General features: G+C 47.5%; 49 protein-coding genes (2 of these 49 cut by a window edge). 23 read left to right on the top strand and 26 right to left on the bottom strand.

Annotated features, from left to right (window positions below; genetic code table 11):
* The 5 genes from dauA to AR383_RS10575 form a co-directional block, all read left to right on the top strand.
* Positions 1–1,024, top strand: partial view of a C4-dicarboxylic acid transporter DauA gene (dauA, locus tag AR383_RS10555; protein ID WP_229711263.1) — the 3' portion only. 704 nt of this gene lie to the left of the window's left edge; the window shows 1,024 of its 1,728 coding nt (coding positions 705–1,728); the start codon falls outside the window, past its left edge; its stop codon occupies positions 1,022–1,024.
* Between the two features lie 245 nt (positions 1,025–1,269).
* Positions 1,270–2,370, top strand: a complete 1,101-nt coding sequence (locus AR383_RS10560; RefSeq protein WP_055733098.1) for a protein kinase family protein — start codon at positions 1,270–1,272, stop codon at positions 2,368–2,370.
* A 272-nt stretch (positions 2,371–2,642) separates the two neighbouring features.
* Positions 2,643–5,186 (top strand): alpha-amylase family glycosyl hydrolase, encoded by a 2,544-nt coding sequence (locus AR383_RS10565; protein WP_055733099.1) that lies wholly within the window; start codon positions 2,643–2,645, stop codon positions 5,184–5,186.
* A 312-nt stretch (positions 5,187–5,498) separates the two neighbouring features.
* Complete coding sequence (locus AR383_RS10570; RefSeq protein ID WP_055733100.1) at positions 5,499–6,689, top strand: ROK family protein; 1,191 nt, start codon at positions 5,499–5,501, stop codon at positions 6,687–6,689.
* Between the two features lie 360 nt (positions 6,690–7,049).
* On the top strand, positions 7,050–7,568 hold the full coding sequence (locus tag AR383_RS10575) for a DUF6795 domain-containing protein (protein WP_198150139.1): 519 nt from the start codon (positions 7,050–7,052) through the stop codon (positions 7,566–7,568).
* A 177-nt stretch (positions 7,569–7,745) separates the two neighbouring features.
* Here the strand turns inward: AR383_RS10575 and AR383_RS10580 are convergent, their stop codons facing one another.
* Positions 7,746–8,663 (bottom strand): IS5 family transposase, encoded by a 918-nt coding sequence (locus AR383_RS10580; protein ID WP_055731577.1) that lies wholly within the window; start codon positions 8,661–8,663, stop codon positions 7,746–7,748.
* A 29-nt stretch (positions 8,664–8,692) separates the two neighbouring features.
* Between AR383_RS10580 and AR383_RS10585 the strand changes: the two genes are divergently transcribed.
* Positions 8,693–9,421 (top strand): lipase family protein, encoded by a 729-nt coding sequence (locus AR383_RS10585; protein WP_257720942.1) that lies wholly within the window; start codon positions 8,693–8,695, stop codon positions 9,419–9,421.
* 158 nt (positions 9,422–9,579) lie between these two features.
* On the opposite strand, the gene AR383_RS10590 is transcribed toward AR383_RS10585, so the two are convergent.
* From AR383_RS10590 to AR383_RS10600, 3 genes are read right to left on the bottom strand one after another with little or no spacing between them, the layout of a single operon-like run.
* Positions 9,580–10,035, bottom strand: coding sequence for a DUF6691 family protein (locus AR383_RS10590; RefSeq protein WP_229711214.1), 456 nt, complete (start codon positions 10,033–10,035; stop codon positions 9,580–9,582).
* A complete protein-coding gene (locus tag AR383_RS10595; protein WP_055733103.1) occupies positions 10,001–10,429 on the bottom strand; it encodes a YeeE/YedE family protein in 429 nt (142 codons plus the stop codon). Before AR383_RS10595 ends, AR383_RS10590 begins: the two co-directional genes overlap by 35 nt.
* Before the next feature lie 54 nt (positions 10,430–10,483).
* Entirely contained in the window at positions 10,484–10,780 is a 297-nt protein-coding gene (locus AR383_RS10600) for an ArsR/SmtB family transcription factor (protein WP_055733104.1), read from the bottom strand.
* Between the two features lie 141 nt (positions 10,781–10,921).
* Here AR383_RS10600 and AR383_RS10605 point away from each other — a divergent pair, with 141 nt between their 5' ends.
* From AR383_RS10605 to AR383_RS10620, 4 genes are all read left to right on the top strand, one after another.
* Positions 10,922–11,107, top strand: a complete 186-nt coding sequence (locus AR383_RS10605; protein ID WP_055733105.1) for a YgaP family membrane protein — start codon at positions 10,922–10,924, stop codon at positions 11,105–11,107.
* A gap of 89 nt (positions 11,108–11,196) precedes the next feature.
* Positions 11,197–12,888 carry an FAD-dependent oxidoreductase gene (locus AR383_RS10610; RefSeq protein WP_055733106.1) on the top strand — a complete coding sequence of 564 codons (1,692 nt, stop codon included), beginning with the start codon at positions 11,197–11,199 and terminating at the stop codon, positions 12,886–12,888.
* A 52-nt stretch (positions 12,889–12,940) separates the two neighbouring features.
* Positions 12,941–13,954, top strand: a complete 1,014-nt coding sequence (locus tag AR383_RS10615; protein WP_055733107.1) for an efflux RND transporter periplasmic adaptor subunit — start codon at positions 12,941–12,943, stop codon at positions 13,952–13,954.
* A 3-nt stretch (positions 13,955–13,957) separates the two neighbouring features.
* Entirely contained in the window at positions 13,958–17,128 is a 3,171-nt protein-coding gene (locus AR383_RS10620; RefSeq protein ID WP_055733108.1) for an efflux RND transporter permease subunit, read from the top strand.
* A gap of 60 nt (positions 17,129–17,188) precedes the next feature.
* Here the strand turns inward: AR383_RS10620 and AR383_RS10625 are convergent, their stop codons facing one another.
* Positions 17,189–19,528 (bottom strand): starch-binding protein, encoded by a 2,340-nt coding sequence (locus tag AR383_RS10625; protein ID WP_055733109.1) that lies wholly within the window; start codon positions 19,526–19,528, stop codon positions 17,189–17,191.
* 420 nt (positions 19,529–19,948) lie between these two features.
* Here AR383_RS10625 and AR383_RS10630 point away from each other — a divergent pair, with 420 nt between their 5' ends.
* The gene (locus AR383_RS10630; RefSeq protein WP_055733110.1) at positions 19,949–21,580 is read left to right on the top strand and encodes a glycoside hydrolase family 13 protein; all 1,632 of its coding nucleotides are present in this window, start codon (positions 19,949–19,951) and stop codon (positions 21,578–21,580) included.
* Between the two features lie 8 nt (positions 21,581–21,588).
* On the opposite strand, the gene AR383_RS10635 is transcribed toward AR383_RS10630, so the two are convergent.
* Together AR383_RS10635 and AR383_RS10640 are read right to left on the bottom strand one after the other, a co-directional pair.
* Positions 21,589–21,834 (bottom strand): DUF2498 family protein, encoded by a 246-nt coding sequence (locus AR383_RS10635; protein ID WP_055733111.1) that lies wholly within the window; start codon positions 21,832–21,834, stop codon positions 21,589–21,591.
* Between the two features lie 83 nt (positions 21,835–21,917).
* A complete protein-coding gene (locus AR383_RS10640; RefSeq protein WP_055733112.1) occupies positions 21,918–22,817 on the bottom strand; it encodes a DMT family transporter in 900 nt (299 codons plus the stop codon).
* A 257-nt stretch (positions 22,818–23,074) separates the two neighbouring features.
* On the opposite strand from AR383_RS10640, the gene AR383_RS10645 reads away from it, so the two are divergent.
* The gene (locus AR383_RS10645) at positions 23,075–23,911 is read left to right on the top strand and encodes a mechanosensitive ion channel family protein (protein WP_055733113.1); all 837 of its coding nucleotides are present in this window, start codon (positions 23,075–23,077) and stop codon (positions 23,909–23,911) included.
* 619 nt (positions 23,912–24,530) lie between these two features.
* Here the strand turns inward: AR383_RS10645 and AR383_RS10650 are convergent.
* Positions 24,531–27,617 carry an efflux RND transporter permease subunit gene (locus AR383_RS10650; RefSeq protein WP_055733114.1) on the bottom strand — a complete coding sequence of 1,029 codons (3,087 nt, stop codon included), beginning with the start codon at positions 27,615–27,617 and terminating at the stop codon, positions 24,531–24,533.
* Entirely contained in the window at positions 27,618–28,751 is a 1,134-nt protein-coding gene (locus AR383_RS10655; RefSeq protein WP_229711213.1) for an efflux RND transporter periplasmic adaptor subunit, read from the bottom strand. It abuts the gene before it with no gap.
* Between the two features lie 197 nt (positions 28,752–28,948).
* Here AR383_RS10655 and speB point away from each other — a divergent pair, with 197 nt between their 5' ends.
* A complete protein-coding gene (speB, locus tag AR383_RS10660; protein WP_055733115.1) occupies positions 28,949–29,869 on the top strand; it encodes an agmatinase in 921 nt (306 codons plus the stop codon).
* A 110-nt stretch (positions 29,870–29,979) separates the two neighbouring features.
* On the top strand, positions 29,980–30,171 hold the full coding sequence (locus AR383_RS10665; RefSeq protein WP_055733116.1) for a hypothetical protein: 192 nt from the start codon (positions 29,980–29,982) through the stop codon (positions 30,169–30,171).
* A 4-nt stretch (positions 30,172–30,175) separates the two neighbouring features.
* Here the strand turns inward: AR383_RS10665 and AR383_RS10670 are convergent, their stop codons facing one another.
* On the bottom strand, positions 30,176–31,672 hold the full coding sequence (locus AR383_RS10670; RefSeq protein ID WP_055733117.1) for an aldehyde dehydrogenase: 1,497 nt from the start codon (positions 31,670–31,672) through the stop codon (positions 30,176–30,178).
* Between the two features lie 134 nt (positions 31,673–31,806).
* On the opposite strand from AR383_RS10670, the gene AR383_RS10675 reads away from it, so the two are divergent.
* From AR383_RS10675 to AR383_RS10690, 5 genes are all read left to right on the top strand, one after another.
* Positions 31,807–32,523, top strand: coding sequence for a glutamine amidotransferase-related protein (locus AR383_RS10675; protein ID WP_055733118.1), 717 nt, complete (start codon positions 31,807–31,809; stop codon positions 32,521–32,523).
* A 102-nt stretch (positions 32,524–32,625) separates the two neighbouring features.
* Positions 32,626–34,032 (top strand): efflux transporter outer membrane subunit, encoded by a 1,407-nt coding sequence (locus AR383_RS10680; protein WP_055733119.1) that lies wholly within the window; start codon positions 32,626–32,628, stop codon positions 34,030–34,032.
* A gap of 14 nt (positions 34,033–34,046) precedes the next feature.
* A complete protein-coding gene (locus AR383_RS22445) occupies positions 34,047–34,178 on the top strand; it encodes a hypothetical protein (RefSeq protein ID WP_257720917.1) in 132 nt (43 codons plus the stop codon).
* Between the two features lie 5 nt (positions 34,179–34,183).
* Positions 34,184–35,224, top strand: coding sequence for an efflux RND transporter periplasmic adaptor subunit (locus tag AR383_RS10685; RefSeq protein WP_055733120.1), 1,041 nt, complete (start codon positions 34,184–34,186; stop codon positions 35,222–35,224).
* A 45-nt stretch (positions 35,225–35,269) separates the two neighbouring features.
* Positions 35,270–38,416 carry an efflux RND transporter permease subunit gene (locus tag AR383_RS10690; RefSeq protein WP_055733121.1) on the top strand — a complete coding sequence of 1,049 codons (3,147 nt, stop codon included), beginning with the start codon at positions 35,270–35,272 and terminating at the stop codon, positions 38,414–38,416.
* A gap of 42 nt (positions 38,417–38,458) precedes the next feature.
* Here AR383_RS10690 and AR383_RS10695 read toward each other — a convergent pair whose 3' ends face one another.
* Positions 38,459–39,283, bottom strand: a complete 825-nt coding sequence (locus tag AR383_RS10695; RefSeq protein ID WP_055733122.1) for an HDOD domain-containing protein — start codon at positions 39,281–39,283, stop codon at positions 38,459–38,461.
* A 321-nt stretch (positions 39,284–39,604) separates the two neighbouring features.
* The gene (locus AR383_RS10700; protein ID WP_157051701.1) at positions 39,605–40,261 is read right to left on the bottom strand and encodes a helix-turn-helix domain-containing protein; all 657 of its coding nucleotides are present in this window, start codon (positions 40,259–40,261) and stop codon (positions 39,605–39,607) included.
* A gap of 241 nt (positions 40,262–40,502) precedes the next feature.
* Here AR383_RS10700 and argA point away from each other — a divergent pair, with 241 nt between their 5' ends.
* Positions 40,503–41,843, top strand: a complete 1,341-nt coding sequence (gene argA, locus AR383_RS10705; protein WP_055733124.1) for an amino-acid N-acetyltransferase — start codon at positions 40,503–40,505, stop codon at positions 41,841–41,843.
* 92 nt (positions 41,844–41,935) lie between these two features.
* On the opposite strand, the gene AR383_RS10710 is transcribed toward argA, so the two are convergent.
* The 5 genes from AR383_RS10710 to AR383_RS10730 all read right to left on the bottom strand — a co-directional run bounded on the left by AR383_RS10710 (position 41,936) and on the right by AR383_RS10730 (position 46,581).
* Positions 41,936–42,952, bottom strand: coding sequence for a porin (locus AR383_RS10710; RefSeq protein WP_055733125.1), 1,017 nt, complete (start codon positions 42,950–42,952; stop codon positions 41,936–41,938).
* Positions 42,953–43,326: 374 nt separating this feature from the next.
* Complete coding sequence (locus AR383_RS10715; protein WP_055733126.1) at positions 43,327–43,521, bottom strand: DUF4250 domain-containing protein; 195 nt, start codon at positions 43,519–43,521, stop codon at positions 43,327–43,329.
* A 165-nt stretch (positions 43,522–43,686) separates the two neighbouring features.
* Positions 43,687–43,944, bottom strand: a complete 258-nt coding sequence (locus tag AR383_RS10720; RefSeq protein ID WP_055733127.1) for a GrxA family glutaredoxin — start codon at positions 43,942–43,944, stop codon at positions 43,687–43,689.
* A gap of 120 nt (positions 43,945–44,064) precedes the next feature.
* Complete coding sequence (locus AR383_RS10725; RefSeq protein ID WP_055733128.1) at positions 44,065–45,354, bottom strand: phthiocerol/phthiodiolone dimycocerosyl transferase family protein; 1,290 nt, start codon at positions 45,352–45,354, stop codon at positions 44,065–44,067.
* Between the two features lie 48 nt (positions 45,355–45,402).
* Entirely contained in the window at positions 45,403–46,581 is a 1,179-nt protein-coding gene (locus tag AR383_RS10730; protein ID WP_055733129.1) for an MFS transporter, read from the bottom strand.
* 169 nt (positions 46,582–46,750) lie between these two features.
* On the opposite strand from AR383_RS10730, the gene AR383_RS10735 reads away from it, so the two are divergent.
* Complete coding sequence (locus tag AR383_RS10735) at positions 46,751–47,632, top strand: LysR family transcriptional regulator (protein WP_055733130.1); 882 nt, start codon at positions 46,751–46,753, stop codon at positions 47,630–47,632.
* Between the two features lie 21 nt (positions 47,633–47,653).
* Here AR383_RS10735 and AR383_RS10740 read toward each other — a convergent pair whose 3' ends face one another.
* The 3 genes from AR383_RS10740 to AR383_RS10745 all read right to left on the bottom strand — a co-directional run bounded on the left by AR383_RS10740 (position 47,654) and on the right by AR383_RS10745 (position 49,647).
* Positions 47,654–48,076 carry an Hsp20/alpha crystallin family protein gene (locus tag AR383_RS10740; protein WP_229711212.1) on the bottom strand — a complete coding sequence of 141 codons (423 nt, stop codon included), beginning with the start codon at positions 48,074–48,076 and terminating at the stop codon, positions 47,654–47,656.
* A 280-nt stretch (positions 48,077–48,356) separates the two neighbouring features.
* Complete coding sequence (locus AR383_RS22450; RefSeq protein ID WP_257720918.1) at positions 48,357–48,482, bottom strand: hypothetical protein; 126 nt, start codon at positions 48,480–48,482, stop codon at positions 48,357–48,359.
* A gap of 721 nt (positions 48,483–49,203) precedes the next feature.
* The gene (locus AR383_RS10745) at positions 49,204–49,647 is read right to left on the bottom strand and encodes a hypothetical protein (protein ID WP_055733132.1); all 444 of its coding nucleotides are present in this window, start codon (positions 49,645–49,647) and stop codon (positions 49,204–49,206) included.
* Positions 49,648–50,043: 396 nt separating this feature from the next.
* Between AR383_RS10745 and AR383_RS10750 the strand changes: the two genes are divergently transcribed.
* Both AR383_RS10750 and pntB read left to right on the top strand, forming a co-directional pair.
* On the top strand, positions 50,044–51,606 hold the full coding sequence (locus AR383_RS10750) for a Re/Si-specific NAD(P)(+) transhydrogenase subunit alpha (protein WP_055733133.1): 1,563 nt from the start codon (positions 50,044–50,046) through the stop codon (positions 51,604–51,606).
* 14 nt (positions 51,607–51,620) lie between these two features.
* Entirely contained in the window at positions 51,621–52,997 is a 1,377-nt protein-coding gene (pntB, locus tag AR383_RS10755; protein WP_055733134.1) for a Re/Si-specific NAD(P)(+) transhydrogenase subunit beta, read from the top strand.
* Positions 52,998–53,094: 97 nt separating this feature from the next.
* Here pntB and AR383_RS10760 read toward each other — a convergent pair whose 3' ends face one another.
* The 6 genes in view from AR383_RS10760 to darH are tightly spaced (at most 5 nt apart) and all read right to left on the bottom strand, a layout consistent with a single transcriptional unit that may run on beyond the window.
* Positions 53,095–53,952, bottom strand: coding sequence for a hypothetical protein (locus tag AR383_RS10760; RefSeq protein ID WP_055733135.1), 858 nt, complete (start codon positions 53,950–53,952; stop codon positions 53,095–53,097).
* Positions 53,949–55,091 carry a beta-ketoacyl synthase N-terminal-like domain-containing protein gene (locus tag AR383_RS10765; protein WP_055733136.1) on the bottom strand — a complete coding sequence of 381 codons (1,143 nt, stop codon included), beginning with the start codon at positions 55,089–55,091 and terminating at the stop codon, positions 53,949–53,951. The genes AR383_RS10760 and AR383_RS10765 overlap by 4 nt, the downstream gene beginning before the upstream one ends.
* A 5-nt stretch (positions 55,092–55,096) precedes the next feature.
* On the bottom strand, positions 55,097–55,366 hold the full coding sequence (locus AR383_RS10770) for an acyl carrier protein (RefSeq protein WP_055733137.1): 270 nt from the start codon (positions 55,364–55,366) through the stop codon (positions 55,097–55,099).
* Positions 55,366–56,520, bottom strand: coding sequence for an ABC transporter permease (locus AR383_RS10775; RefSeq protein WP_055733138.1), 1,155 nt, complete (start codon positions 56,518–56,520; stop codon positions 55,366–55,368). Before AR383_RS10775 ends, AR383_RS10770 begins: the two co-directional genes overlap by 1 nt.
* Entirely contained in the window at positions 56,513–57,436 is a 924-nt protein-coding gene (locus AR383_RS10780; protein ID WP_055733139.1) for an ABC transporter ATP-binding protein, read from the bottom strand. Before AR383_RS10780 ends, AR383_RS10775 begins: the two co-directional genes overlap by 8 nt.
* Positions 57,436–57,671, bottom strand: partial view of a BtrH-related acyltransferase DarH gene (gene darH, locus AR383_RS10785; protein WP_055733140.1) — the end only. The gene runs 766 nt beyond the window's last position; only the last 236 of its 1,002 coding nucleotides appear in the window; the start codon falls outside the window, past its right edge; the stop codon is at positions 57,436–57,438. Before darH ends, AR383_RS10780 begins: the two co-directional genes overlap by 1 nt.

Raw genomic sequence — 57,671 nt, forward strand, 5'->3', positions numbered from 1 at the left:
CACCATTGGCAGTCGCTTTTCTTACAGCCTAGACGGCCTCAGTGGCAGTGGCATTCCACCTCTGTTACCCCAATTTGAGTGGCCTTGGAACCTCCCCGGCGCTGATGGTACACCGCTAGGTTTAAGCTTTGAGTTAATTCGTCAGTTGCTGCCTGCGGCGCTCACCATTGCCATTTTGGGTTCCTTAGAATCACTGCTTTGCGCGGTGGTCGCCGATGGCATGTCCGGTAAAAAACACAATCCCAACGACGAGCTAATTGGTCAAGGCATTGGCAACATTGTGGCGCCCTTATTAGGTGGCATTCCCGCTACTGCGGCCATCGCTCGTACCGCCGCCAATGTAAAATCTGGTGGCAGCATGCCGCTCGCTTCGGTGGTACACGGTCTATTTATTCTGCTGAGTATTCTGCTTCTGGCACCAATCCTGTCTTATATTCCGATGGCCTCTATGGCTGCCTTGTTATTAATGGTGGCGTGGAATATGAGTGAAGCCAAACACTTTGTCCGCACCCTTAAAGTAGCCCCTAAAGATGACATAATTGTGCTGCTGCTATGCTTCTCGCTCACGGTGCTGTTCGATATGACCATTGCGGTTGCGGTGGGTATGGGCATGGCCGCCATGTTATTTATTAAACGCAGTGTTAGTCTCACTCAGGCCGCCGCCATTGAAGATAGCCACGAAGGCTATCAACTGCCCGATAAAGTGATGTTATATGACATCAATGGCCCACTGTTTTTTGGTTCTGCACAAAAGGCCTTAAAAACCATTACCTCGGTTCGCCCCGAGGTGAGGGTGATAATCCTCGACATGACTGAGGTCACCCTCATCGACATGAGTGCCATCGTGGCCATGGAATCAATTGCTAAAGACTTAGAACAACGCAAAATTGGGCTAGTGATTAACGGTCTATTGCCGCGAATGATCTTAAAACTGCGCCGCGCGGGGATCCGCAAACATAGTGGTAGTGTGGCATTTTCAAGAAATTTAGAAGATAGCTTTGCCATCGCCAATAAAATGCTTTAAGTCGCCAATAAAATTTTTTATCTGACGCCAGCTACGCTAAATAGTCTGGCGTCAAGGGCTTTACCAAGCATGAAACCAGCAATAAACCTAAGCAAAGTTAAGCTGATAAGTGTGATCTCAAACGAATAAGGCGTTTCAAGCCAACAATATTTGTGACCGAAACGCTTTTCATTCTGATAAATTCCCTTACTCCATAGACTTATGATCATAAACTCATCGAATAATAAACTGTCTGGAGAGTGGTAATGAATGCAATAGTTGAGCAACGCCAACAAGCTCAATTACGTTTTCAACAAGGCGAGCAAAATATTGTAGTGGGTAAAATTGAAAACTGCCCCTTACCCCCGGAAGAATTAGCTTCTTTAAATCTTAACTCTCCCTACGTAGTTGAAGTGTTTGACGATGGGCTCACCGCCACTGTCATTCATCTATGCATTAATGGCCGTCACTACAACCTTAAGCGCCGCCGCGCCGAAGCACGAGTACAGAACATTGATGGCGAAACATCCTTCCTTAACGAAGTGCAACGCCGTCAAGACTTACAAGCGCTGAAAGATAAGGCCAGCACCGCTGCCGCCTTTAAACACATTGTAACCACCCTGTACGCCGATTACCGGCTGGGTTTTATTCTTTCCCCATGGATCGATGGCAAGCCCTTGTGCAGTTTTAGTCGAGAAATTTTCCGCCAAATTTTCGATACCATGTTTGCCCTAGAACAAGTAGGCCTAATGGAATGGGATCTCTGTCCCGGCAACATTCTGTACGACGGTCGACAAATCTATTTATTCGATTTTGGTTACATGTACCGCTTCGATCCACTGGAGCATTACAACAGTGACGGTTTGGCCTCACCGGCTTTTCACGCGGTAGAACGCTTAGAAACACGCAATGTATTTGGTTACTTATTGCGTTACCAAGACGTGATGACCGCCAACGACCAACTCGCCCTGTACCGCGAGCTCAAAGAAGTGGGCTTAGACATCTATACCCAGAAGCTAATTTGGTTAAAACAAAACTTTGCTCATCCCAGTGTCATTCATTGGCAAACCGAGATTATTGAACGCTGGGAATATGCGTTAGACAACGACCGTTCCTTAAAAAATCTGTTTATTGCCGAAAGCTTCCGCTCTCACTGCTTAGATATTCAAGACGATATAAGTGGTAAAAGCTGCACCCCAATGACCTTAAAACGTATCGACAAAGTCATTACCATGGCGGCCACCGTTTACCTGCAATTGCAAAACAACGGCGCACTGTTGTTTGATAACGCTACTTTAGACCAACTGGCGCTGATCAAGAAGTACCAAGATTACCGCCACTTAGCCCAGCAGTACCAATTGAAATAACCCCCTACTATTCAAAACGTTAAGATCTGTTTACAAGGCCATCGATTCAACTCGATGGCCTTAAGACATTCACTTCACAGTTCTGGCTATTTTTTGCCCTTTTTTAGTATTTATTCTCTACCATTCTCAATTGCCATGGAGTAGCAGATTGAACTGCACATTGGCCTTAAAAAATAAGAACAAAGCAAAATCATCAGACTTGAAGCGCACTCGCAGTATTTTCGCCAAGCGCTGATGCTTAAATAAACAGCAAAACAGTACAAGGAAAGACCATGAAAAAGTTATCTATCGTTCTGTTAGGAGCGAGCTTACTGTCTGCGCACGCCAGCGCGGAGTGGAACTTTAGGGGCACGCCAAACCAATGGCTTAGCACCCCGCTAGAATTAGTTTCTGGAAACCAATATCAAACCTGCCAAAGCTTTGGCGACAACAACCCCCGCTTTAAGATTGACCGCTACGGCGACTGGAACGAAGCCTACCCCAATGCCGACTACACCGTTGCGGCTAACAAGAGTTACGACATTCGCTTCTTTAGCGACAGCAAAACCATTACTGCCACCGAAGTCGCCAACTGTGGCGATATAGAAATTGAGCCACCTGAAGACAGCTGGTACTTCCGTGGCACTGCCAATGGCTGGCAAGCCACACCTATGGACAGCAGTGACAACATCACTTTCTGTACCACTCAAACTTTCGCTAACGACGAGCCACGTTTCAAAATCGACCACTATGGCGATTGGACCGAAAACTACCCTCAGGCCGACGTATTGGTAGACGCCAATAGCAGCTACGACATCTGTTTTAATGCCGACACCAAGGTAGTGACCACCGAGAAACAACAGTGCGTGGATGATTGCCCAATCACCCCAGAAACCCTTGGTGCAGTTTACTCACCGTCTGCTACGACTTTCTCCCTATGGTCTCCTGAGAACAGCAACGTTAGCGTAGAAGTGGATGGCGTAAGCTACGCCATGCAAGCGGTGCCTGACTTTGCCGGATACACTCAGGTTTACCAAGCCACCGTGCCAGGCGATCTTCACCTCAAGCCTTATACCTTCTACGTTAATGGCGTACAGGTGCGCGACCCTTACGGGAAAATGGCGCAGGCCGGTACTGGCGATTACGAAGCGGTTAACATTGTGATGGATATGTCCCGCACTGAACCGCTAGACGGTTGGGCAGCACGCCCCAGCTTAATCGAGCGCGAAGATGCGATTATCTACGAGCTGCACGTGCGCGACTTCACCATTGATGCCAGCTCTGGGGTGAGCGCCGACAAGCGCGGTAAGTTCCTAGGTCTAGTTGAACCCGGCACCACTTATCAAGGGATTACAACCGGCATAGACCACCTTAAAGAACTGGGTGTGACTCACGTGCAACTGCTACCAGTTTACGACTTTGCTACCTGTGACGGCTTGCCCGACAGCGACCCTTGTTACAACTGGGGTTACGATCCACGCAACTACAACATTCCAGAAGATCGTTACTCCAACGTGCCTAACGATTATGAGCAGCGAGTGCGAGAATTCAAAACCATGATCAACGAATTCCACAAAGCTGGTATCCGGGTGATTATGGACGTGGTGTATAACCATACTTACAACAACGAAATGTTCGAAAATATTTCCATGCAGTACTACACCGCCAGCGATCTTTCAGGCACCGGCAACTCGATTAACGCCGATGTACCCATGGTCAGCCGGATGATTCAAGACTCGCTTGAATACTGGGTGGATGAATACAGCATCGACGGTTTCCGCTTCGATTTGATTGGTATTTTCTCCTATCAAGAAGTGCAAAAATGGGCCAGCCACTTAAACAGCAAATTTGCTGATCGCAACTTGCTGATTTACGGAGAACCTTGGAATGGTTACGCCAGCGACCCTCTCGAAGGTCAGCGGGTACGCTACGGCACTACTCACAACATGGTTGATCAGCACGTTGGGGTATTTAACGGCGCCTACCGTGAAGCGTTAAAAGGCTCTAACGACGATACGCGCAGCGCCTATATGTTCAACAATGTAGCTGCAGCCGATAGCGGTTGGGCGATTTACGATGGCTTCCGAGGTTCACCCTATGATGCCAACGATGGACGCAACAGTACTTGGTTCCGCAACTATGCCGCCGACCCAGAGCAAAGCATCAATTACATCTCGGCCCACGATAACTTTGCACTATGGGATAAGGTCTACCTCAGCGCGTCTAGCAACGTGGTACAAAATAGCTCTCATCAGGTAATGAGTTTTACTCCACCCAGCGATTTGAGTTACGCCAAACGCGTGGTGAACTTTGGTATGGGGCTAGTGCTTACCAGCCAAGGTATTCCTTTCATCCATGCCGGTGATGAATTCCTGCGCACCAAAACCAATCACCAGCAAATTAGCAGCCCTAACGCATGGAACTACGGCGATCATGGTGGCGCACACAATAGCTACAACGCCCCCGATAGCTTCAATGCCATTCGTTGGTCAAATAAAATTGCCAACGTCGCGACTTTTGATTACTTCAAGCAGCTTATTGCGCTGCGTCGTCAACATGCTGGCCTGCGCATGAACAGCAACCAAGAGATAGCTCAATACCTTAGTGTTAGCCGTCCTGAGCAATATGCTGGACAAGTGATCACCGGCCACATCACCGACCCTAGTGATAGCCATAATTTGTTCATTGTTTATAACAGTGGCAATAACCAAAGCATCACCTTACCTGCAGGGTCTTGGACTAAAGTGGCCGATGCCAACGGCGCGGCGAATGCCAGCGTAACTGGTAGCACAGTGGTTGAAGGCACCGCCGTGACCATGTTTACTCAGCAAAAATAAACACTAAAGCAATAATACCTGCCCAAGCTTGTAACTTGGGCAGGTATAGTTTCGCAGCTCAGTAAAAAGCGCCAGTCAGAGCGAAAACAAAACAAGCCGAAGCAAACCTAAGCCGCGCTTTAGCAAGCCGTAAGCAAGCAGCCAACAGCAACAAATGACAACTATCTCAATTAAATAATGAGACCCCTACAACAGCATTCACAACGCAACTTAGATAAGCGTGATAAAAATAACACTTCACTAAGATTGTTATTTTTATTCCAACTAGAATGAGTATGTTGGTGCAACTAAACCAGCTAAGCATAGTGGCTAATGAAAAGAATTACAGATACCGAGTTAATCAGATCCAGTAACCGTCGCGACATCATTCAAACCCTACGCCGCCACGGCGAACTGGCGCGAGTCGAAATTGGTCAATATACCCAATTAAGCCCTGCCACCATTACCTCCATTACCTCAGAACTCATTCAGCAAGATCTGATTATTGAGCAACAGGGCGAACTCAACGCTGAAACTGGTCGGGGGCGCCCAAAAGTAAAACTGAAGCTGAACCAGCAAGCGGTATATTACTTGGCGATTAAATTGTCGATTAATGAAGTCAGCCTGATTTTGGCCGATCTCAGTGGCAAGATTATTCATAAACATACTAAATCGGTGCTTACCGTTAGCCTCAGCCAACAACAACTGATAGACGTACTGTGCCAAAGCTTTAGTGGCTTTCTCGACAAATACGCCATCGAGCGCAACAAACTACGTGGCCTAGGCCTAGCGGTGCAAGGGGTGACGGAGCAACAAGGCAAAGGCATATTATGGAGCCCGGCCGTTAAAGGGCAGCAATTAGAGTTAGTTGAGCAGCTACAGCAACAACTGCAACTACCGGTATTTATTAGCAACGACGCCAACTGCATTGCCGTGGCGCTAAAAAACCTTCCACAATACCAAGAGGTTAACAGCTTAGTCGCCATTCAATTAGGCTACGGCGTGGGTATGGGCTTATGGCTAGACGACAAGCTTTACCAAGGTGAAGCAGCCTCCAACACCGAATTTGGTCACACTAAATTCAGCTTAAATGGCCCGCAATGTCGCTGTGGTGGCCGCGGCTGTATAGAAGCCTACGTAGGTGACTACGCCATCTACCGCGATGCCAGTGCCATCTATAACCTGCCACAAGCCGACATGCTGCATCCTTCAGAAAAGCAAATGCTCGACCTCAACCACTTAGCCGAGCAGCCGCATTCACCAATGCAGCAAATTTTCACTCAAGCTGGCACCGTTCTAGGCCTAGGTTTAGCCAATGTAATGGCGCTGTTTAACCCACAAAAAATAGTGATTTCAGGACCCGGTGTGCGCGCCTATCCATACATGGAAGCGGCCATGCGTAGTACTCTGGCAGAAAACCTTCTGCCCTATCACCAACAGCAAGACGTGGTAGAAGTATATAACTGGGATGAAGACCTCACCGGCCTTGGCATCATCGCCATTGTGCAGCAGCATACCGATTAGTTGAGCTTAATAGCAGAATTAAAACAGCAAAAAGGGAGCCAAGGCTCCCTTCATCATTTCAGCAAACAGCCTTTATAACTCAGCGTTGCTGACAGGAACAGATATAGCCATATAGGTATAACAAATTCACATTAAATGACTACTCCTTTCTTCATAGAAACTTTACACTAACCTGATATTGATAAATTTATTTATAAAATATAGGATTATGTTATTGAATTTTTATTTTCATACACCAATGCCTTATTTTAATAAAATAATACTATTTCCATTAATCAGTTTTTTGTTATCTATTGCGCTGGTGGCCTGCGGCTCGGAGAAAGAAGTGTTTAAGAAGCAAACCGTTGAGCTATTCCCCCCGTGAGCGGACAACTCACTGAGAATGGTAAACCCTTAGTAGGCGTGAGACTAAAACGAAGCTATGAGTTTATCGACATCACTGATGGTGAAATACACGACTACACCACAACAGATAACGAAGGGCGCTTTAGCTTTCCTGAGTTAACCATGCAATCTCGTCATGCCGATAACCCCTCTAGAACTAATGTTATCTGGCAAGGTATTCGTATCGATAGCAAAGACCCTAACCAAACTGAAGAAGATGAAGTTTACCTTTGGGATGCTAACTCTCGTGGAGTAAAGCATGTTTCTTATTTTACCGAAATGCTCTCTGATTTGAATTGTGACTTATCTGCTGAAGAGGAGACTATTTATATCATTCATTCTGACTATCCAACTGGAGTTGTAACACTACCAGTTACGAGTGTTTGTCGCTGGCCTATACGGGCAGAAATAGAAAAGAAAAAAGCCGCCGATATTGAAGAGCTTGGCGAACTTCAGAATCTGGATAAATATGGTGATATAAACGGATTGATTTAAAGGACTAAAATGACAATTCTTTCTCCAAAACTCGCATCAGAACTTGCTTCATTTGCGTATTCAATACGCGATAATAATCGTAGAGTTAAGCCTACTCCATATACACAGAAGTATTTTAAACGGCCTTGTTGATCAATTCAGTGCAACGAACGCAGTAACCTCAAGGCGTTTTCCTCTTTATTCAGCTAGCTGACGAGCAGGCATACCTAGCCTGCTCATTTTGTTCAACGCGCACACTCCGGCCATGATTTCGCCGACTTGGGCGTTGTAACAACGTAGACTCAACTTGTCGCTAAGCAGTTGTTTGAAACGATACATCGCCGTCTCCGATAGTGAACGAAGATGGTAAGCATTGTCCCGTTTCCAGTTTTCCAACTCACCTTGCTTCAAGGCTTTTACTGCAACGTTCCGTGGGTGACCCGCTTCCCACATACCTGCATTCTTGCGTGGAGGGATTAGTGCAACAGCCTTCTTACGTTGTACTTCTTGATAGCTCTGCCGTGTGTCATAGGCACCATCAGCGCTTACTGCTTTCACTTTGCGCCGCAGCGGTCTCAACAAGGTGGGTAACACTTCACTATCGTGAACCCAGTCCATCGAGACCTCAGCACTCACTATCTGATGGCTCTGGGCATCTACTGCCATATGCAGTTTTCGCCAGACTCGACGCTTTTCAGCGCCGTGTTTACGCACCTTCCACTCTCCTTCGCCAAACACCTTAAGACCTGTAGCATCGATAACGAGGTGAGCCGCTTGACCTTGGCTAGGTAGGCGATAGTTGACTTCAACAGTCTTTGCTCGCTTGCTTATACAACTGTAATCGGGAGATTTTAAGTCGACCTTGAGCAGGCGAAACAATGAGTTGATGAAGCCTTCAAGAGCACGCAGTGGTAACTTGAATACGCCTTTAATCATCAGCGCAGTTGCGATAGCGGTGTCACTGTAAGTATGGCTGCGCCCTCGACGACCACTGCGCTCAGTGTTATTCCATAGTTCTATGGCTTTCTCATCCATCCAGAAGGTCAATGAGCCGCGTTGCTTCAGTGCACTGTTGTACAGCTTCCAGTTGGTGATGTTGCCTTTCGCTTTACCCATGTTTGGTGACCCGACAGATATAGATACAGATCAGATCCGCGACTGCTGAGTTAGTTCAATCTGATTTAGGAAACAACGCCGTGCAGTTGTATACCTTTGGCGCGCCTCGGGTCGGTTTGGCAGGTTTTGCTAGCGCTAATACTAATAGAATAAATATGATCTATCGTTGCACTCACGGAGCCGACGTGGTGCCTAAGGTGCCGCTTTGGCCTTTTGTGCATTCACCCTACAAAGGTTTTGAATTTCGTTTAGATGCTGGCCAAGGTATAAATCCTAGCGCCCATGGTATGGATCCTTTAGCTGGCGCGGTACCTGGTTATTTGACCACCGCGCGAGGAGAAGATTGGGGCTCTTTACAAAAAGCGGCCAATGGTTTTCTTCACCCTGTACGCCTAGATTACGATAAGCGTAATCAGGCTAGTTATAGTAACTATTGGACAGAGCGCTTAAGTGCAGCTCTCATTACCTTGCTTAAAGACACTGGTTATTATTCAGCAGTAGTGCTTCAAGGTGCGATTAGCGCTGGAGCTACGCTATACGATTTTATTGCTCAAACATTAGTTAAAATCGCTGATGCAGGTAAAACAGCGGCTTCACAAGTAAAAGGCTTACTGGGTCATATGCTGGTATTTGCGGGAGCAGCAAGTTCAATCGTAAAAGATTTAAGCTATAAAACAATTAGAGACATTTTTAACAAAATGCTTAAGCGTCTTTACCGCGGTGTAAATGAGGCGATTAATCGGGTACACCTCCGATAATATAGGCTTTTAAAGCATCATCCCAACGATAGGCAAACCGATCAAAGGTGGTGTTATGGAAACCTTGATTCTTAAGACTTTATCAAACGGTCATGTTACCGCTTAACACTTAAAAAAGGGAGCCAATGGCTCCCTTCATCATTCACAGCAAACAGCCTTTATAACTTGGCGCTATTAAAGAACTGCTTGCTGGCATAATGGCCTATTAACATGCTGGCGAAAAACCAGTAAATCACCACATCACCACGTAATAGACTAGCCACAGCTGGCCCAGGGCAAATACCCACCATGCCCCAGCCGATGCCGAAGATCACCGAACCAATGATCAAGCGTTTGGTAATCGCCTGCTTGCTAGAGACACAGCGGTATTCATCACCATTAACAGCGCAGCTACGCGGCTTAATAATGAAGTGATAGAAAGGGATAAACACCAATAGCGCCCCGCCAATCACAAAGGCTAGGCTGGCGTCCCAGTTACCGGCTAGGTCGAGAAAATTAATCACTTTGTTTGGGTCAACCATTTGCGAAATGTTCATGCCCAAGCCAAATAATAGGCCGGTTATAATACCCACAATCACCTTATACATGCGCCGCCCCCAAGTAGTTTGACGCACCCACCACCAAAATGGCGGTAAGCATAAATACTCCGGTTGCGACAATAGAGCGCGGCGAAAAACGGCCGATGCCACAAATACCGTGACCACTGGTACAGCCATTAGCCAATTGCGTACCAACACCCACCGCTAAACCGGCCATTGCTACCCAAGATAAGGAGTAATCAGGGATCACCGGCACGGCAATGCCCATCGGTTGAGTGAGTAAAACACTCACTGCCATAGCCGCAATAAAGGCCACACGCCAAGGCCACTCTTGTTTGCTAGAGCCAAAAATGCCACCCAGTACACCGCTAATGCCGGCTGTTCTGCCACTTAATAGCAGTAATAAAGACGCAGACAAGCCCAAAAGCATGCCCCCCAACAGGGCGCTCCATGGGGTAAAGTTATGCATAACACACTCCAAATATAAAAATTAAAACCAAAGCTGTTGAGTGTTAGGGGGAGGTTAGGAGCAGAATTGCTGCTGTAAACTATCCAACAAACGCTTTATCCGAGGCTCGGCCAAGGAGTAATACACGTTTTGGGCTTCTTTGCGCACTTTTACCAAATGGCTCTCACGCAGCACCTTTAAGTGCTGAGAAAAAGCCGACTGGCTATTTTGGCTATGGTGGCGCAATTCTGTTACGCCCATTTCACCGTCGCTAAGCAAACACAGCACCACTAAACGGTCTGGATGCGCAATGGTTTTTAGCAAATCACTGACTAACTGTGCGTTTTCACGCATTGCTAATATGTCCTGCATACATCCCCCTTACTAATCATTGCTAGCGATTATACAAAACCAATAAAATTAGTCAAAGCTAATTTAGACATTTTTAAATTAGATACTTGCGAATTAGAACTTTCTAATATAGAGTAAGGTAAACTAAAAAGGAGAACGATTATGTCTTTGGAAAATGTAGTACGTCTGTTTGCTGGTGCCATGGTGTTGCTGTCCATTGCTCTTACTCATTGGGTTCATCCTAACTTTGTTTGGTTTACGGTATTTGTGGGTGCCAACCTGATGCAAAGCTCGCTCACCGGATTTTGCCCTGCGGCAATGATCTTTAAGCGACTCGGCTTTAAGTAGAGATTATTTGATATTAATCAACTGACTAGATACTTATTTTCTAGTCAGTTGATAGACAAGACTATAGTTTAAATTTTGTGGAGATAGTTATGCGTAAGATTGTTATTGTGGGTGGTGTTGCCGGGGGCGCATCAGCTGCTGCTAGAGCTCGTCGTTTAAGCGAAGATGCTGAAATCATCATGTTAGAACGAGGGCCGTTTATTTCCTTTGCAAACTGTGGTCTTCCCTATCATATCGGTGGCGACATCGAGCAACGTGACGCCTTGCTATTACAGACCCCGGAAAGCTTTAAGGCACGTTTTAATGTTGATGTGCGGGTGCAGCACGAAGTATTGAGCATCGACCGCCAACAAAAAACCGTCACCATTCGTGACCTAATCAACCAACAAGATTACCAAGAAAGCTACGACGCCTTAGTGCTTAGCCCTGGCGCAGCACCCATTGTGCCGCCCATTCCTGGTATTCAAAATGCCCGTACCTTCTCGCTGCGTAATGTGCCCGATATGGACAAAATCATTGCCAGCATCGACAACAATAAGCCCAAACATGCCACCGTAGTGGGTGGTGGTTTTATTGGTATTGAAATGGCCGAAGCCTTAATCCAACGCGGCATTAATACCAGTTTGATAGAACTGGCTCCGCAAATTATGGCGCCGGTAGACCCAGAAATGGCCAGTCCCTTACACCAAGAGCTGCGCCATCACGGGGTAGATTTACGTCTAGGCGTAGCCTTAGAAGCGGTATTTGCCCCCGCCGGCGAAGAAACCAAAGAAGAACTCGCTAACGAAGACAGCGAAATACTGCAATTACGTTTAAGCAATGGCGAAGTGCTAGAAACCGAATTGCTGATCATGGCGATTGGGGTAAAACCCGAAACCACCCTCGCCAAGTTAGCCGGTTTGGAGCTAGGTGAACTGGGCGGTATTAAGGTGAACGCTAAGCTACAAACTTCTGATCCAGCGATTTATGCCGTGGGCGATGCCATTGAAGACCCAGAGTTTGTTACCGGTGACGCCGCCTTAATCCCCTTAGCGGGGCCGGCTAACCGCCAAGGCCGCATGGCGGCAAACAACATCTTTGGCGCGAACGAGCAATACCAACGCAGCCAAGGCACCGCCATTTGTAAGATTTTCGATGTCGCGGTGGCCTCTACTGGTTTAAATGAAAAAACCTTACAACGTAAAGGCTTAGACTACAACAAAGTGTATGTACACGCGGCCAGCCATGCCAGCTACTACCCGGGTGCTCATCCGGTCACTTTAAAATTGTTATTCCACCCAGAAAGCGGGGTGATTTATGGTGCTCAAGCCACTGGTAAAGATGGCATCGATAAACGTATCGACGTATTAGCGGTAGCGCAACGCGCCGGCATGAGTGTATTTGACTTACAACACCTAGAGCTGACCTACGCACCACCATTTGGTAGCGCTAAAGATGTCATTAACCAAGCCGGTTTTGTCGCAGCCAACAGCATTTCTGGCAATACTCGCCTGTGTCACAGTGACGAAATTAACCAAGCCAGCGAGCAGCAGCTCATTTTGGATGTGCGCAACCCCGGTGAGCTAGAAAAACTCGGTGCCATTCCCGGCGCGGTAAATATTCCGGTAGACCAACTCCGTGAGCGAATTAACGAGCTACCTAAAGACAAGGAGATCTTAGTTTACTGCATGGTGGGCTTACGCGGTAACGTGGCTTATCGTCAGTTGGTCAACCATGGCTTTAAGGCGAAAAACCTAACCGGAGGTTACAAAACCTGGTTAGCTTATCAAGCCAGCCATTAAGCATCATAGCAGCAGCGCTAAACCTAGCGCTGCTTCATCAGGAGGGGAATAAATGCAAGGTCTGCTGATTACATTAACCGCGCTGCTAATGTTAGCGGCCAACCCATTACAGGCACAAAGCAATGCCGAACAGAGCATAACCGTGAGTGCCCAAACTCGTCCCATTACAGTAGAACTAGATGCCGTCATCGAAGCTGTTGATGCCGCCACCCTAGCCGCTCAAACCTCTGGCCGAGTGCTTAACCTTTATTACGATGTTAACGACTTTGTCGAAAAAGATGCGGTAATACTAGAAATTACCCGTACCCAACAGTCTGCTGCTTATGCCGCCGCCGAAGCCCAGCTCAACCAAGCTACCGCAAAAAATATTGAGGCGCAGCGCCATTGGCAACGGCTCGCTAAACTGTATCCTCAAGGGGCCATCTCCAAAGGCCAACTTGACCAAGCCGAAGCCGATGCCAAAGCCGCGGCCAGTGCAGTAAACGCCGCCAAAGCCAGCCTCATTCAGGCCAAAGAAACCCTAGACTACACCGTGGTTAAAGCGCCCTTTTCCGGTGTGGTTACACAGCGCCACATTCATCGTGGCGAAACCATCAGTGTGGGCCAAGCGCTCTACTCTGGTTACTCCCTAGAAAACATGCGCGCGGTGGCGAATATTCCACAGCGCTACCTGGCGATGATCAACAGCGATACGCTATTTAGCCTTGAGCAAAACGGCCAAATGCTACAATCCCAAGACTACACCCTATTTAGCCATGCCGACCCACAGTCGCATTCCTTTAAAATTCGCCTTAACTTGCCCAATCAAGCCTACCAGCTTTATCCCGGCACGTGGGCCAAATTAAGCTTTAGTTATGGGCAACGCCAACAAATTTGGATCCCTCATTCGGCCGTGGTACAGCGCAATGAACTGAGCGCCGTCTACCGCAAAACCGAGCAGGGTTATCAACTCAGCCAAGTGCGTCTAGGTAAGGTGCAAGGCGAGCAAATACAAGTGCTTGCTGGCTTAGAAGAAGGCGATGAAATCGCATTGTCGGCCTACCAAACCCTACTAAACAAGGAGTAAGCCATGGGTATTGCAGGACGCATAGGCGAGCGCTTTTTACATTCCCCCATCACCCCCTTGTTAGCTTTAGTGGGTCTATTGCTGGGGATCTTCTCGGTGATTATTACCCCCAAAGAAGAAGAGCCACAAATTGATGTCACCTTTGCTGACGTTTACATTCCCTTTCCCGGCGCCAGCCCCAAAGAGGTAGAGAACTTAGTCACCCTGCCTGCGGAAAAACTGATTTCCGAACTCAATGGCATCGATACTCTGTACTCCTTTTCGCAGCCCAATGGCGCGATGATCATCGTGGTATTTGAAGTGGGAGTCGCCCGTAACGACGCCATAGTGAGTCTGTACAACCAGCTGTACGCCAACCTCGATCGCCTGCCCAGCGCAGCAGGAGTAGGCCAGCCCTTAATTAAACCACGCGCCATTGACGATGTGCCGATTGTTAGCCTGTCGCTATGGGATGAAAGCCAACAGCTCAGCCCCTATGAGCTTACCCAAATTGCCCATAGCCTAGAAACCGAGTTAAAGCGGCTGCCCGGCACTAAAGATGTTTATACCCTAGGCGAGCAGCCTATGGTGGCCTCGCTGCGTTTAGATCCGCTCAAGCTAAATGCCTACGGCGTTGAATTCAAACAGATTGCTCAACAACTACAAGCCAATAACTACCAATCTCAACTGGCTGACTTAGTCCAAGATAATCAAGTCATTAAGGTTCAAAGCGGGCAGTTTTTAAGCAGCGTTAAAGAACTAGAAAACTTGGTGGTGGGCAGTCATCAGCAACAAGCGGTATTTTTAGCCGATGTTGCCGAGATCACCCTTGGCCCCGAATTGCCTAGCCAAAACGTTTGGCTGGTTAACCAGCAAGGCACCTTTCCTTCGGTGACTATCGCCATCGCCAAACAGGCCGGTGAAAATGCCGTAGAACTGGCGCAGCGTATCGAACAACGGATTAGCCAACTAGAAAATGTATTACTGCCACCGCAGGTTCATTACCAACTTAGCCGTAACTACGGCAGCACTGCGGCTGATAAAGCCAACACCCTAATCGGGAAACTGGTATTTGCCACCATTGCCGTGGTGCTATTGGTGCTGCTTACCATGGGCTGGCGAGAAGCCCTAGTGGTGGGCATTGCGATTGTGATTACTTTGGCGATTACCCTATTTAGCTCGTGGGCTTGGGGCTTTACCCTTAACCGCGTGTCGCTGTTTGCGCTGATCTTCTCCATCGGTATTCTGGTAGACGATGCCATTGTGGTGGTGGAGAACATTCACCGCCACATGGGCTTAAGCGGCGCCAGCACCAAAGCCAAACTGGCAGGGCTGATACCCGCAGCTGTAGACGAAGTGGGCGGCCCCACCATTTTGGCCACCTTCACGGTAATTGCCGCCTTGCTGCCCATGGCCTTTGTCTCGGGCTTAATGGGCCCCTATATGAGCCCTATCCCGATTAACGCTAGCCTAGGCATGCTAATTTCACTGTCGGTGGCCTTTATTTTGTCACCTTGGTTAAGCGCCAAGCTGCTTAAACCCAACCCTCATCATCAACCGCAAGACATTCACTCTGGCCGCTTGCATGACCTATTCCAAAAATTGATTGGCCCCTTTTTGCAGGCCAAACAAGGGCGGCGTAATCGCTCGCTACTTTGGCTGGCAGTATTACTGATGATTGCCGGAGCCGTGGCACTACCGGTCAACACTTGGGTAGTGATGAAGATGCTGCCCTTTGATAACAAATCTGAATTTCAGGTAATGGTGGACTTGCCCGAAGGCCGCAGCCTAGAGCAAAACCAGCGGCTGTTGTTTGAGCTAAGTGACTACTTAATGCAAGTGCCCGAAGTGGCCGACTTACAGCTTTATGCTGGCACCACTGCACCGATAAACTTCAACGGTTTGGTTCGCCACTACTTCATGCGTAGCAGCCAAGAGCTGGGCGATATTCAAGTTAATCTAGTGAACAAGAGTGAGCGCGAGCGCGATAGCCACAGCATTGCCAGCTCGGTTCGCCAAGGCTTGCAAGCAATTGGTGCGAACTACCAAGCCAACATTAAAGTGGTAGAAGTCCCGCCGGGGCCGCCGGTGTGGTCACCCATCGTGGCCGAGGTTTATGGCCCTAGCGATGAGATTCGCCAACAGGCCGCCCAAGCACTGAAGCAGCATTTTCAGCAAACCGCCGACATTGTGGATATCGACATCATGCTACCCGACGCTCAGCCCCAATGGCGACTCGCTATTGACCGCAGCAAAGCCGCCTTATTGGGTTTGAACTACGCCGAAATCGCTCAAGTGATTAACAGCGCGGTGGGCGGACAAGATGTGAGTGTATTGCATAGTCAGCAGCATCAATACCCCATTCCTATTCGTCTTCAATTGGCCGAAGGCGCAAAATTGGATCTACAAGCGGTATTGAACCTACGCATGCAAAACGCTCAAGGCCAAGCGATTCCTCTGAGTGAAGTGGTATCAATTAATCACGGTCAAATTGAAATGCCGATCATGCATAAAAACAGCATCCCAATGGTGATGGTGGTGGCCGATATGGCAGGCGAGTTAGACAGCCCCCTATACGGCATGTTTGAGATAGCCTTAAGCACCGACGATGCGGGGCTGCCACTTAAACAGCACTATATTCAGCAACCCGATGGCCTGAGTGACATTGCCATCTTATGGGATGGAGAATGGAAAATCACCTACGAAACCTTCCGCGACATGGGGCTGGCCTATGCGGTGGGGATGATTCTGATTTACCTCTTGGTGGTGGCGCAATTTCGCTCCTACTTGGTGCCGCTGATCATCATGGCGCCCATTCCGCTGACCATTATTGGAGTATTACCGGGGCACGCGCTACTGGGTGCGCAGTTCACCGCGACCTCGATGATCGGCATGATTGCGCTGGCAGGGATTATTGTGCGTAACTCGATCTTATTGGTGGATTTCATCAGTCAGCAGGCCGCCAATGGCGTACCCTTTGCCGAAGCGGTAATTAGTTCGGGTGCGGTGCGAGCCAAACCGATTGTACTGACCGGCTTGGCCGCAATGATCGGCGCCCTGTTCATTCTGGATGACCCGATCTTTAATGGCCTAGCGATTAGCTTAATCTTTGGTATTTTCATCTCCACCCTACTGACCTTGGTGGTGATACCGGTATTGTACTATGCACTAATGCGCAAACGCTTTAGCGAGTAAATACCAGACATAAAAAGGCCCGGTGTAAAAACCGGGCAAAGCTGAGACGCGAGAATTGAATTATTGTGCGCTAACGTTAATTGCTTTCGATGCGCTGTCAAAGGTGATCTGATACGTCGTGTTGTCAGTCACTTGGTAATCCGCATTAGGATAAGACTCACCCCAACTACCGTCATCGATTTTGAAACGAGCCGGCGCTTCTTCACCGCTAAAGCTTTGAACGGTGTAGTACAAACCCGTGCTGGCGTCGTAATCTAATAGCGTAGTACCCCATCCGTTGGCGGTGCCACGGAAGTACCAAAGCTCGTCACCACCATTATCTGGAATAGTGCCACTGACACAGTTACTGGCGGCAATCCAACTACCTTGGGCGTAACATAAGCTGTCGCCGGTGGTACTTAAATCACCGCTTTGGTTAGCGCCGTTATCGTTGAAGATAACATTCAAACTAGTCAAGTTAGTGCCAAAGTCGTAGCAGTAGTAACCGTCTTGCTCAACCATGGCCACACCTGGCCACTGGGCATTAGCCACTGGAGTATCGGCTACCACTGACCAGTAGTACAAAGTAGGGTTGCTGAAACCCGCTGGGTTGTCGAAGCACACTTCGCTAGCTGTTAGCGGCTGAGGTTCTGGCTCGGGTTCTGGCTCAGGGTCGACCGCAATCACCTCGAAACCACAGTCTTGCAAACTACTCCAAGCGCCGTCTTGATAACAACCAGCACCCGCTGCGCTTAAGTCCGCAGTTTGGTTGGCGCCATTGTTATTAAAGATAAGGTTGATGCTAGTCAGCTCTACGCCCAAGTCGTAACAAGCGAAATCACCATTTTGCTCTAGTGCCACACCAGGCCAGCTGGCATTGTCTAGGCTACCTGCAGGTAACGCACTCCAGTAGTAAAGTGTGCTGTAGTCTGCATCGGTACAAATCGAGCTAGCGGCAACAGGGTTAGCTGGTTGCGGCTGAGGCTGAGGATCCGGTTCACAATCGCTGCAAGCTTCACCCACTACCGCGCCCACATGAATCGCCGCGGCGTTATCACCCACTACGCTGAAGTTAGCCATACCGCCGCTAACAGTAATCACGCTAGGGCCTTTGGCATCGGCTGCCGCAATACACTGACCAGTAGTCGCATCGAAGTCGGCTTCGATGATATTACAGTACTGGCCGTCAGGCATGCCGGTAGCAAGTTGTTGATCGATGGTGCTGCCGTTGCGTTTGTTAATTACCACAAAGCCTAAGCCACCGCGACCAAAGGCAATTTGGTCATTGCCATTTTGCCACCAATCACTCACCCGCCACTCACCAGCGGTGTGGTTACGGAAACCCACCATGTTGGCAATGCCACGCCATTTGTGTTCACACACCCAATCACCGCCATCAAAGCCACAAGCATTACCCGTGTGTACGCCTGAACTTGGTGGACCAGCGTCGAAGTCACCACCGAAGTAGTATCCCGACATAATCTTCGGATAGCCGTAAGGATAGGCAAGAGTGAAGATGTTAGCTAAGAAGTAGCCTTCACCAGACACACCATGCCAAATCGGGCCATTCGGATTGTGGCGCTCTTCGTCGTGGTTAGTCACAAAGGTGACCGCATCGGCGCTGCCTAGTTCCATTTGGCTAGGAAGGTCACGCAGTTGAGCGATATTGCTATAACGGAAGGCGGGGCCAATTAAGCGAGCAAAAGCAAACTCGGTAACGTTGCCGATGTAAGTATACTCGGTAGGGTGAACTGGCTCGCCAGGGGCTCCAATCACTTCTTGGAAGATATACGGATTACCGTTTAACTTAGCTTTAATCGCAGCAATATCAGCTGCCGGAATATGTTTAGCCGCATCAATACGAAAACCAGCTACGCCCATACTCATGGCATCATTCATGTAGTCCGCGATTTTTTGGCGAACGTAATCTGAGCCAGTTTTAAGGTCGTTCAAGCCCACTAAGTCACAGTTTTGTACTTGCCAGCGGTTGCTGTAATCAATGTTGCTGCTGCATGAGTTGAAGTCATCGGGGCCGTAGGGCACTTCAGGGAAGTTTCTGTTGTAGGCCGCCATGTGGTTAATTACCGCATCAAGGTAAATATCTACCCCGGCTGTCTTACAACGTTGCACCATGTCTTGAAATTCGGCGCGGCTGCCGCTGCGACCTTCGATGGCGTAGCTGACTGGTTGGTAGCGAGCCCACCAAGCGCTGTTATCGACTGACTTATTAGGGGGTGAAATTTGAACGGCAGCAAAACCTTTAGGTCCTAAAAAGGTTTCACACTCTTGGGCTACATCTTCCCATTTCCATTCAAAGAGGTGAACAAAAGCGGTTTTGGGTACCGCCATTGCGCTGGAGGCAAACCCCAACGCGCTGCCCGCTAGCAGAGCGCTAGTGGCGAGTTTGGTTATTTTTCTCATCGTTACTTTCCCGTGTAATCTAGAGCGTCTCTTTTTTGTAACATCGCCACTCTGTGGTGTTTATGCGATGCAAGCTTGGATCGAACCGGGAAAAAACAACAAGTAAAACGTAACCTTAAGCCCCAGCATCCAATTACCTTGAGCAAATTTACGCCTATTTTTTTGCCAATATTGCCCTCATTTTACAAACTGGGAAATAACTCACAGAGACTTCGATATACCAGCTAAAATTTTTGAATCTGATCAAAATTTCATGAAACTTGAATATAAACATAAAAAATAAAGCAAATTTGGATATTCTCTAATCAGACTTAACTCAACTTAGCACTCTGTTTATCCGGTCGAAGCAGTCGATTCACTGTCCTTCAAACAACAAATCATTACAATTAAGCTTCAACGGTAAATTAAGAGAGCTAAACCATGGAAAAAAAATGGTGGCATTCAGCGGTGGTCTATCAAGTCTATCCGCGTAGTTTTTATGACAGCAGTGGTGATGGCAATGGCGATTTAGTTGGCATTATTAGTAAATTAGATTATTTGAAGAAGCTCGGCATAGACCTGATTTGGTTATCCCCCGTCTACCTCTCCCCCATGAAAGACAATGGCTACGACATCGCCGACTATCAGGCGATTGACCCACGCTTTGGTAGCCTAGAAGATATGCGCGAGTTAATCGCCCAGGCTAAACAGCGTGATATTGGCATCATGATGGACTTGGTGCTTAACCATAGTTCCGACCAACACGCCTGGTTTAAGCAGTCTCGGCAAAGCCGCGATAACCCCTATCGCGATTACTATATTTGGCGCGACCAGCCCAGCGAGCTACGCTCCATCTTTGGTGGCTCGGCCTGGCAATATGACTCACAAACCGAGCAGTATTACTGCCACCTATTTGCCGATGCCCAGCCCGATCTTAATTGGGAGAACCCGCAAGTGGCCAAGGAAATCCACCAGATGATCAACTGGTGGACGGCACAAGGCGTGGCTGGCTTTCGTTTAGACGTAATCGACCTCATCGGTAAGCAAATCGACCAAGGCATTACCGAAAATGGCCCACGCTTACACCCGCTACTACAACAAATGCATCAAGCTTGCTTCAAAGACAAAGCCTTGGTGACGGTGGGCGAAACCTGGGGTGCGACGCCAGAGCTGGCCAAACTGTATTCCGACCCTGCCCGCCAAGAGTTGTCGATGGTTTTTCAATTTGAACATGCCGCCATCGACTGGCACCCACAACATAGTAAATGGCAACCCCAGCCCTTCAACTTAGTGGCCTTAAAACAAGTATTAACTAAGTGGCAAACTACCTTTAACGGCGATGGTTGGAACGCGCTGTTTTGGAATAACCACGACTTACCAAGAATTGTTAGCCGCTGGGGCAACGATCAACAATATCGCCAGCGTAGCGCCAAACTGTTCGCCACCTTGCTACATGGCATGCAAGGCACCCCGTATATTTATCAGGGGGAAGAAATTGCCATGACCAATGTCCGTTTCGATTCCCTAGAAGACTACGATGACATTGAAATTAAAAACAATTATCAAGAGAAGGTAGTGGAACAGCAAAGCCTGAGCCACCAGCAGTTTATGCAAGGGGTGTACGCCAGTGCCCGCGATAATGCCAGAACCCCAATGCAGTGGAATAACTCCAGCAATGCCGGTTTTAGCCAAGGCCAACCATGGTTAAAGGTGAACCCCAATTACCCTGAGATCAACGTGGCGGCAGCGCTGGACGATCCTCAGTCGGTGTTTTACCACTACCAAAAACTGATTGCGCTGCGTAAATCTGGTGAGTTTAGTGAGCTGCTCATCTACGGCACTTACCAGCTACTGCTGCCAGAGCATCCGCAGATTTTTGCCTACCTTCGCCAATATAAGCAACAGCGCTTATTGGTAGTTGCCAATGTAAGTGAAGTTGACCAAAGACTAAGCTTAGACTTTAAAGCAAAGCAGGTACTGTTGAATAACCTGCAGCAGCCGCAAGGCGCGGTAAACCGCCTTGACGCGCTGCAGTTGGCTCCGTATCAAGCCATTATTTATGTCTTGGAATAAACCACAAACTAGTCTTCAAGCACATATTGTTCAGACAAGTGATGACACAGCCACTTGTATAAGTTAAAGGCTTTAGGGCTATTAGGAGTAGGGAGTAAGTCGTCGCTTAAGAAGGCTTCTCCCTTAAAGGTCAGCACATCGCGCTGCTGGATAACTTCGCGAACTTCTACGCCAGGAATGTAATCTTCATGTTCACGCAACAATTGGTTTGCCAGGGTGATCAAGTCTTGTTGACTAATACTTTGTTTACTCATTGTTCGATTCAACCTATTCAATAACTACGTTTAGCATACCCAGATGTGGCCTGTCGCCCCTGTATCTAGATCAAAGATGCGCGCTACTGCGCCTTCGCCAGCTTGGTTTTACCTCGCCATTGCTGAATAAGCAAGCCACTAATAATTAGCAATAAACCTAAATAGGTGGCGGGTTCGATGGCTTCAGCCAAGAAATGGCTAATAAAAAACAAAGATAAAAATGGAGAGATAAAAATTAGATTACTGATACGCGCCGTATTTTGAGTGTATTTGAGCGCCATCACCCAACAAACAAAGGCAATGCCCATTTCAAACAAGCCCACATAGGCCGCGCCAGCCCAAGCCTTTAGATTAAACGCGGGCAGTCCATCGCTCCACCAGCAATACAGCGCTACCATGGGTAAGCTAAAGCAAAAAGCCACCAACAAGCTGGCCACCGGCTCGCCTTGATTACGGGTATTGATGATCCAATAACCGGCCCATAGTAAGGTGCTAAAGAGCGCCAACAATACGCCAGCCACGCTATCAAATTGCATGGCTAACAAGTCGCCACGGGTCGCGATAACCAATACCCCCAGATAACCCAGCAACATCGCCACTAAGTCTTGTTTACGCAATTGTTGCTTCAAGAAGGGCACGGCCAACAGGGCCAAAGTAATCGCCCAAGTATAATTTAGCGACTGCGCTTGCTGAGCGGGCAGTAAGTCGTAAGCCTTAAACAATACCAAGTAATAAAGAAAGGGATTAATCGCCCCCACCAACAAGAAATAGCCGGGGCGCTGCTTGGCATAAGCCCAAGCCAAGGGCAATTTGCGCTGCCACGCCAAAATAACGCTTAATACCAACACCGAGCAGCACGAGGCCAACAATACCAACTGAACGGGGCTTAACCACTGCAAGGCCAGCTTAAAGGCGGTGGCCACCGTAGACCACATCAGTACCGCGCTAATACCGAAGAAATAGGCTTTTGTTTGTTGGCTCATAAGGTCCTGAAACTGGGTGAAAGACAGGCTAGTGTATGGGGCATCAGCACATGGCTCAAGCCTTTGGCAGCAAAATATTCACTCAAAACAAGCAATAAACTCCAGCACCAAACAAGGCTTAAAATAAGCCTAACGGAAGCGAGGCCATACACCTAGCGTAAGCCCTAGCAGCAAGGGCTAAAACAGAGCGGCGGTTGCCTTTCTTAACTAAAGACGCTTTACTAGCCTAGTTAGCAATAAGGATCGCGTACTTAGCAATGAATTATCTCAGCACCATTATGGAAAACAAACTGGTGGTTACCATTGCGGTAATCCTCGTCACCTTTGCCATCAGATACTTAGCTCTTAAATTGGTGGGTAAAAATCAACGCCGCAACGGCCAAGACCAACGCTCACTAAAAAGTAATATCAAAAACTTCCTGATTTTTGTTTTGGTGCTACTGCTGATTAACCTGTGGGCCGACGAAATTCAACGCTTCGCCTTTTCCCTCGCCGCCTTTGCGGTAGCCATTGTCTTAGCCACCAAGGAATTTATTCAATGCATTATTGGTTTCTTCTATTGGATGTCGAGCCGCCCGTTCCGCGTAGGCGATTGGATAGAAGTGGACCAATACGCTGGCGAAGTATCACAAATTGATTGGATAAAAACCACGGTATTGGAAGTCAACATCGACACTTACCAATACACCGGTAAAACCCTGTCTATTCCCAATAACCGCTTCATCACCAGCGCCGTACAAAACCTCAATTTTATGAAGCGTTACGCTATTCATAGCTTTGTATTGGTACGTGATGACAGCAACATCAACCCATTTAGTTTTATTCAGCAACTAAGAAGCAACGCCAAACTCTACTGCCACGACTTCGAAGATGTAGCCCTGCGTTATAACCAAATAATTGAACACAAAATGGGGATTAAAATTACCGGCCCTAAACCCACCATCGAAGTAGGCACCACCGAACTTGGCCACATAAAACTAGAAGTCACCATCTTCTGCCCCACCGATCAAACCATGGAAATAGAACAAAAAATCACAGCGGACTTTTTTGCGCTTTGCCAAGGGGAACAAACGGAGAGTGTTTTGGCGGAGTAAGAATTACTTTGTTGGTGGGATTAGTTGTGAACTAGTCTATTTGCAGTGCTAACTGATAGTGCCGATTTCGCCCTGACGGCGATATACTTTTCTTTGCTGGCCAAAGAAAAATATACAAAAGAAAGGCCACCCCGCATCTTCTTTAATCCTGCGTTGCTCATTCACAAGGGCGTTGAAGTAACTCGCTACGCTCAAACAGACTTCAACTCTAATCCCTTGTTCATTTGCGCTACTCGGCGAAGATGATGGGGAAATATTCTGTTAGTTACTCAATCGATTTAGGCTTTTCAAGGCTCTGTTAGTTTAAAGCTCAATGGCTTAACAGTAGGCAAAGGCTCAAGGTGGGTGCTTTTCTATCCCTTCATTATCGCCGAGCAGCGCCGGTGACAAGCGGTGACGCCGAGCACTGTTTGAGCGCAGCGAGTTGCGCAGGCGCGCTTGGAACCAAGCCGCGCAGGATGAAGATAATGCAGGGCGAGCTTTCTTTTTGCTTCGTTTTTCTTTTCTCGCAAAAGAAAAATGACGTCGCCGCAGGCGAAAGCTTTTGCTCTTAGAGCCCACAAGCAATTAAGGCTCATTAAATGAATCCCAGTCGCAACCAATCAACATCTAACTAATTCTAATGCGCTACAGTCGGCTGCCCCACTACCGGAATTTTCCGCTTACCACGAGCAATCACCAAAAACGCCGCGGGCACAAAGAAATACGACAGCAAAGTCGTTAAGCCAGTACCGCCGGCGATAGCCACCGCAAACGGTGGCCAAAAGCCGCCACCAGATAGAATCAGCGGTAAAAAGCCGCCCACGGTGGTAATGGTGGTCGACATAATGTGCCGCGTACAACTCAACACCCCAGCAAAAATCGCCTCGGTATCGCCTTGGCAGGCCCGCTCGTCGGAGCGCAGCTCGGCGAGGATCACGATCGCGTCGTTAATCGCCAAACCAATTAAACCGAGCAGGCCAATAATTACCGTAAAGCCAAAGGGGTAGCCGCCCAAATAAACGCTTAACAAGCCCAAACCCGAAGCTTGAATGGCGGTAAGTACAATCACAAAGCTTAAACGGAAGGAGTTAAACGACAGCACCACCACCATCACTAGCAGTACTCCGATCACCCCCACGCTGGCCATTAGGTTATTTACCGCCGCATTACGCTCTGCGCCTTCACCACCAAACTCTAGGCTATAACCGGCTGGCATGGCCACTGGCTGTTCGGCAAGGCGCTCTCTAAAGGCATCCAGTACTGCACCGGGCAATACATCGGTACGTAAATAACCTTCAACCACGTTCACCCGGCGACCATTACGTCGCGGAATTTCACCGCGAGTGGGTAAAATTTCTAGCTGGGCCAGCGAAGACAAAGGAATATTACCCGCCAGTTGGCTACTTAAGGTTAAATCGCCTAAGTCACCCACTTCGCTACGCTGCCTGTCGGCTAGGCGGATCCGCACCGGCAAAGACTCACTGGCTTCCAATACCGTGCCGTTAACCCGCCCTTGCAAGTTCGCCTGTAATTGACTAGCCACTTGGGTCAGGCTCATGCCACTGAGCAAGGATTCATTCTCATCCACATTCAACCACACCTTAGGGGTGCCGGGTAACAAGGTGGCGCGAGTATGGGTCACATTAGGCAGCTCGGTTAAGATGCGCCGATATTCATCACCCAGCTCTTTCAATACATCCAAGTTAGGCCCATAGATGCGCAGCTCCACCGGCGCATTAAAGGGTGGGCCTTGCTCTAGTTTGCGTACCAGTACCTGAGCCTGCGGAAATTCTCGGTCAAACTCTTGCTGTAACTCTGGAATTAAACGGTTAGCCGCCTGGTAATCATCGGTAGTGACCATCGCTTGAGCATAGTTTTTCGCGCCCATTTGCCGAGGCATCAGGTTGTAATAGAAGGAAGGTGCATTATTGCCAACAAACCAGCTCACCGATTTAATGCCATCTTTGGCATACATGTGCTCGGTGAGTTGCTCGGTCACATCCTCAGTAGCGTAGATACTCGACTGCGGCGCGACATACACTTCTATCTGAAACATATCGCGATCTGAAGGCGGGAAAAACTGTTCGGTCATCTGCCCCACGCCATAAAAGCCCATCATCGGCAACAGCGATATCAATAACATAGAGGCCTTAGGGAAGCGCAAGCAAGTGCGTAATATGGCTTGAAACATTCGGCCTAACCAAGCAATGTCTAAACCTCGCTCATACCAATGGTCGCCACTCTCGTGAGAAGGCAAGAAGTGCCCCGAGAAACTGGCCACCAGGGTGTGAGAAATAATGTAAGAGCCCACTAAAGAAAAAATCACACTTAAGGCGATACCCACCACAAACTCACCGGTTGGCCCCGGCATTAATACGATGGGCAAGAAGGCCAGTACCGTGGTTAAGGTAGAGCCCAACAAGGGCAGCCATAAATGGGCGATGGCTTGCTTCACCGCCTGTAAGCCACTCAAACCCTGGCGTTTTTTCTGGCCGATGGTATCGGCCATAACAATGGCGTTATCCACCATAATGCCCAAAGCCACTACTAAACCCGTGACCGACATTTGATGGATCGGCGCGCCGTAGAAGTTCATGCAGCCCAGAGTAAACATTACCGTTAAGGGTAAGGACATCGCCACAATCAATGCCGAGCGCCAGCCCAGAGTGAGCAGCAATACCAGCACAATAATCACAAAACCCACCAGCACGTTATTTACCAGCTCACCCAAACGTTTAGCGGTGTAACTTTCTTGCTCAAAAATCACCTCGGCGCTGACATTGCTGGGCAGCTCCATACGAAATTCATCGAGGGCTTGAGTCAGCCAGGCGCTCCATTTATCTACTCGATACTCGGAGCGCATTCTCACTCCAAGCACTACCGCGGGTTCTCGCTCCACCGTGGCGAGTTGCTCTGGCGGGCTTTTGAGGGCGCGGCTCACCGTAGCAAAATCGCCCAAGCGATAAACGTAACCATTACTATCGCTAATTAGCGGAATTTCCCTGATCCGCTCTAGCGAATCCAGCTCGCCTCTTAGCTCCAACTGCATTTGGGTATTGCTATTAATCAATTCACCGGCGGTGACTTTGGCATCGGCGGCCGCAATCATCTGGGAGATTTGCTCGGTGGTCATACCCAGTGCGCCGGCCTGATAAGGGTCTAGCTCTACCAATATCTCTTCGCTGCCCTCACCTTGAATATCTACAAAATCGGTGCCGGGTACATTGCGCAGCAGGCTTTGCAACTCTTTGGCATAACGCCCCAATATGGCTAAGTCACTCTCGCCCGGGCCAGTCCAACGCAGCGCAATAATTGAGGTAAAGGCATAACCGCGCTCTTCATCTAGCAAGGGAGCAGAGCTACCGGCAGGCAGTTGCGGCGTGAGCTCGCCGACTAAGTCACGGATCCGTGCCCACACTGGCACCACATCCATCACATCATCTTTTAACTCGACCTGCAGCACCGAAAAGCCGGGGCGAGAAGAAGACTGCACCAGCTTTATCTCTGATAGCTTACGAATTTTGTTTTCAATAGGGTCGGTAATCAGCGACTCAACCCGCTCAGCAGAAGCCCCCGGGTATTGAGTAAAAATACTGGCAAAACGGCTGGTGATTTCTGGGTCTTCACTGCGCGGCAAGGTACCTATGGCACCTAAACCGGCCACCACAATCAGCACCATGAATAGCGCAATTAAGCGCGGATTTTTATAAAAAGCGGCAATCATCTAGTTTACTCCGCTTGGCTGCACATCGGGTTCCACTCGCTGCCCTGGCACATAGCGGTGTAACCCGGTGGCCACTATAGCCTCATTCTCGGCTAGCGCTCCACTCACAAACGCCTGCTGCTGGGTAGCATAGCGCACGCTCACATCGCGCCGTTCCAGTAAGAAAGTCCCATCACTTTGCTGCACAATAGCATAGACATTCCACAGCCCACGAACTCCGTCGATAATGGCGCTCACCGGGATCCAATACCCCGGTTCGTCAATAGTTTCCACCACATTTAGGTAGGCTAATTGGCCGCTCACTAAGTTGTCGTTTTCCGGCAGAGCAAAGCGTAATTGCACGGTACGCGTCTGCGGATCAACTTGGCCACCAGAGGCCACTAGCTTCACCGCGTAGTCCTGCTCGGCCACCGTGACCGACTTGGGGGCGACCAAATCAACATGCTCTAGCAAACGCACTGGCACCCCTACTTTCACCTCATTGGCGCCCTGCTGCACTACCGTAAGTACCGCTTGTGATGCGCCAACCACCGTGCCTTCCGAGACTGTTCTACGGTCAACAATGCCATTGTAAGGGGCGAGCAGGCTGGATTTTTCTATGCGGGTACGATTGGCCTTTATTGAGGCATCGATACGGGCTTTATTGGCCCACAAGGATTTTTGCTGAGCGACCAGTTCATCAAGACTCTGGGCTGAAGCATAACCTTCCTTCTTCAAGGATTTAACCCGCTTCAAATTAGCCTTTACTAGGGCGGCGTCGGCTGCCAGCTGCTGTAGCTGGGCTTGTAAATCGGTATATTCAATATCGAGCAGTTCGGTATCAAGCTGCATCAAGATCTCGCCTTGAGAAACATGATCGCCCTCATCAACGAAGATTTTCGATATTTTCCCTGCTAGTTCAAAGCCAATGTCGGCACGTTGCTTGGCCACCACCTGTCCCACAAACTGCCGCTCTACTTGATAACTTGAGCTTAAACTGGGCATAAATGCTTTTACCTGAGCTAGCTTCACGTCCGCCATATTCACCTCAGTTTCGGCATGGGCAACCGAAACGCCACTAAGCGAAGCCACAGCCAGCCAAGTAAGTAGCAGTGGCATTCTAGAAAAAGTGAGTGAAAATAATGACCTAAGCATCGTTAACGTCCATGTTATTAAACCAAAGAAAGCTTTACTCAGTGTAGGAAGAGCGCCCTTGAGTGTCTAGTGTTTAGCGACTTTATTGCAAAGGCGTAAGGGTAAAAAATATTTTGCCGCGAAATATAAAACACTAGTAGTCAAGAGCTGGGCAATAAGCTATAAATTGTTCAATATTTTGTAACAAGGACGCCTTAATGAGCACGCTTGCCTCACATCCTGATCATTCACTCTATTCCAACGCTAATACCTTTTTACGACAAGCACTTAATCACCAGCCGCAAAGCTCCGATGCCGATGTGGTGATTACCGGATTACCCTTTGATTTGGCTACCACCGGGCGCTCTGGTGCCCGCTTAGGCCCAGATGCAGTGCGCCGTGCCTCGGTAAACCTGGCTTGGGAAGAAAAGCGCTGGCCTTGGGACTTTAAATTATTAGAGCGTCTGAAACTGGTGGATGCCGGTGATTTGGTATTTGACTGTGGCGAACAGCAGCAATTTACCGAGCGTTTAGAAGCTTATGCCGATAGCTTACTTTCGGCAGGCAAAACCATGCTTAGCTTTGGTGGTGACCACTTTGTCACCCTGCCCTTGCTACGCGCTCATGCTAAGCATCATGGTAAAATGGCACTATTGCATTTTGACGCGCATACCGACACCTACAGTGCAGGCAGCCGTTATGACCATGGCACCATGTTTTACCACGCCCCCAAAGAAGGCTTAATTGACCCAAACCATTCGGTACAGGTAGGTATTCGCACCGACTATACCCGTGAAGGTCACCCCTTCACGGTGATTAATGCCGACCAAGCCAATAACCTCAGCATTGAGCAGGTGATAAGCCAAATTCGTCAGCAACTATCTGACTTACCGGTCTACCTCAGCTTTGATATTGACTGCCTAGACCCGGCCTATGCACCGGGCACCGGAACCCCCGTGGCTGGTGGCTTAAGCAGCAACCGAGTATTACAAATTTTACGCGGCTTAGTGGGTTTAAATATTGTTGGTATGGATGTGGTGGAAGTTTCACCTAGCTACGATCAAAGCGATATCACCGCGCTGGCAGCGGCCACCATTGGTTTAGAAATGCTACATCTGCTGGCTGTCAACAAGGGCTAACAGCAAATTCAAGACCCGCCTCGGCGCAGCGCTTACGGAGCCACTATACTTAAGTAGTGAGTGGATTCACTAGGCTTGTATAGCTGGTCAATCGCAGCATAGGGGGGCGCATGAGTGATTGTAGTTTACTGCCCAAGGGCACCGATTTAATCCGGGCGGTGAAGTATATCGGCGAGCACCACTGTCATGATGCTCGCTCCTTGAACGAGGTGGCTTTTCGTTTCGACTTAAATCCGCTCGATCAACAGTTCATTCTTGAACACTTCATCGAACAGCCCGAATCAAAACCACCCGCCAAGTAGGTGCTTAGCTTAAGTCAATCCAAGTGGATTTAAGCTCGGTGTACTTCTCTAGAGCGTGCAATGACTTGTCACGACCATTACCCGACTGTTTAAAGCCACCAAAGGGCATGGTCATATCACCACCATCCCAGTTATTTACAAATACCGTACCGGCACGTAGTGCGCGAGAAGTTTTCACCGCTGTATTGATGTCGGCGGTCCATACCCCGGCGGCTAAGCCGTATTCGGTATCATTGGCCAGCGCAATGCCCTGCTCTAGTTCGTCAAAGACTTGCACCACTAATACAGGGCCAAAGATTTCCTGCTTAACGATGTCCAAGCTGGCATCCACATCATCAAAAATAGTCGGTTGAATGTAGTAACCACCGGTTTCGCTGAGCACCTGCTCACCACCACACACCAGCTTAGCGCCTTGCGCTTTAGCCCCTTCAATAAAGCCTAATACCCGTTGCATTTGCATTTCATCTACCATGGCACCCATGCTGGTATTCGGATCAAGCGGATTACCCGGTTGCCATTGCTCAACCAGTGCTAACATCTTGTCTAGCAGTTGGCGGTGAATGCTGCGATGCACAATTAACCGTGAGCCAGCAGTACACACTTCGCCCTGATTATAGAAAATCGCCGCCACTGCGGTTGCGGCAGCCTTATCTAAGTCGGCCACATCGGCGCAAACCAAGTTGGGGCTTTTACCACCACATTCCATGAAGGCACGCTTTAAGTTTGATTGACCAGAAAATTCCACCAATTTTTTACCTACTGCAGTAGAGCCAGTGAAGGTAATACAGTCTACGTCCATGTGCAGCGCTAAGGCTTGCCCAGCGGTATGGCCGTAGCCCGGAAGCACATTAAATACGCCATCGGGAATACCCGCCAGTTTGGCCAATTTAGCCAAATACAGGGCGGTTAACGGGGATTTCTCAGATGGCTTTAAAATGACCGAGTTACCGGTGGCCAAGGCCGGACCAATCTTCCAACTGGTCATCACTAGAGGGAAGTTCCATGGCACAATGGCCGCTACCACACCTAGAGCTTCGCGAGTCACTAAAGCCAAGGCTTCGCTGGTGACTGGCGCCACTTCGTCGTAAATTTTATCAATCGCTTCGGCATTCCACGCAATACAACGCGCAGTGGCGGGCGCATCATAAGACATCGCATCGCCGATGGGCTTACCCATGTCTAAGCTTTCCAACAGGGCCAATTGCTCTTGATGCTGTTCAATAACTGCGGCAAAGTTCTGCAAAATCGCTTTACGCTCAGCTGGCGCTTTGTTGGACCAAACTCCACTAGTAAAAGCTTTACGAGCCGCGCTAACGGCGAGTTCTACGTCGGCACTATCACATTCTGCTACGCTCGCCAGCAACTGCCCTGTCGCTGGGTTAATGCTGTCGAAGGTATTACCCGACTGAGCATCAACAAATTCACCATTGATAAATGCTTTACAAGGAAAGCTTAAATCTGCCGCTTTATCCTGCCAATATTGTAAATCGTGCTGAACCATGTTCCCTCCGGATGAGCTATGATCTGTTATGTAATAATTAACAACGCTACACAAATATAATTTATTAATCCACACTTGATACAATTTATTTAACAGTTTATGGTTTTAAGCCTTGTTATCGTTTGGAAGTTATCATGCAAATCGCGCTCTTAAATTGTGACAAAGTAGATCAGCAACTAGCTGAAAAATATGGTGAATATACTGACATGTTTATTCATCATTTAGCCTTGCAAGATGCCACCCTAGAATTCGAAGTGTTCAATGTACTAAACAATGAACTCCCTAAACTCAATCAATTCGATGGTTTTCTTATTACCGGCAGCCGCCATAATGCCTACGATCAGCAGCCGTGGATTTTGCAATTAATGGCTTGGATCCAGCAATGCGAGCAATTGCAGCGCCCCTTGGCAGGCATTTGTTTTGGTCATCAGATCATTGCGCGCGCACTGGGCGGAAAGGTGGAAAAATCCAGCAAGGGTTGGGGCTTGGGCGTGGCCACTAATCGGCTAATAAAGGCGCCTTCTTGGGCCAAAGTCGATGAACCGCTAAGCGAGCTGAAAATTTACGTGAGCCATCAAGATCAGGTGACCGAATTACCCGAGCAAGCCGAGCTATTGGCCAGTAGTGAGTTTTGTCCCAACTTTATGTTTCAGATAGACAGTAATATTTTTGCCATTCAAGGCCATCCAGAGTTTGAACGGGGTTATAGCGAGGCGCTGATTGATAAGCGGCAAATGATCCTTTCGCCGACTCAGTTCGTTTTGGCCAAAGCTAGCTTAAAATATCCAGTGGATGCCAGCTTAGTCTTTTCATGGATTTTGCAGCTTTACCAACAAGCGACGAAGCGCTAACAAAGTAACTGTAAATTAAAGTAAAAGCCCAAGCAAAAACTCGACATATTAAGCCAAGCAACGTTAAATAATACGCTTAGGAAATTAACAGTAGGATATGGAATGCGCTTGGCTGATTGGGCTTGGATAACCTTGTTACTGGTAGGCTTGTCTGCTTGTAGCCGTAATTCCACCCCCGCTCATACCCTCGATACCGAGCTAGCGGCTAATTCTTGGAGCAGCCAATATCAGCAAGGTGAATTTGCCAATCAAGGTTTTGAACAGGCGCTTCCGGCTCAGCTACAAGCGCTAATCAAAGAAGCCTTGAGCGCTAACCCGCAGTTGCAACAACAAGGCTTCGCGCTTGACCAACAACTCTATCAAATTCAAATTCAAAACAGCCAATCTTGGCCCAATATTAACGCCTTTCTCAGTGGCCAACGTAGTGGCAACGATGCCGCCAGCAGCAGTCAGTTTAGAGTGGGCTTGGAGTTTAGTTGGGAATTAGACTGGCTGGGCAAACTCGACGCCCAACAGCAGGCGGCTATTCTGGACGCCAAGGTGAGTTTTGAACAATGGCAACAGGCACAAATCCGCCTCGCCGCCAACACCGCCCAGCAATGGTATAACGTCATCGCTGCCGAGCAACAGCGCCAGCTGATTGCCGAACGTTATAAAAACCTGAAAGCCAACCTACAAATAATTGAAGAGAGCTACCAAAGTGGCATTAATAGCGCCCTCGATGTCTATTTGGCACGAGCCGATTTAAGTGCGGCAAGGGCTCGACTCAACTCTCGCAGCAGCGAACTCATCCAAGCCAAGCGACAGCTTGAGCTGCTATTGGGACGTTACCCCAGCGGACAAATCAGTGTACAAGGGCAATTGGATACGCCACTAGCCGCCTTGCCTGCTGGCCTACCCTCAGAATTATTACAACGCCGCCACGACATAAAAGCTGCCCAATACCAATTGGCGGCAGCCGATTTACGGGTTTACGCCGCCTATCGCGACCGTTTCCCCAGCCTCTCTTTAAGTGGCAGTGGCGGAGGCCAAAGTAATCAGCTCAATCAACTGTTGAATGGTAATTCTTTAATTTGGTCCGTATTTGCCGGCATCGGCGCGCCGCTCTTCGATGCCGCGCGACGGGAAAACATTCAACAGCAACGCTACGCCGAGGCGCAAAGCCTAAATGCGAATTATGTGGATACCGTGCTCGCCAGCTTCGCCGAAGTGGAACAAGCACTGCAACTTGAGCCCAGTTTACGCCATAACGCCGAACTATTAGCCAGCGCCGCCGAAGACTCCAAACAGGCCGAGCGGCTGGCCTTTGAAAACTATTTGGCTGGTCTGAATGAATACGTCACCGTATTAGAATCACAGCGGCGGGCCTTTGACGCGCAAAGCAGTGCCATTACTGCCTTAAACTCACAACTACAAAATAGAATTGAGCTCTATTTGGCGCTAGGTGGCGGCCTACAACACGCTCAAACTAGCCGCGAGGCCTTTGCCTCCGAGCCATTATTTGATTAGGGAACCAGCTGCTCATGGCCAAACTCATTCGACTTAGTCTTCCACTATTAGTACTGGCTATCGCCCTACTGGCGGCGCGTTATATCAGCAATAACAAGCCCGAAGTGCAGCTTCGCCCCCCGAACAACTGGCTAAGTTATCGGTAGAAGTGATGCCGCTGCGTTTGCAAAACTACCAAGCCAGTGTCAGCTCCTATGGCAGTATTCAAGCCCATACCGAGACCAAGCTAATTGCTCAGATTGCTGGCACCATCACCTATGTTTCGGAAAACTTTCGCGAAGGCGCCTTCTTTGAAAAGGGCGAAGTCTTAGTCAAAATTGATCCACGCGACTATCAAAATGCCATTACCATTGCCGAAGCCGAACTACAAACCAGCCAATTGGAGCTCGCCGAAGAACAAGCCAAGGTGACGCAAGCCTTGCGCGATTGGGAGCGCTTGGGCAAGGGCCAAGCCCCTAACGATTTAGTCCTGCGCAAACCGCAACTGGCCGCCAAGCAAGCCGCGGTGAACTCGGCTAAAGCCAAGCTTAGCCGCGCCAAGCTAGACTTAGAACGCAGCGTAATTCGCGCGCCCTACGCCGGCCGAGTTTTAGACAAACAAGTGGAATTGGGCGAATACTTGAGCAGCGGTAAAACCTTGGCCAGTAGCTATGCCATCGACTACCTAGAAGTACGCCTACCGATTAGCTTGCAGCAGCAAACCGTGCTTGCCATTCCAGAGAACTTTCGCCAAAGCCAAGCCAGTCAGCCGCCGCCTTTAGTTGAGCTCACTAGCAGTTACGGTAGCGAGCAATATCAATGGCAAGCCAAGCTGGTGCGCAGTGAAGCTGCGCTGGATGCTGCCAGCCGCCAGCTCTATGTAGTGGCGCAAATAGACGACCCCTATGGCCCCAGCAACGAAACCAAACCAGCGCTTAAAATAGGCCAATTTGTTCGCGCCGACATCCAAGGCAAACAGCTTAGCCAAGTGTTTGTTATTCCGCGCAGCGCCCTCTATAGCGACCAGCAAGTGGTGATTTTGCAAGACGGCTTACTGCAACGTAAAACCGTTCACATAGTTTGGCAAGATGCCGACAATTTCGTCATCGATAGTGGTGTTGAAGCCGGCCAATATCTGGTCACCACTCCATTGGGTCGAGTGATTAGCGGCACCCCAGCAGAAGCAACGGAGCAAGCTAATGAGCAGCTGTAAGCAACTCAGCTTGGCCTTATTCTGCTCGCCAATAGGAGTAAGCTAATGCACGGTTTAATTGCTTGGTTTACCCGTAACCATGTGGCGGCTAACTTACTGATGGTGCTGATAGTTGGCCTTGGTTTATATTCCGCCAAGTTTCGCCTGCCGCTAGAGGTATTTCCCGAATTTGAATTAGACATGGTGAATGTCAGCATTGCCCTACCCGGTGCCAGCCCCGAGGAAAGCGAGGAAAGCTTAGCCATTCGCATCGAAGAAGCCATCAGCGATATCGAAGGCATCGAGCAAATCACCTCAATATCGCAAGAAGGCGCAGCCCGAGTCAGCGCCGAAATTAACTCCCGCTACGATACTCGTGATGTGATGAGCGACATCAAATCACGCATCGACGCCATTAATACCTTTCCCAGTGACGCCGAACGCCCGGTGGTAAGCCTCAGTCAATTTAAACGCGAAACCATCACCGTTGCGGTATCCGGCGAGCTAGCCGCAAAAGAACTGCGTTTGGTGGCCGAAAGCGTTCGCGATGAGTTATTACAACTGCCGGAACTAAGCCAAGTAGAACTGGACTCGGTGGCACCCTACGAAATATCCATCGAAATATCGGAGCAAAAGCTACGTGAATACGGTTTAGAGCTGAGCCAAGTAGCGCAAATTATTCGCCAAGCCTCGCTAGACTTATCAGCCGGTTCGGTGAAAACCCAAGGCGGTGAAATCTTATTGCGCACCAAGGGTCAGGCCTATTTAGGTGATGAGTTTGCTGATCTATTAATTATTAGCCGAGCCGACGGCACACGGATCCGCCTGTCTGAAATTGCCAATATCGTCGATGGTTTTGAAGAAACCCCCATCATTAATCGCTTTAATAAAAAGCCCGCGGTGATGATTGAGGTTTATCGAGTGGGTGACCAAAGTGCCATCGACATCTCCGATGCGGTGAAACAATTCATTCAAGATAAACAGCCTTATTTGCCGCAAGGTGTCAGCTTAAACTATTGGCGTGACAGCTCCAAAATTGTCAAAGCGCGGCTAAATACCCTAAAAAACAGTGCTATTCAGGGCAGCATTTTGGTGGCCTTATTGCTGGCGCTATTCCTACGCCCCGCCATAGCGCTATGGGTGTGTATCGGCATACCAATTAGTTTCATGGGTGGCTTGCTAGTGATGCCGGCCGTGGATGTGACGATTAATATTATCTCACTGTTTGCCTTCATCATGGTGCTGGGGATCTTGGTCGACGATGCCATTGTTACCAGTGAGAATATTTATACCCACCTAAAGGCTGGAGAGAAACCGCTTAGCGCAGCGATTAAAGGCACTCAAGAAGTGGCGGTGCCGGTGACCTTTGGGGTATTAACCACGGTTGCGGCATTTTTACCGCTGATGATGATTGGCGGCGTGCGCGGAGAAATTTTTGCGCAAATTCCCTTAATTGTTATTCCGGTATTGTTGTTCTCCTTGGTGGAATCAAAACTGATTTTGCCCGCCCACTTAAAACACATTAAGCCGCCCAGCAAACAAGCTGGACGCTTCACCCGTTGGCAAAATAGCTTCGCCAATGGGTTTGAAAGTGCCATTTTAAAGTTTTACCAACCGGCATTAAAACAGGCACTCGCCCACCGCATTACCACCGCAGCCATCGCTGTTGGAGTTTTCATTGTGGTGCTGTCTCTGGCCACCTCGGGATGGATCCGTTTTGTCTTTTTCCCGAGAGTACCCAGTGAGACGGCCCGTGCTAGCCTAGTCATGCCAGCGGGCACGGCATTCAGCATTACCGACAACTATGTAAACCGGATTCTTGATGCAGCCCTTACTCTGCAGCAAAAATACCGAGACCCAGACACTGGCGACAGTATCATTCTCAATATTCTAGCCACCAGTGGCTCCGGCGGCGGTAGCGGCAGTGGTCAAAGTAACCAAGGCCGAGTGGTATTTGAAATTGAGCCACCTGAAACCCGCAGCTTAGAGATTAGCAGTACCGAATTAGTACGCGAATGGCGCCAGCTGATCGGTAATTTACCGGGTACTGAAAGCCTCAGCTTTCGCGCCGAAATGGGCCGCGGAGGCTCGCCTTTAGACATTCAATTTAGTAGTAACGATTTTGCCGCGATGGCGCAATTGGCAGACTTAACCAAGCAAAAGCTGCAGCAATATCCAGCCATTTTCGACGTTGAAGACAGCTTGGCAGACGGCAAAGTTGAACTGCAACTCAATATTAAACCTCAAGCCCAGGCTTTGGGCTTAACTTTAAATGACCTGGCCCAGCAGGTAAGAAGCGCCTTTTTTGGTTATCAAGTGCAACGCATTCAGCGCGGCCGCGAAGATGTGAAGGTGTATGTACGCTATCCTGCTAGTGAGCGCCAATCACAATACAATTTAACCAATATGTTAATTCGAACTCCCGATGGCGCTGAATTACCCTTCAGTGAAGTCGCTACGGTGCAAGCCTCGCAAAGCCCCGCCACCATTACTCGTATTGACCGCCTACGCACCCAAAATATTCGCGCCGACGTGAACAAACAGCAGGCCAATATTGAAGTCATTAAAGCGGATTTACAGCAATGGCTGCAGCAGCGCATGGTGGCCTTTCCTCAGGTGAGTTTTAGCTTAGAAGGGGAAGCCAAAGAGCAACGCGAATCCTTTGCCAGCCTAGGCGTTGGCCTGTTGTTCGTACTGTTCGTGATTTATGCCCTATTAGCCATTCCCTTTGCCTCCTACTGGCAACCCATAGTTGTGATGTCTACTATTCCTTTTGGGGTGGTGGGTGCCATCTTGGGTCACATGATCATGGGCATGCCTTTAACCATTATGAGTATGATGGGCATGCTGGCGCTTACCGGGGTGGTGGTAAATGACAGCTTAGTCCTAGTGGACTATATCAACCGGCAACGACGTAAGGGCGTGGACATTATGGTGGCGGTGGCCTGTGCTGGGGTGGCACGTTTTCGGGCGGTAATTCTCACCTCTCTCACCACCTTTGCCGGTTTGATGCCGCTGATTTTTGAAAAGAGTACCCAAGCCCAATTTTTAATTCCAATGGCCATCTCGCTGGGCTTTGGCATCATCTTCGCCACCCTGATTACGCTCTTGGTGGTGCCAGTAAACTACCTGCTACTAAATGATGCTCAGCAAGCCTTGATCGCTTTTAAACGCTGGTGGTTAGCTGCTTTTAAAAAGCCGACTCGCCCATAAAAAAGGCCCCTTAGGGGCCTTTAATATCAAAAGCTTGGCCTATTACACCATGCTATGGCTTACCATTTGTTCGCCTTGCTCTATCGCCTCTTCGATGTAACTTTGCGCCTTGGTTTTATCTACCCCAGCCAGCTGACATAGCGGCTCGGGCAAATTATTGGCCACCATTTCGGCACTCAAATTGGCATTTAAGGCATGGTGAGCAAAAATGGCCAGGCGGATCAGCACCGCAGGGCGGGATACTTCTTCATAATCCATAGGGTTAAGCTGCTGCTCAATGGCGTCGGTAATCACCGGAGAAAAATTCCAACGGCGAGCCAATTCTCCCCCAATTTGCGCATAATCTAAACCCAGTGTTTGACGTTGCGCCGAAACCCGAGTCTCGCCACTTTCTAAACACAGCTCAATTAGACCGGCCTCTTCAGGCGTGGCACTAACGATCAGTAGTTCACCGAAGTTATGCAACATGCCGCAGGTAAATGCCGTATCGGGCTCTATGTCACTGCACTTGGCCAAGGCTTGGGCCAATAAGGCCACGTGAATAGCCTGTCCCCAGAACTGTTGTTGGTCAAAATTTTTGCTAGGCATCATGCCATTTAAACCGGCGGCCACCACCAGCGAGCGCACCCGTTTTAAGCCAAGCCGAATAGCCGCTGCTTCAATCGAGTCAATTTGCTTCACACCACGAAAAGCAGCCGAGTTAGCCATTTTCAATACGTTTGCGCCTAGCGACTGGTCAGTTGATAGCTTCTTGCCCAGTTGATGCAAGTCGACATTCTCGTCATTAATGCTGGTTAGCAACTCCTGCATAATTTGCGGCATCACTGGCAGTTTTTTAACCTGCTGGAAAAAGGCTTCCAGTTCCATGACTTACTCCCTAGAAAAAGATAGTGAACCATAAACATTGGCTCTTATCGCTTTATCATCGCCTTGAATGGTAGTTTAGCTTAAGCAATAAACTGCGCTTGAATTGATGATTTGAGACGAATAAATATTAAGAATAGTTTGACCTGATAGCCATCGAAAATACAGTAAACAACGCACAAAACGGCAGGAAAGATAAAATATTAGAGGCCTTAAAGTGTAAGCTTATATGAACAAGGGTAAAAGCAAATAAACTTACAAATCAGCACATTAAATTATAGGCTTTATCACTAAGCAGAGGCTTACCTAGCCCTAAGCTTGCATTTATGCAACAAAATGAGCTGGAACTTCACCACTTAATACCAATTCACGTAACTGGTTAGCGCTCACCTGGAACCAAGCAAATTGGCGCAGATGCTCGTCTTCAGACATGCCAATGGTTCCCGCCATGAAATTTCTAGTGAGGCCATACAAGTAAACACAAGCACTGGTTATCGCTTGGTCGTCCCATTGACTACCATTGTCAATGAATGAACGTTTCATTCTTGACACTATGATGCTGCGGTTCCAATTTTCCAGTGCTTTAAAATCTTTATCATGGGTAAACAGCTCATGAAAGCTAACCAACATGACCTCTGTTTCGGGCAAGGCTCGCAATTTAATTTGGGCACTGTCTTTGTATTGAAGAATATTGCCAACTTGCTGTTGGAAGTCTTGCTCTACTACCACCTGCTGGACTTTAATAAACCAACGGTGCGCCAAAGCAAAGAAAATCGCCTCTTTGTTTTTGAAAAAGCGATACAGGGAAGCAATATCGATTTCAGCATATTTAGCAATCAAGTTGGTATTGACCGAAGCCATGCCTTGCTCTTGAATCAAACATAGGGTGCTATCTAGAATATGCTCAACTAGTCGTCTGGTGCGAGCTTGGCTGGGTTGTTTACGCATAGCCAAATGCTCAGGTACGACATAGTTTTCCATAAATAACCCTCGTTGCTCATCAATTCCAATTAGATAAACTGATAAAATCAATATTTATTACTGCTATCATTGTGATAACACAGCAGCTTATACTCTACCTTTTGCAACTTCACAACTATATCGCCGTACATCTGTGTATAAGATTTGTAAAGAAAGGAAACTTAGCCCTCGACAATGGCTCTAGTTATGCAACAATTAAAGTCAATTTGACTTGTTAGTCAAAACTTGTAATTAGTTATTCATGGAGACGAACTTGGACCGCTCGGCCGAAGATTTAGTAACTTGGTTTCGCCAGTCTGCCCCTTATATTAATGCCCACCGAGGAAAAACTTTCGTAGTCATGCTCAGTGGTGAGGCCAGTAGCAGCGATAACTTTACCAACATTATTCAAGATATTGCTTTGCTGAAAACCCTAGGCGTAAAAATCGTCTTGGTGTGTGGCGCCAGGCCACAAATTGACAGCCTGATTGCAGCCCATCAACACAGTTGTCTTTTCGCCGGTGAACAACGCATTACCGATGAGCGCAGCCTGAACATCATCAAACAGGCGGTTGGCCAAATTCAAATGGATATCGAAGCTCAGCTGTCTATGGGCTTAGTTAACTCTCCACTGCATCAAGCCCATATTAACGTTGTGCGCGGTAATTTTGTGGTGGCTCAACCAATAGGTGTGGAAGACGGTATCGATTTTCTACATACCGGTAAAGTACGTCGGATTAACCACCAAAGTATTAAGCGTCAGCTTGAGCATGGCGAGATTGTTATGGTCTCGCCTCTTGGCGTATCAGTGACCGGCGAGCTATTTAATATCTGCTCGGAAGACATCACCACTGAAATCGCCGTTTCCCTAAAAGCCGACAAGGTTATCTATTTTTGTCCAGAGCAAGGGATCCATGATGACGCAGGCCACTTAGTGAGTGAGTTGCTGCCGGATACGGCTCATCAGTTAATGGCCTCGGAAGCATTTTTAAAACATACCGATAAAGATACGCTGCGATATCTACGAGCTGCCATTGAATGTAGCGACCGCGGCATTGAGCGCTGCCACCTTGTCAGCTATCAACAAGACGGCGCTTTACTCAAAGAACTTTATACTCGCGATGGCAGCGGCACCCAACTGGTACAATACAGTTACGAGCGGATCCGCGAAGCGCGTTTAGATGATATTAACGGCATTATCGAATTAATACGCCCCTTAGAAGAGCAAGGCATACTCGTTCGCCGCTCGCGTGAGTTACTAGAAATGGAAATCGACCGTTTCACCATTGTTGAACGAGACGGCATGATCATTGGCTGTGCCGCCCTGTATACCTTTAACAAAGAAAACATGGGCGAGTTGGCTTGCTTAGTTAGCCACCCTCAATATCGCCAAGCCAGCCGTGGCGATAGACTATTACAGGCCATTATTAAACGTGCTAAACAACAGGGCTTAAGTAAGCTGTTTGTGCTTACCACCAAAAGTATTCACTGGTTTAGAGAGCGTGGTTTTGCCTTAGCCAACTTCGAAGATCTACCTACCGAAAAACAAGCAATTTACAACTTGCAGCGGCGCTCAAAGATCCTCTTTATCAACATTGCTTAAAAAAAAACCAGCTCACAAGGAGCTGGAAAGCGACAAACATAAGAAAATAAGGAAGCGCACGCTAAGCTAGTGCTTAGCGTGCAGGGTAGTGCTTAGAAGTCGTAACGTGCGGCAAAGTGGAATTCATCTTTGGCATCATCAATTTGATTCATTTGATAAGCAGCCACAATGCGTAGTTGTTTAGTTAAGTTATAACGACCTTCGATAGTGTAGTAGTCTACTTTATCGAATTTAGCGCCATCGTTTGGCTCTAACTCAGCTTTGTTCCACATCGCTTGAGCGCGGAAGTTTTTAGTAAACTTGTAGCCCACTACCATTTCGTAACCAGTGTGGTCACCTTGGCTATCTGCGCGGTGCTGTTTAAAGCCTTTGTTGTTAGTTCCTGTAGCGTAGTTAGCTGCAGCGTATACACCGTTAGCGTCGTAATTCACACCGAAGATAGCCATTTTGCTGTCGTCAATACCGTCAGCATTATTCGCTACGTTATAACCAGCACCTAAACCAAAACCGAAGTCAAAGGTGTAGGCCACAGCAATGCCGTAGGCTGAGTTATCTTGGCTAACGCCATCTTCTTTTTCATTGTCGTTAAACTTGTAAGATACATGCACGTCTACGCCACTGAATTCACCAGCGTATTTCAACACGTTGTCAGAACGGCCAATGCCTTCTTCGCGGCTAGAGCTAATACCTAGAGCGCTGTTACCGTAAGGGCTAACGTAGCTGCTATCGGTCCAGTCGGCGATTAATTCTAGAGCACCGTAGTTACGGCCAAAGGTAAACTCACCGTAGTTGCCGCCAAAACCAGCATAGGCTAAACGCGTTTTGGTTTTAGAAGCGTCGTCACCTTCATCATTGTTTTCTAGTTGCAACTCATAACGCGCCAAAGCGTAATTGGTTTCGTCAATGTTTGACTTAACTTTAGCGCCAAAACGTACGTATTGGTCAGAACCGAAGTTATCAGAACGACCTTCATCATCGCCGGCAGTATAACCAGCGTATACGCGACCATATAGATCAACCGAGTGTTTATCATCTTTATAGACTTTGGCAGCCTGAACAGAACCAGAAGCCGCAGCGATAGCTAAGGCGATAATAGTAAGCTTTTTCATTTTAATCCCTAAAATTATGTGAACCAACTCAACAAAAGTTGAGCGAAATCTTAGGGGTAATAAATGACAATTAGGTGACTGAAAAATTAAAGATAAATGACAGAGGAACTTTAGCGCAAGGCGCCAAGTGACTAATATTTAAACAACTATTAGCATGAGTTAGTTTATAAAATAGCTTAAACCCCTTGCTAACCGCGGTGAAAACTAACCATAGAAGACAACATCTAAGCCGCCAGCACAAGCTAGTGAGGCTCACAAATCCGTTCCGATGAGAGCTTGGCTAGTGCGGCTCAGCCATATAAGGGAATATACTTTGTACAACGAACTCCCGATAAAAACCTAAACTGAATTTATCGGGAGATGCACCCGGTGATTTAGAATGCTTTAAACTGATTACTTATCACATCATAGTGATAACCAATACTTTCTAAACGACGAGCGAGCGAGCGCTCTTCAAAACCAAAAGTAAGCGCCAAATCTTCCAAACTATCGCATTCTAAGCGTAGTTTCTCGTTAACTATCCCCAATAAGATGTTGGCATCAAGATTTAACATGTAGCTAGCATCCATTACGCACTCCCCTGTTCAATTAAGGCTTCGTGGTAATTTCAGCTTAGTTAAAGTTTTAATAATTTTGTAGCCGCGAGCTCTAGCAAAACGTTAATTTTTTTTCGCATCTCTCTCAAAACAAAAAAGCTTGGTAAATACCAAGCTTTTTTTATCGATAGATTAATTTTAGAAATCAAACTGTTCGCGCATTAGTGCTTCATACTCAGTACAACCACCCACGTGTTTTTCATCAACAAAGATCTGCGGTACCGTCTCAACCGGTTTACCCACAGTTTTTTCCAAATCAGCTTTAGAAATACCTTCGGCATGAATATCCACATAACGGTAGTTATAATCCTCGTGCGCTTCGCTTAGCTGTTCTGCAATCTGTTTAGCACGAACACAAAAAGGACAACCAGGACGACCAAAAATTACTGCAAACATAGTTAAACTCCAAGGAAACAAGATTTGCCTATACTATACCGACTAAATGCAATATAAAAAAATTGAATATTTCGTTGTAAGTAATAGGTCATAACTATTAATCAAAATAGCGGTTAGCCGTCAATCTTGCCCTTGTAACAAACTGAGCAAACGCGCTTTAAACTGCTCAGCAAATTCGCGTCGCATGCTCTGGCTGACGATGGGTTCAACACAATTGACGGTAACCGTTAAGCCCTCCGCCAGCGTCTGAGTACCCAACCAAAAAATGGAACCCATAAGGTGCTGAGCAGCGGTAAAGTAATATTGCTGAGCCTCTAAGCCTTGTTCTCGTGAAGCCGCAAACAAGTGCTCAATATTGCCCAAATTAGACAGATGAATACAATTAAAACGCCCGGCCACGAGTTGCATATCTTGCTCCGTACGAGAAGCTTGTTGCCGCCACCAATCATCATTGCACGAGATAAGGTGCAACCCCGTCGCTACCTGCTGTTGATATAAATGGTGGATCCGCTTAGCCCGCTGCCAAAAATCGTCATCATCAAAGCAAGCCACATTAAAAGAAAACATCGACACGTAACAAGCCAACTCTTGCTCGTCAACGGCTGGCTCGATAATTGGCCGTAGATTAGCATTCCCTCCCGCACTCACCGAATCAGTTGGGATTTTAGCTAACGCTAAAGCGGTTTCTATAGCTACAGCGTAAAGCAATATAGTTAAACTCAATTGATGAGCGCGCGCCAACTTAAGCAGCGCGCTGGTTTGGGCCGCTTCAAAACTAATGAGTTGTAATTTGTTACGAGACTTTAGGCTCACTTCACTTTGTACCAACCACGCCTTAGCTTGTTTGCTAGAGAGGGGGGCGCAAAAAGGGCTGCCACCCTGCGGAGGCATTTGATGATTCAACGCTTGATGAACGCTAGGCCGTAGCGCTAAACGCTTCGGCTGAATGGCGACTTTCTGTAATAATTGCTGGTGGTAACTTAACCATTCAGCCAGCAAGGCGGAAGCCGAGAGGCCATCACAAATGCAATGATGAAGACTAATGATTAAAGCTGATTGCTCCGCCCCAACTAACAAACGAACTCGCCACAACGGCCCTCCCACCAACAAAGGCTGATTGCTTTGCTGCTCCATGAGTTCAGCCAAACTTGGCTGAAATGCTTGCGACTCAAGGTAATCAACCTTCAACTCAAGCGGAGCGGAACAGTTTTGCCAACGCCAGTGCTGTGCATCGCCTTGTAAACAGAGGCTCAAAAAGGGATGTCTGGCTAACAATAGTTGATGAATCTGCGGCGCTAAATCTGCATTAAGTCTGCCTTTTACCACTACCGCATTCACCACCAACATTGCCCCACTGCTGGTTAAACTGGCAAATAAAGACTCCGTATGGCCTAAAGCTCTAATCGTCATCAGGGCTCCTTATGTCAGAAAAATTGTTATAAATTCAGCGTACTATCTTTACACAGCTAGTGGCTTCACTTTCATAACCTGGATCACCATAGCTAACATTAAACACAGCCCCATCACCGTAAATATGATCGCCATTCCATTTGTGCTCGGCAACAAGATACTGGTTAGCAAGCCAACAGCTAGCGCGGTTAAAGTCATTTGGCTAGTACCACTTAAGGCCGAGACCGTACCCGCTTGCGATGAAAACTGCGCAAACAAGCCAGATTGCGAGATAGGATAAATACTGCCAACGCTAGCGCTAATCAAGCTCATAGCAAATATGACCCACGATAGCTCATTCCCTTTAAGCAACAGTATTAAGGTGGCGATAAAAGGCAAAGTAGATGCCAAGGCTAAGACCTGCAATTCTGACCAGCGGCCATTATAGCGCCGAGTGAAGGCGCTACCTAAGGCCAAGCCCGGCGCTGGAATAATCATCACCAAGCCATAACTATCGGCGCTTAAGCCAAAGTCGTGCTGCAATACAAAAGGCGCGCTGCTAATCATATACATCAAGCCGATACTGGCGATCCAGGCTAAGCAAGAGTAGGCGATAAAATGTGGATTCAACGCCAACTCAAGATAGTTACGCATGACGCGTTTAAATTGCAAATGTGGCCCCGGCTTGGTTTGTGTCTCAGGTAAGTATTTAGCCGCTGTCATCATGACGATGCTCACCACTGCACCAATGATGAAAAATATATAATGCCAGCCCCAATAGGCGGTAACGACGCCGCCCACCACCGGGCCAACCACTGGTATAACCGAGGCAGCCATTCCCAACCAAGCAAAGCCATGTTTTAACCCTAGGCCGCGATAGCTGTCACTAATGAGGCAGCGCGCGAGTATTTGGTTACTGCCAGCCCCCAAACCTTGAATTAACACGCCCAACATTAATAGATTAAGGCTATTTAGGCCGAAAAAAGTCAGCAAATTGCCGCTTAAGAAAATACTTTGACCACACCAAAATACTCGGCGTCTGCCAAAGCTATCGGCTAAGGGTCCATAAACCAGCTGTGATAAACCCAAGCCAAGAATGAAACACAGAATCAAGCTCTGAGCTAAGTGCTCTTCTACCGCAAAATGCACCGCCATCTGCGGTAAGGCCGGAGCGAGTAAACCATTGGTTAACTGAGAACAGGCCATAAAAGCAATTGAAAAAAACAAGGGAAGGCGTGCTGCACTCACTCATAAACTCCTTAACTAATATAAAAACCCCGCAAACTGCTGCAAAAAACACCTCGAAAGGTCAACAGGCCCCAAACACAGCAATTGTAAATAAAAGTCAGAAGCGGATAATCATTCAATAAAGACACGGTTTATTTCCCACAGAGAAACAATAAACAGAGAGCAAGGTATGGATTGGCTAAACGTAGTGAAAACCTATGTTGCAGTTGTAGAAAGCAATAGCTTTGTTGTTGCTGCAGAGCGGATTGGCATCACCACCTCGTCTTGCAGCAAACGTATTTCTTGGTTGGAAGCGCAGTTACACTGCCAATTGTTATTAAGAACCACTCGGCGCATTCGCACCACCGAGCAAGGTCAGCAGTTCTACTTGCAAAGTTGTGACTGGCTAAAGCAATTCGATAACATGCGACATCAGTTAAAATTAGACGAAGGATTAAGCGGTAGCCTCAGTATTGGCGCACCCGCCGTTTCTGGTAGTTCTTATGTCACGCCATTAATCGCCTCATTCTTACCCGCACATCCTCACCTCAGAGTGGAGCTAATTGAGACTGAAGCTGGCATCATTCCCGATTTATCTTTAGACATAGTGATAAGCCGTCGCTTAGAGCACTTTGATAGCACCAGTTACCGTATGCTGCACCTGTTTGACTACGCTGTAAAATGCTTTGCTAGCCCGCGCTTCCTTGCCAAGCATGGCAAAGTCACCAGCGCCCAGCAGTTAACCCGCCTTCCTCTGCTGTTAGTACAAGGACAAATTCGCTCTGGTGGTGTGAAGTTAAACGATGGCACAGTGCTTAACCAAACACCTCAATTTATTACGCACGATCCAATGGCGGCGATACAAGGCGCGGTACATCATATGGGAGTGGTATTGGTCTCTGAAGATTTGGTTCAACAGCAGTTACTGGACGGTAAATTAGTCGAAGTGGTACCGGGGCTATTATCCGAGCAGCGCAGTGTTTGCGCTTATTACCCCAATCAACGCTTTGAAAACCCGAATACCGCCGCCTTTTTGCAACACCTGCGCCAACAAACTCGGCCAGTAGGCTAAGCACTACTGGCCGCACACCAGTTAACTGATGTTTATTTGTTGTTTTTGTTGAGGCTCAGGCTGCAATTTGGGGGCTCGCAACATCAATAAACCATTCACTAATTCAGCGCTAATGTCTTTAGCCTGAATGGCTTTGCCTACATTAATGTTACGTTTAAAAAAGCCACTGCGGCGTTCTTTACGTAATACGTTGTCGCCCTCTTGCTGATGTTCTTGATTAATTTTTGCTTCAATACTAAGTACACCATCCTCTAGGTGAACTTTAATATCTTCCTTAGCCACACCGGGCAATTCAGCCACAAATAAGTAGCTGTCTTCTTTATCAATGATATCAACCCTAGGTTGGAAAAACGCTTCATCGCCAACTTTAAAAGCGGGGCTGAAGAAGTTGTCCCATAAGCTATCGCGGTCAAACCAAGGGTCTCTAGGTAACATGTTCATCATATGCTCCTTAGTTAAGGCCTACACTAAAAAACACCTCCTACAGAGTAATTTTAGCTGCTCTTTATATGCCCATGATTAAACGACAGAGACAAAAACAGCTCACTTTGACCCAAAGCAAAAGCCGAGCAAAAATTTTTTCAAGCTACTTTAATGGGGTATAAATTTTGCCCATTGACTAAACCGGCAAAAAAAAACCGCCAGCATCAAGCTAGCGGTTTTGGGGGATGTAACAAGCGTGAAAATCAAGTCACGAGTATCTGAAGGCAACTACCGATGTAGTTTACTCGGCCGCTTCAACATCGGATTCACATTCTTTTGCATCAATGTCTTCACTGACAGGAAGGCGAACAAAAAAGCCTTTTCCAGTTGCAAAACAACGCATCGTTTGTTGTTGATCTTGTTCCATTACGATAAATCTCCTAAGTTGTTGCAAGGGTGAAATCCAAAAATTTCTGTTTATATTAATCTATTGCCACTTGCGTAAGTAAGGCTAGCTAGTGAATAAAAATTTCACAAGAAAAATTTAAACTGGCTATTAAATAGCCTACTTTTTCTTGATCCAGCTCAGTCTTGCGGCGAGTAATTTATAGGCTTTTTTCAAAAATGTGAAGTACTAATTCTAAACTTTGCGGATCCAGCGCAAAACCCAAAAATAAAAAACATTATAAAACAACAACTTAAAAATCATATAAAATCCCCAAAAATCCATTTATAGCTTTAGTGAATATTAAAACCGTGGCTAGTTACAATTAGCTATATTTGGTTTTCACGCCAAAAATAACGAAAAGAGAATCAAGGACTTATAAAAAGATTGTCGACAACAATTACGATTGAATATTTATTCAAAAACATCGTTAGTAACAAAAAAGATAATTTATATTAAAAGCGACAGCCCAGCCATGCTGCGGCCTAGCGACGTTTTATCGTAACCAGATCAAATAGTACCCATAAACCGATAATGGTCACGGAAACGGTCGCCCCGTACTCGAGATAGATATGAATGTATCCTAGGAAAAAACTGGCTGCAGGAAGCAGAAAAACCAGTATTAAGGCCAACAACAAATAGCCCAAAGCGTACCCCCCCATTTTTTTGTTTAAGTATATCGCTTGGAGGAAGCTGCAAACAACTATTCGAAGTAAGATTTTAATTTAAACTGCACGTGGCCATCTTTCCATAAAGTGGTATCGATATGAGTCTTGCAGATCGCGCAAAATAACTTGTTAGACAAGGTTAAATGGCTGGAAATCCGATTACCCTTGGCGCGAAACAGCAAGTTATCTTGCGCCTGCCAACGAAGCCCTCCTCGCCAATTAGCTCGCCAGCGTGGCACATTCTGATAACGTAATAACAGTTGCTGCTGTTGCGCGGGAAGTTCAGCGGAATTGGAGTACACTTCACTAGAAGCCAACTGTTGCTGTTGTAACCAGCTAACTTTGCTGAAAATAGATGCGGTAGTCGGTGGTTGAACTAATTCTTTGTCAACGGCCAGTTCTAATTTTAGAGCCGAGTTTGCTAGTACCAAGCATGGCCAACAGAGTAACGCTAATATAAAGTATGGAACTCTCCTCATATCCACCTCTCCTATAGCTAAGCTTGCAAAGAAAGGCTCACTCGCCCTTCGACCCTACAAAACTTACGACTATATATAAAGGATAGTCGAGCAAGCTAGATCTAGCTATTCACCGACAAAAACCAGGGAATTCACCGCCCTCACACTTTACATTCTGCTAACGTTTAGACACCTAGGTATAACCTATCGCTCCGATAAACTTTACAAATTGGTTCGACCAATAGAAATAAGCGATACTTTTATCCAAAGTTACTTGACTGTTGAGCTGTAGTTTTCTTTCATATCAGGCCAAATGCGTGAAATTAACTAATTAGTTTTAGCTAACAAACAGTTAATATACAGTGATCAGTTGCCAAAATAGCAACGCAACATAACAACCATTAGCAGGAATACACTATGCAAATCGGAATACCTAAGGAGATCTTCGACCAGGAGAGCCGGGTAGCCGCCACCCCTAAAACAGTAGAGCAGCTACTAAAGTTAGGCTTCTCTGTGGCTGTGGAAAGCGGCGCAGGAACAGCGGCCAGCTTTAATGATGAAGCCTATAAAGAAGCCGGTGCGGAGATTGTCAGTAAAGAGCAAGCTTTTCAAGCAGATTTGATTTTCAAAGTTAACGCCCCACTCGATGGCAGCGATAACAGTGTTGATGAACTGTCCTTAATAAAAGAAGGCGCAACTGTCGCCAGTTTCGCATGGCCAGCTCAACATCCAGAAATGTTAGAAAAATTTAAAGCCGCAAAAGTAAATTTGTTGGCAATGGACATGGTTCCACGAATTTCTCGAGCACAATCGTTGGATGCACGTAGCTCACTGGCCAATGTTGACGGCTATCGCGCCGTAGTTGAAGCAGCCAACCACTTCGGCCGTTTCTTCACCGGACAAATTACCGCTGCAGGTAAAGTGCCACCCGCCAAAGTTCTGGTTATTGGTGCAGGGGTAGCAGGTCTTGCCGCAATCGGTACTGCCGGTAGCCTAGGCGCCATTGTGCGTGCTTTTGATACTCGTCCAGAAGTAAAAGAACAAATTAACTCAATGGGCGCTGAATTCCTCGAGTTAGATTACGAAGAAGAAGATACCGGTAGTGGTGATGGCTACGCTAAAGAAATGAGCGCGGCCTTTATTGAAGCTGAAATGGCGCTGTTCCGCGAACAAGCTAAAGACGTCGACATTATTATTACCACTGCACTAATTCCTGGACGCCCAGCGCCTAAGCTGATTTTGGCCGACATGGTGGAATTAATGAAACCAGGCAGCGTGATCGTTGACTTAGCAGCCGCTACCGGCGGTAACTGTGAGTTAACCAAGCCCGGTGAAATTAGTGTTCAACACGATGTCACCATCGTTGGTTTAACCGATATTTCTCGCCGCTTACCAGCGCAAGCCAGCCAATTATACGGTACCAACTTAGTAAACTTACTTAAGTTAATGTGCCCAGAGAAAAATGGCGAAATCGACATCAACTTCGAAGATGAAGTGCTACGTGGCGTCACCTCTGTTAAAGATGGTGAAATCACCTTCCCACCACCACCAATTCAAGTGAGTGCTCAACCGCAAGCTGAAGCTGCGCCAGCAGTAGAAGCGGCACCAGCAGAACCCGAAAAACCGGCTAAGCCCTGGCTAAAACCACTACTAGCGGTAGCGGGTGCAGCAGCTTTTGCTTGGGTAGCCGATGCCGCTCCAGCAAACTTTTTACAACACTTTACCGTGTTCTTATTGGCCTGTGTGGTCGGTTACTACGTTGTTTGGAATGTAACACATGCCTTGCACACTCCTTTGATGAGTGTAACCAACGCCATTAGCGGCATTATTATTGTGGGCGCCTTAGTGCAGATGAAGGCCGATACCTCATGGGTGGTGTTACTGCTCTCGGGGATAGCGATTCTGATTGCTACCATTAATATCGCCGGTGGTTTTACTGTGACTCAGCGGATGCTGAAAATGTTCCGTAAAGACGACTAAGGAGAAATAGTCACATGTCTCAAGGTATTGTTTCCGCAGCGTACCTAATCGCTGCCCTATTGTTTATTTTCAGCCTCGCCGGCCTAAGTAAACAAGAAACCGCTCAACGCGGTAACATCTTCGGCATCATCGGTATGGTGATTGCCGTGCTAGCCACCTTGGCTAGTACTCAAGTATCTGGCGGAAGCTGGATCATCACCTTAGCTATGGCTATTGGTGCCGCGATTGGTATTCGTTTAGCACTAAAAGTTGAAATGACCGAAATGCCCGAGCTAGTAGCTATTCTGCATAGCTTCGTAGGTATGGCTGCGGTGTTGGTGGGCTTCTCTAGCGCCATCGGCCATGAACCATTTAGTACCTCCGTAGTTAAAACCATTCACGACGTAGAAGTATTTCTTGGCATCTTCATCGGTGCAGTGACCTTCACCGGTTCGGTAGTGGCCTTTGGTAAACTGCGCGGTATTATCAGCAGTGCGCCCAAAGCGCTTCCTGGCGCTCACTGGTTAAACTTAGGCATGATTGTAGTATCTATCTACCTAGGCAGCGTATTCATGGAGCACGAAGCCATGTGGGCCTTAGTAATCATGACCCTGATTGCCTTTGTATTTGGCTACAACCTAGTGTCTGCCATCGGCGGCGCCGACATGCCTGTGGTGGTATCGATGCTTAACTCTTACTCTGGTTGGGCAGCGGCAGCAGCAGGCTTCATGCTAAACAACGATCTGTTGATTGTTACCGGTGCATTGGTAGGTAGCTCAGGTGCGATTCTGTCTTACATCATGTGTAAGGCGATGAACCGCTCATTTATTAGCGTAATCCTAGGCGGCTTCGGCACCGAAGGCGGCACGATTGCTTCAGACGTTGAACAAGGCGAGCATACCGAAGTGCAAGCCGATGAAGTTGCCGAAATGCTAAAAGATGCCAACGAAGTGATTATTGCTCCTGGTTACGGTATGGCAGTAGCGCAAGCTCAATACCCTGTAGCTGAAATCACTAAAAAACTACGTGATAAAGGCGTTAAAGTGCGCTTCGCTATTCACCCAGTAGCAGGCCGCTTACCTGGCCACATGAACGTACTATTGGCTGAAGCCAAAGTGCCTTATGACATCGTGATGGAAATGGACGAAATCAACGATGACTTCGCCTCCACCGATGTGGTACTGGTGATTGGCGCCAACGACACCGTTAACCCAGCAGCTAAAGAACCGGGCAGCCCAATTGCCGGTATGCCAGTACTTGAAGTATGGGAAGCGAAGAAGGTAATCGTATTTAAACGTTCCATGGCCACCGGTTACGCCGGCGTACAAAACCCATTGTTCTTTAAAGAAAATACCGACATGTTATTTGGTGATGCGAAAGAGACAGTACAGAAGATCCTGTCTCACATTTAAGCCTATGACTTGAATGATAAAAAAGCGCTGCTAGCAGCGCTTTTTTTATAGCTAAAACCCTAAGCAAAACAGCAAGCTTATCCCCAAATCTGGGTAGCTAGCGAGTAGAGCGGATCCAGACCACTCTATAATCGCCACTAAAGTAGTCAATATAGGCCAAGCGCCCGCTTCCTTGCCGGATGAAACTATTCATCACAAACAAGATGTTAGTCTCGTAAAAATCGTAATTATCTTGGCAGTTAAATAGCGGTTTTGCCAATGTTTGGCTTAGTTGTTTGACGCACTCTAGCGGTATTCTTTGACTGAAGGCAAGCTGCTCGAAATTGGCATACTCGGCTAGATAAACCAGTATTTCAGCTAGAGAAAACGTCTCTATAACAAGCTCAATAGTTGCAATGGCCCCTTGCTCATGAGCACTCAGTAAGAGCCAGTTTGCCCCTTCACCTATTGCCTGTTTAGGGTCTAAATCTAAATAACGATGAGGCAAGCTGTCTGCTTCTGGCTTTTCATCTACTCCCCCCAATAGCAGTTGGCTATATTGACCGCTATCCAGATGAGCTTTGGCCAGCAACAGCGCATTTTCAACCACAAAGCCTTGCTGGGCCAAATTCAAATTTTTGCTTGCTAAACCAAGATACTTGGCAATGTAGAACCCTGCTGTATTGCTTAATGAATTGATAAAATCCACCGGATTTGGCGGCACTTGTTCAACATAACGTTGCACACAGAGGCGCTTAAACACCGCTAAATTGCCCTGCCCGGAGGTCATAATTAACGGAGTATTGGGCTCTAGCGCCCCCTGCTGAGCGAGCCCAGCAATACCTAATATGCCAAGCTGAATGAAGCGATCGGTTCGACGAACATAGGCTGGTGCCACTTTCTTGCACTCTGCCTTAATGTTTAGCTGATCGTCCTGTCTTAGGTTAATGCCTGAGCAACGTTGAACATATATCATCTGGCGATTTTCTCGATAACGGTGGCGTTATTATTGCCACCAAAGCCAAAGCAATTAAGTAAAAAAATGCCCTCGCTACAGGCCCGTTTTTGCTGCAGAGGAGTCCAGTTTAATTGTTCATCGGGGCTGCCAAAGTTAGGGGTAAGCGGAATGAAGCCATCGTCGATACACTCCATTAGCAAAATCAGTTCACTGACACCGCAACTGCCGAGCGTGTGCCCAATAAAGGGCTTCAATGAAAAAAATGGCGGCGCTGCGTCAAACACTTGCTTCATCCCGTTGATTTCCGCTAGGTCACTCAAACGGCTCGCCGTACCATGAGCTTTAACCGCACTAATCTGTGACGCGCTGACTCGACTATCTTGCAGCGCTTGAGCAAGCACCCGATGAATACCGGAGCCATCGGCATTAACCCCCGTCACACTGTAGGTTTCACATTCACTGGCACCGCCTAATAAGCGCCATGGTGAGTCCGCTACACCGTCTCGGCTCATCAACAGTGCCGATAAGGCTTCACCTAGTAGCAAGCCATCTCGCTGGTCATCAAAGGGCTTAGTATGATGCTGAGCTAACAATTGCATCGAGACAAAGCCTTCAAAAGATTGCGGCGCAAACATTTCCAAGCCCAGCACCAGGGCATAGTCAATTATACCGCTGTGCAACATGCTTGCGGCATCGAGAATGGCATTAGAACTAGAGGTACAAGCCGTATTGTAAGTTAAGCTAAATGAATGCAAGCCAAAATATTTAGCCAGCACGTCCGCATAGCGCCCATTGCCCACTCGCTGATGCTCTAGTATGGGCGGCGCCTGATCTTTAATGCTTTGGCCCAGGGGCACCGTCAGCGAGACATCATTGGCTGCACTACCCACAAATACAGCGCAGCGTTTTCTCTGCTCAGCAGAGATGTAATGCTGAGAAAACACGCTCTCGATAAGTTGAATAAGGTGAGGCAGAGGGTCAAAAAGTGCAGCAAAATCACCCTCGTTTTGAATCGCGTAATACGGCAGAGTTCGAGATTCTTCAAATACTTGAATGGTTTTATCAACTGTTTGATAGCGTCCGCTTTGTAACCAAGTACGTCGCTGTGGTTTTTCCCCCAGCGCACTTAATAGCTCGCCGCCTAAAAGAGTTATCATGAGACTTATTCAGGCTGCAAGTGATCGGCAAGTTGGTTTATGGTCGTCACCACTCGGCGAAATTCTTTAGGGTCAACCAAGCGTAACTTAAACTGACGTTGCAATAGCATGGAGATTTGCAAGCCATCGATAGAATCAAGCTCTAAACCACTGTGCTCGGAAAACAACTCAACATCATCGGCGAGCTCTTCTGCCGATAATTCATCTCTATCACAAGCTTCTAAGATCATCGTCTTAAGCCCTTGTTTAAACTCTGTATCTAAAGAGCCTTTCATTAAGCCTTCCTTTGTTTGTAACTAAAAATCAACGCCGCCAGCAATAACGACACCATCCCAAAAAGACTCAGTGCGACGGACTCGTTAAGCACATCCATTACCGTACCTCTGCGTAAAAATATGTCTAAGAAGCCCTCTAGCCCCCAAGACATGGGCGACACATTAGCGAAGCTTTGCATCGCCTCTGGCATCACAAATTTAGGCACCATGACACCGCCGATGGCCCCTAGCAAAATATTGATGATGCCGCCAATGGTGGTCGCTTGCTCAATGCTATCAACCGCGCTAGCCACTAGCATGGACAAACCAATGGCTGACAAGCTTAAAGACAAGGAGACCATGACCAATCCAATCACTGAACCAGCAATCGTCAATTCAGGCGCACCAAAAACAGGAACAATGAACATACCAACCAGGATCATCAGCCAAACTTGAAGTTGGTTAATCAGCATATAAGGTAAGATTTTACCGGCAAATAAAATCGGCAAGCTTACATTCATGGTGCTCAAGCGCAGCAAAGTGTTCTGTTTACGCTCGCTAATAAAAATGGTCGACATAGGAATGATCACAAAGAACAAACCAAAAACAATCCACGACGGCACACTTTGCTGAGTTGAGCTGGGCTTTTCATTCTCGGCTAATTTCGCATATTGAACATTCATCAAGGTCTGCTCATTCATACTCGGCACCGCTTCAGCATTGCGAAAGGCGCCGCTAAAGGCTGAATTAGCTTGCTCTAATTGATGGTGCATCCAGCTCAGAGTGATTTGATTTTTGAAAATCGTTAATAGTGAAGCAGAGGTATTGGCTGCGACACTGAGCTCTAAAGGTACTTGCTCCTGCTCAAAGCCACTTGGAATATCGACGATAAACTGCACTCCTTCCTCTTCGGGAGAGCGGTAATCATTCGAGGTGAGCTCTATTTTGCTTAAACTTGAAATCTCTGCCAACTTAGCCACTAAGGCTTCACTGAGCAAGCTATTATCGTTATCAACCAACGCATAAGTGATCAGGGCCTTCTCTTCATTCATGGTATCTTTCAGCGCTAGAGACATGATCAAGATAAATACTGCGGGCATAATAAACAACGCAGCCAAGGCATGCTTGTCTCGGCTAACCAGTAAACATTCTTTGATTAACATAGACTTAAACATCTTCACCCTCTTTAGATGTTAAGTTAATAAACAGCGACTCTAAACTACTTGCACCAAATCGAAGTTGTTTAACTTTTATCTGCTGTTGCTCTAATAAAGCCAAAATATGGCCAATCAAGGGCCCAGTTCCCTCACTCAATAACAGTGTGCAATCATCGATCAATTTGACCTTGTCGAGCTGACTAACGAGCGAGGGAAGGCAAGTCGAAATATGAGCATATAACTCGATTATCACTTGCTGGCTTTGCTGATCGTGAAGCATTGACGACAGCGAACCTTGCTTAATAATTTGACCAGCATTGATGATCGCGACCTGATCACAGATTTTCTCAATTTCAGGCATGTAGTGAGAGGTATACACCACGGTTTTATTGTCCGCCTTATAGGCTTTAATCGAATCTAATATTTGGTTACGAGACTCTGGGTCAATCCCCACCGTGGGTTCATCAAAAAACAATACATCAGGATTATTCAGCAAGCCGATGGCTATATTTAAGCGACGTTTTTGCCCACCAGATAGTGTAGCCGCCTTTTGGTCCATCATCGCCTCTAGGCGGTTTGTCGCTACCGCATAGGCTAAATTTTGCAACAGCGCTTTACCTTTAATCTGTTGTATACCGGCGAAAAAAAGTAAATTTTCTTTTACCGTAAGCTGCTCGTAAAAAGCCAAACTCTGCGGTATTAAAGAGCATTTCTCGCGAACCAATTTAAGGTTGTTGGTTAACGGCAGCCCCGCAATAAAAACCTCGCCAGAATCCGCTGTAAGCAGGCCATTTAGAATAGACATTAAGGTGGTTTTGCCTGCCCCATTTGGTCCAAGCAGACCAAAAATGCTAGCGCTAGGAATCGTTAAAGAGAGCTTGTTTAAGGCTTTTTTATCACCAAAAGACTTAGTTAAAGCGTTAATTTCAATCATTAAAACGCTCGCATCAAGGCTTGGTAAAGCTGCTTTTCTTGTTCGGCAATTGACTCCAATTTCGTAGCAATGCCTTCAAAATCTATCGGCTGCTTATTCTTAGGTCTGATCGCTTTGGCAATCAGTAAAGCAAACTCTCGCCATTCATCTCCAATCTCCATCATTACAGCAGAGGCTGAGTTCAAGGCTTGATTGTGAATAAGCTCTGAGGCCTCCTGTAAAAAAGAAGCGTATA

The sequence above is a fragment of the Agarivorans gilvus genome (genome assembly GCF_001420915.1).
Taxonomy (GTDB): domain Bacteria; phylum Pseudomonadota; class Gammaproteobacteria; order Enterobacterales; family Celerinatantimonadaceae; genus Agarivorans; species Agarivorans gilvus.

Coding starts and splice junctions, on each gene's coding strand:
- AR383_RS10655 (WP_229711213.1), bottom strand. CDS start 28,751: ATGCTTAGGTCATTATTTTCACTCACTTTTTCTAGAATGCCACTGCTA.
- AR383_RS10725 (WP_055733128.1), bottom strand. CDS start 45,354: ATGACGATTAGAGCTTTAGGCCATACGGAGTCTTTATTTGCCAGTTTA.
- AR383_RS10650 (WP_055733114.1), bottom strand. CDS start 27,617: ATGATTGCCGCTTTTTATAAAAATCCGCGCTTAATTGCGCTATTCATG.
- AR383_RS10610 (WP_055733106.1), top strand. CDS start 11,197: ATGCGTAAGATTGTTATTGTGGGTGGTGTTGCCGGGGGCGCATCAGCT.
- AR383_RS10615 (WP_055733107.1), top strand. CDS start 12,941: ATGCAAGGTCTGCTGATTACATTAACCGCGCTGCTAATGTTAGCGGCC.
- AR383_RS10745 (WP_055733132.1), bottom strand. CDS start 49,647: ATGAGGAGAGTTCCATACTTTATATTAGCGTTACTCTGTTGGCCATGC.
- AR383_RS10770 (WP_055733137.1), bottom strand. CDS start 55,366: ATGAAAGGCTCTTTAGATACAGAGTTTAAACAAGGGCTTAAGACGATG.
- AR383_RS10620 (WP_055733108.1), top strand. CDS start 13,958: ATGGGTATTGCAGGACGCATAGGCGAGCGCTTTTTACATTCCCCCATC.
- AR383_RS10675 (WP_055733118.1), top strand. CDS start 31,807: ATGCAAATCGCGCTCTTAAATTGTGACAAAGTAGATCAGCAACTAGCT.
- AR383_RS10740 (WP_229711212.1), bottom strand. CDS start 48,076: ATGATGAACATGTTACCTAGAGACCCTTGGTTTGACCGCGATAGCTTA.
- AR383_RS10700 (WP_157051701.1), bottom strand. CDS start 40,261: ATGGAAAACTATGTCGTACCTGAGCATTTGGCTATGCGTAAACAACCC.
- AR383_RS22445 (WP_257720917.1), top strand. CDS start 34,047: ATGGCCAAACTCATTCGACTTAGTCTTCCACTATTAGTACTGGCTATC.
- AR383_RS10695 (WP_055733122.1), bottom strand. CDS start 39,283: ATGGAACTGGAAGCCTTTTTCCAGCAGGTTAAAAAACTGCCAGTGATG.
- AR383_RS10595 (WP_055733103.1), bottom strand. CDS start 10,429: ATGCATAACTTTACCCCATGGAGCGCCCTGTTGGGGGGCATGCTTTTG.
- AR383_RS10670 (WP_055733117.1), bottom strand. CDS start 31,672: ATGGTTCAGCACGATTTACAATATTGGCAGGATAAAGCGGCAGATTTA.
- AR383_RS10600 (WP_055733104.1), bottom strand. CDS start 10,780: ATGCAGGACATATTAGCAATGCGTGAAAACGCACAGTTAGTCAGTGAT.
- AR383_RS10630 (WP_055733110.1), top strand. CDS start 19,949: ATGGAAAAAAAATGGTGGCATTCAGCGGTGGTCTATCAAGTCTATCCG.
- AR383_RS10635 (WP_055733111.1), bottom strand. CDS start 21,834: ATGAGTAAACAAAGTATTAGTCAACAAGACTTGATCACCCTGGCAAAC.
- AR383_RS10715 (WP_055733126.1), bottom strand. CDS start 43,521: ATGGATGCTAGCTACATGTTAAATCTTGATGCCAACATCTTATTGGGG.
- AR383_RS10735 (WP_055733130.1), top strand. CDS start 46,751: ATGGATTGGCTAAACGTAGTGAAAACCTATGTTGCAGTTGTAGAAAGC.
- AR383_RS10580 (WP_055731577.1), bottom strand. CDS start 8,663: ATGGGTAAAGCGAAAGGCAACATCACCAACTGGAAGCTGTACAACAGT.
- AR383_RS10720 (WP_055733127.1), bottom strand. CDS start 43,944: ATGTTTGCAGTAATTTTTGGTCGTCCTGGTTGTCCTTTTTGTGTTCGT.
- speB (WP_055733115.1), top strand. CDS start 28,949: ATGAGCACGCTTGCCTCACATCCTGATCATTCACTCTATTCCAACGCT.
- AR383_RS10680 (WP_055733119.1), top strand. CDS start 32,626: ATGCGCTTGGCTGATTGGGCTTGGATAACCTTGTTACTGGTAGGCTTG.
- AR383_RS10625 (WP_055733109.1), bottom strand. CDS start 19,528: ATGAGAAAAATAACCAAACTCGCCACTAGCGCTCTGCTAGCGGGCAGC.
- pntB (WP_055733134.1), top strand. CDS start 51,621: ATGTCTCAAGGTATTGTTTCCGCAGCGTACCTAATCGCTGCCCTATTG.
- AR383_RS10710 (WP_055733125.1), bottom strand. CDS start 42,952: ATGAAAAAGCTTACTATTATCGCCTTAGCTATCGCTGCGGCTTCTGGT.
- argA (WP_055733124.1), top strand. CDS start 40,503: ATGGAGACGAACTTGGACCGCTCGGCCGAAGATTTAGTAACTTGGTTT.
- AR383_RS10775 (WP_055733138.1), bottom strand. CDS start 56,520: ATGTTTAAGTCTATGTTAATCAAAGAATGTTTACTGGTTAGCCGAGAC.
- AR383_RS10760 (WP_055733135.1), bottom strand. CDS start 53,952: ATGATATATGTTCAACGTTGCTCAGGCATTAACCTAAGACAGGACGAT.
- AR383_RS10665 (WP_055733116.1), top strand. CDS start 29,980: ATGAGTGATTGTAGTTTACTGCCCAAGGGCACCGATTTAATCCGGGCG.
- AR383_RS22450 (WP_257720918.1), bottom strand. CDS start 48,482: ATGGAACAAGATCAACAACAAACGATGCGTTGTTTTGCAACTGGAAAA.
- AR383_RS10690 (WP_055733121.1), top strand. CDS start 35,270: ATGCACGGTTTAATTGCTTGGTTTACCCGTAACCATGTGGCGGCTAAC.
- AR383_RS10645 (WP_055733113.1), top strand. CDS start 23,075: ATGAATTATCTCAGCACCATTATGGAAAACAAACTGGTGGTTACCATT.
- AR383_RS10570 (WP_055733100.1), top strand. CDS start 5,499: ATGAAAAGAATTACAGATACCGAGTTAATCAGATCCAGTAACCGTCGC.
- AR383_RS10560 (WP_055733098.1), top strand. CDS start 1,270: ATGAATGCAATAGTTGAGCAACGCCAACAAGCTCAATTACGTTTTCAA.
- AR383_RS10765 (WP_055733136.1), bottom strand. CDS start 55,091: ATGATAACTCTTTTAGGCGGCGAGCTATTAAGTGCGCTGGGGGAAAAA.
- AR383_RS10605 (WP_055733105.1), top strand. CDS start 10,922: ATGTCTTTGGAAAATGTAGTACGTCTGTTTGCTGGTGCCATGGTGTTG.
- AR383_RS10565 (WP_055733099.1), top strand. CDS start 2,643: ATGAAAAAGTTATCTATCGTTCTGTTAGGAGCGAGCTTACTGTCTGCG.
- AR383_RS10750 (WP_055733133.1), top strand. CDS start 50,044: ATGCAAATCGGAATACCTAAGGAGATCTTCGACCAGGAGAGCCGGGTA.
- AR383_RS10780 (WP_055733139.1), bottom strand. CDS start 57,436: ATGATTGAAATTAACGCTTTAACTAAGTCTTTTGGTGATAAAAAAGCC.
- AR383_RS10685 (WP_055733120.1), top strand. CDS start 34,184: ATGCCGCTGCGTTTGCAAAACTACCAAGCCAGTGTCAGCTCCTATGGC.
- AR383_RS10640 (WP_055733112.1), bottom strand. CDS start 22,817: ATGAGCCAACAAACAAAAGCCTATTTCTTCGGTATTAGCGCGGTACTG.